The sequence below is a fragment of the Nonomuraea aurantiaca genome (genome assembly GCF_020215705.1).
Taxonomy (GTDB): domain Bacteria; phylum Actinomycetota; class Actinomycetes; order Streptosporangiales; family Streptosporangiaceae; genus Nonomuraea; species Nonomuraea aurantiaca.
This window is the reverse complement of sequence record NZ_JAIWNB010000010.1, coordinates 55834-113504: the sequence shown is the minus strand read 5'-3', so window position 1 is coordinate 113504 and position 57671 is coordinate 55834. Positions and strand designations below refer to the sequence as shown.

Below are 57671 nucleotides of genomic sequence, written 5' to 3'. Positions count from 1 at the left end.
ATCGCCGCGACCAGGGTCGCCGAACTCAGCGCGCGGGCCGCCAGCTACGAGGGCGAGGACATCGGGCCGGTCATCAAGCCGCTGTTCGTCGAGCTCTGCCGGCGGCTGGAGTCGGCGGGGGTGGCCATCGCGGGTCCCGGCATCGCGTACTACATCCCCGAGGACGACGGCGCGGTGATGGTGCACGTCGCGTTCCCCTTCACGGCAGAAGAGCGGGACGGGTACGACGTCCAGTTCGTCACTTTGCCGCGCATCGAGACGGCGGCGACGATCATCCATCATGGCCCGATGGAGGAGGTCGGCCCGACGTTCCAGGCGCTGGCGCACTGGATCGAGGCGAACGGCTACCGGTCGAGCGGCCTGGCCAGGGAGATCTCCCTGCACTGCCCGGAAGACCTGGCCGAATGGGTGACGGAGCTCCAGATCGAGGTGACCCCGGTCTAGTGGAGGAGCTGGAGCGGCACCGTGCCGAGCTGACCGGCTACTGCTACCGGATGCTGGGCTCGGGGTTCGAGGCCGAGGACGCGGTGCAGGAGACGCTGGTCAAGGCATGGCGCGGCCTCGACCGATACGACCCTGACCGGGCGCCGCTCCGCTCGTGGCTGTTCCAGATCGCCACCAACGTCTGCGTCGACATGCTGCGGGGCGCTCAGCGGCGGGCGCGGGCCATGGACCTCGGCCCCGCCGGGTCACCGGGCCCCGACCTCGGCCCGCCGCTGCCCGGCCACGCCTGGGTCATGCCGATCCCCGACCGCCGGGTGCTCCCCTCCGATCCGGCCGAGCTCGCCGTCGAGCGGGAGACGGTACGCCTGGCGTTCGTGGCCGCGCTGCAGCACCTTCCACCACGGCAGCGGGCGGTGCTGATCCTGCGTGACGTGCTGCGCTGGAGCGCGGCCGAGGTGGCGGAGCTGCTGGAGGGCAGCGTCGCCTCGGTCAACAGCGCGTTGCAGCGGGCCAGGGCGACGCTTTCCGAGGTGCCCGCCGGTGGCGGCGAGGTGGACCGGCGGTTGCTGGAGCGGTATGTGGACGCGTTCGAGCGGTATGACGTGTCGGGGCTCGTCGCGCTGCTGCACGAGGATGCCACGATGTCGATGCCGCCGTTCGCGTGGTGGCTGCGGGGCAGGGAGGAGATCCGCAAGGCCATGCTCGCGGCGGACGCGCCCTGCGGCGGCTCGCGCCTGGTCCCGGCGGGCACGGCCAACGGCTGCCCGGCGTTCGGACAGTACCTGGGAGGCGAGCCGTTCGCGCTGCTGGTCGTCGAGGTCTCGGGAGACCGGGTCAGCGCGACGACCACATACCTGGACACACGGCTGTTCCCGCTCTTCGGCCTGCCGATGAGTTTCGCCGGCCCGCCTCGTATAGGTGAGTGAAGGAGGGCAGAACAATGCCGAACATCATTGACCGTCCCGACCGCCCCTACGTGGGGGTCCGGGGGACCATCAGCATGACCACCTTCGGCCTGGTGGCCGACCGCATCGGCGAGCTGATCGGCTGGCTGGCCGAGCGCGGGGTGGCACCCGCCGGGGCGCCGTTCCTCAGGTACCTCGCCATCGACATGCCGGCCGACCGGCTGGAGGTCGAGGCGGGCGTGCCGGTCGCGGCCCCGGCGGCGGGCGAGGGGGACATCTTCGCCGCCCACCTGCCGGCCGGGCGCTACGCGACGGTACGCCACCACGGACACCCCGACCAGCTCAGAGGCGTCATCGAGAACCTCCTGACCTGGGGCGCCGAGCAGGGCCTCAAGTGGGACATGACACGTGACGGCGACACCGAGCTGTGGGGCTGCCGCCTGGAGCTCTACCAGACGGATCCCCGCGTCGAGCCCGACCTCAACAACTGGGACACCGACCTGGAGTTCCGCCTGGCCTGACCCCTCCGGCGCCTGAAGGGGCCGCGCCTGAGGGGGCGATGCCTGGGGGCGGCGCCTGAGAGGGCGGGTGCCTGGGGGCGGGGCGGTGCCTAGAGGCCGAGTGCGGCGCCGACGTCCGCTTTCAGGGCGTCGAGCTCTCGTACGGCCAGCGCTCGGGCATCCCCCACCGGACCGGTCACCGGTACGACCACCTCCAGGTAGCACTTGAGCTTGGGCTCGGTCCCCGAAGGCCGCACCACCACCCGGGCGTCACCGGACAGCACGTACCGCAGCCCGTCGGTGGGCGGCAGCCCGCCGTCACCCAGGCTCAGGTCGTCGGCCCGTTCGACCGCCCGGCCGCCGAGCGCGGCCGGGGGGTCGGCGCGCAGCCGGGCCATGGCGCCGGCGATGAGCGACAGGTCCTCGACCCGGACGGACAGCTGCGCGGTGGCGTGCAGCCCGTAGCGCCGGGCCTGGTCGTCGAGCAGGTCGAGCAGCGTCCGCCCGGCACGCTTGGCCGCCGCGGCGATGCCGGCCACGGTCAGGGCGGCGCCGATGCCGTCCTTGTCGTGGACGGGCAGCCCGGTGTCGGAGCCGACGCTGTAGCCGATCGCCTCCTCATAACCGAAGATCAGCCCGGGGCCCGCCTTGATGATCCACTTGAAGCCGGTCAGCGTCTCGCCGTAGCGGACGCCGTGGGCGGCGGCGATCTTGCTCAGCAGCGTCGAGGAGACGATCGTGGTGGCCACCAGGCGATCGCCGGACGTGTGCGTGATCACGTGCTCGGCCAGCAGGCCGCCCACCTCGTCACCGGTCAGCATGCGCCAGGAGCCGTCGCCCAGCGGCACGGCCACGGCGCATCGGTCGGCGTCGGGGTCGTTCGCGAGTACGAGATCGGCGTTGATCTTCCTGGCCAGAGCCACGGCCAGGTCGATCGCGCCGGGTTCCTCCGGATTGGGGAACGCCACCGTCGGGAAGGCGGGGTCGGGGTTGCGCTGCTCCTCGACGGCCATCGGGCTCTCGAACCCGGCGGCCAGGAACGCGCCGGTCAGCGTGGCCGACCCGACGCCGTGCAGCGGCGTGTAGGCGATCCGCAGCTCGCGGGCGTCGCCGAGCGGCAGCGCGGTCACCGCGTCGATGTAGTCGTCGATGATGCTCTCGCCCAGCTCGGTCAGCGTGCCGGGCGCGTCGAGCGGCAACCGGTCGACGCGGCCCACCGCCTCGATGGCGGCGGAGATCTCGGCGTCGATCGGCGGCACGATCTGGGAGCCGTCGCCCCAGTAGACCTTGTAGCCGTTGTCACGGGGCGGGTTGTGGCTGGCGGTGACCATCACACCGGCGTCGGCGCCGAGGTGGCGGACGGCGTAGGCGAGGATGGGCGTCGGCAGCGGGCAGGGCAGCAGTGAGGCGTGCAGCCCGGCGCCGGTCAGCACGGCCGCGGTGTCGCGGGCGAACACGTCGGACTTGTGGCGGGCGTCGTAGCCGATGACGACGTGCCTGCCGGGACCGAGCACCTGGGCCAGACCGGCCGCGGCTCGCATGACGGTCACCCGGTTCATCCGGTTGGGGCCCGCGCCCAGCTCGCCGCGCAGGCCGGCCGTACCGAACTCGAGCCCGGCTCCGAAGCGGTCGCGCAGCGCCTCGACGTCACCGGAGTCGAGCAGGGCGGACAGCTCGGCCCGGGTCTCGGGATCAGGATCCTGAGCCAGCCAGAGACGGGCCGCCGGGACCAGGTCGGCGGCTGTACGAGCGCCAGCGGCCGCGACGGCGTCACCGATCGGTTCGGTGGTCGCGGGGGTGTCGCCCGTCGGGTCGCCGGCGGCAGGGGACGAGGATGCCGGGTCGCCGGTCACAGGCGGTCCACGATCTTGGCCAGCAGGGTGCCCATGCGGGCGGCCGTCGCGCGGCCGACCTGTAGGACCTCCTCGTGGTCGAGCGGCGCGTCCGCCAGCCCCGCCCCCGGGTTGGTGACCAGGGAGACGCCCAGCACCTCGAGACCGGCCTCACGGGCCGCGATGGCCTCCAGGACGGTGGACATGCCGATCATGTCGCCACCCAGCGTGCGCAGCATGCGGATCTCGGCGGGCGTCTCGTAGGTGGGGCCGCGGAAGGCCACGTAGACGCCCTCGGCGATGGTCGGGTCCACCTCCTGCACGAGCGCGCGCAGCCGCCGCGAATAGACCTCGGTGAGGTCGATGAACGTGGTGCCGGTGATCGGGTTGGCCCCGGTCATGTTGATGTGGTCGCTGATCAGCACCGGGTCGCCGACCTGCTGCGTCTCGGGGCGCAACCCGCCGGCCGCGTTGGTCAGCACGATCGTGCCGACCCCCGCGGCGGCGGCGGTGCGTACGCCGTGGACGACGGAGTCGACGCCGCGCCCCTCGTAGAGGTGGCTGCGACCGAGGAAGACGAGCGCGTGCCGCCCACCGGGGGTGCGCAGAACACGGATCTTGCCGCCGTGCCCGGCCACGGCCGGAGCGGAGAAGCCGGGCAGGTCGGTGAAGGGGATCTCCGTGACCGTCTCGCCGATCGCGTCCGCGGCCGGCACCCAGCCGGACCCCATGACGAGGGCGACATCGAAGGTGTCGAGGCCGCAAGCGCCCTTCAGCGCCTCGGCGGCGGCTCTGGCCAGGGTGTACGGGTTATTGGTCACCATGCACCTCCAGCGTGGCTGCCTCGCCCGTCAGGGTGATGAGGAAATGTAGAACGGTCGGGCACGATGATCTCCTGGTTTTGTCGGTGACGGTCGGTAGTTTGATCGGCGTGTCCCGCTACCGCCTCCAGCCGTCGCCTGGCCAAGAGAGAGCGTTGCTGGAGCACTGCGCGCATGCCCGATTCGTCTGGAATCTGGCGGTGGAGCAGCACGCCCATTGGAAGGCAGGCCGCGCGTCCGCTCCGGGGTTCGCCGAGCAGTGCCGTCAGTTGACCGAGGCGAGGGCGGCGTTCGGGTGGCTGGGTGCCGGGTCGATCATCGTGCAGCAGCAGGCGTTGAAGGACTTCGCCCAGGCGATGGCGAATTTCTTCGGCAAGACCCACCGCCGCCCGACCTGGCGCAGGCGTGGCCGCAACGAGGGCTTTCGGATCGTGGCGGTGAAGGCGGGTGAGGTGCGTCGCCTGTCGCGGCGGGTGGGCGAGGTGCGGGTGCCGAAGATCGGCTGGGTCCGCTTTCGCTGGTCGCGGGCCGTGCCGGAGGGGGTGAGGTCCTACCGGGTCACCCGTGATGCGCTGGGCCACTGGCATGTCGCCTTCGCCGTGATCCCTGCTCCGATCCCAGCGCCGGGGACGGGCGCCGTGGTAGGCGTGGACCGGGGCGTGAGGGTGGCGGCGGCCTTGTCTACCGGCGAACTGCTGACCGTGCCGGCCCTGCGCGAGGCGGAGCGAACACGACTGCGGCGCCTGCTGCGCAAGCTGGCCAAGGCGAAGCTCGGATCCAACCGGCGCGGCAGGGTCAAGCAGGCGATCGGCCGATTGAGAGCCCGGGAGAGCGACCGACGCAAGGGTTGGGTGGAAAAGACCAGTACCGACCTGGCCTGCCGCTTCGATGTGATCGCAGTGGAGGACCTGAAGATCGCCGCCATGACGCGGTCGGCCAAGGGCGGCATGCAGGCGCCTGGCCGCAACGTCCAGCAGAAAGCCGGGCTGAATCGGGGCATCCTCGCCAACGGGTGGGGTGCCCTGGTGAAGCGGCTGGAGGAGAAAGCTCCGAGCCGCGTCCGAAAGGTTAACCCGCGCTACACGTCGCAGACCTGCAACAGCTGTGTGCATCGCGCGGCGGAATCGAGAGAGAGCCAATCTCGCTTCCGCTGTGTCGCCTGCGGATGGCGTGACAACGCCGACGTGAACGCGGCCAAGAACGTCCGAGATACCGCCGCAGGGCATGCGGTGGCTGCGCGGGGAGGCTTGCCGCTGGACGAGCCTGCGAACCGTGATCCTCAGCGTGATCTCTTCCTCGTGGAGTAGACACAGTTGGAATCCCCCACTTTTCAAAGCGGGGGAGGATGCCAAGTCAGTAGTTTAGGAGGAGCCTGTCGAGGACCCGTACCCCGAACTGGAGCGCGTCCACCGGCACCCGCTCGTCCACGCCGTGGAACATCGACGCGAAGTCCATGTCCCCGGGCAGTCGCAGCGGTACGAACCCGAAGCCGCGCACGCCCAGGTCGGCGAAGAAGGTCTTGTTGTCGGTGCCGCCGGACATGCAGTAGGGCACGGCCCGCGCGGTGGGGTCCTCGGCCTTCAGCGCCGCGATCATCGACTCGACCAGGGCGCCGTCGAACGTGGTCTCCAGCGCGATGTCGTGGTGCACGAACTCGCGGCGGACGTTCGGCCCGATCAGCGAGTCGATCGTCTTGAAGAACTCGTCCTCGTGGCCGGGCAGGAAGCGGCCGTCGATCACGGCGGTGGCCTGGCCGGGGATGACGTTCGACTTGTAGCCGGCGTTGAGCTGGGTCGGGTTGGCGGTGTGGCTGAGCGTCGCGCCGACGAAGCGGACGAGCGGCCCGATCTTGTCCAGGATGGGCGCCGGGTCGTCCTCGTCGAAGGGGAGGCCGAACGCGTCCGCGACCTCGGTGAGGAACTGGCGGACCGTCGGGGTGAGGGTGATCGGCCACTCGTGGTCGCCGACCCTGGCCACGGCCTTGGCCACCTCGGTGACCGCGTTGTCGGTGTTGAGCATCGAGCCGTGCCCGGCCGTGCCGTCGGCGATGAGCTTCATCCAGCCGAGGCCCTTCTGCGCGGTCTCGATCAGGTAGAGCCGCAGCGACGGGTCCACCTCCAGGGAATAGCCGCCCACCTCGCTGATCGCCTCGGTGACGCCCTCGAACAGCTCCGGATGGTGCGCGGTGAGGTGCTTGGCGCCGTAGTTGCCGCCCGCCTCCTCGTCGGCGACCCAGGCGAAGACGAGGTCGCGGCGCGGCTTGCGGCCCTCGCGGGTGAGCTGGCGGAGTACGGCCAGCATCATCGCGTCCATGTCCTTCATGTCCACCGCGCCCCGGCCCCAGATGTAGCCGTCGCGCACCTCGCCGCCGAACGGGTCGACGGACCAGTCGGCCGCGTTGGCGGGCACCACGTCGAGGTGGCCGTGGACCAGGAGGGCGGGCAGCGACGGGTCGGTGCCTTCGACGCGGGTGACGACGTTGCCCCGGCCCGGCTCGCTCTCGATGTAGGTGGCCTCGATGCCGACCTCGTCCAGCCTGGCCATGACGGCCTCGGCGGCGGCCCGCTCGCCGGGGCCGGTGCCGTCCCCGTAGTTGCTGCTGTCGACGCGGATGAGTTCGGCGCAGAGTTCGGCGACTTCGTTCTCGGCGGGCGTCATGGTGTCCTCTCCAGGGTGAGCAGGCCGGACTTGTGCAGATGACCGCGTTTGTAGGCGCGGGTGATGAGGGTGATATCCAGGTCGGTGACCTCGTCAAGGGGGCCGACGACACCCGTCAGGAAACGGTAGAGGTCGGCCTCATGGGCCACCGCCACCTGGACGATCAGGGAATGGGTGCCCGACGTGGCCGCGCAGTAACGCACGCTGGGGTGCGCCGCGAGCCGCTGGCCGACCAGGTCGAGCCCGTGCGGCCGGACCTTGAGCCAGAGCTTGCCCTCCACCTCCAGACCGAGCAGCGCGGGCTCGACCTCGGCCCGCAGCAGCAGGAGCCGCCGTTCGAGCAGCGAGGACACCCGCCTGCGGGCGGTCGGCACCGAGATGTCGAGCCGCTCGGCGATCGCCGTGAACGCGATCCTGCCGTCACCGGCCAGCAGCTCGGCGATCTCCTGCTCCAGAGGCGAAAGACCGTCCTCGTCGGGCAGGACCTCGAGGACCGGGGCCGGCCGCAGCTGGGCCGCCTCCTGCTCGCTGAGGTAGGGCGCGTGCCACTCGGCGACCGTCCTGAAGGTGTGCAGGACGACTTGCGTCTGCGTCTGCAGCACCCCGTCGATGTCGCTGATCTCCGCGGTGAGGATGTCGTGCAGCTCCTCCCGCGACCGGGCGACCAGCTCGCAGGCGAGGTCGGCCGCCCCGGTCAGCGAGTAGACCGAGCGGGTGTCGGGCCGGTCGGCCAGCGCCTTGGCGACCTGCGCCGCCGAACCCGGGCGGACCTGGACATGCAGGTGCACGGGTCGGCCGTGGCCCGAACGCAGGTCGTCATAGATCGCGGTGACGCGCACCATGCCGTCGGCGATCAGCCGCTGTAACCGGCGCGCCACCGTGCGTTCGTGCTCGCCGACGGCTCGGCCGATCTCGCCCCACGACGCGCGGGGACTGATCTGGAGGGCGGCGACCAGCCGCCGGTCGAGAACATCCACGGGGAGCCGTCTCTATGTCGGGTTTGTAAATATGTTGCCAGGCATTTGACTGTTTCGGTCGCCCGAATGCACAGTAGGCCATCATCGCAGTTGTCAGCAAAGGAGCCCCCGTGGCGACCTCCCCCGTGGCACCATCGCCACTCGGCATCCCCAAGAGCCGTGTCCGCCAGCTCATGGCGGCCAGCATCGGCAACGTCGTCGAGTGGTACGACTGGTACGCATATACCTTCCTGGCGACCTACTTCGCTGTCCAGATCTTCCCCAAGGACGTGGACAACAGCCTGGTGCCCCTGCTGAGCACCTACGGGATCTTCGCGGTGGGCTTCTTCATGCGCCCGCTGGGCGGCCTGCTGGTCGGTGCATTCGCCGACAGGTTCGGACGCAAGGCCGCTATGACGTTCACCATCGTCTTGATGGGCGCAGGCTCGCTGCTCCTTGGTCTGACCCCGACCTACGAAGCTGTGGGCATCTTCGCGCCGATCATCCTGACCCTTGCCAGGCTCATTCAAGGCCTGTCAGTGGGCGGCGAGTTCGCGGCTGCGACCACGTTCCTGGTGGAGTCGGCGCCGCAGGGGCGTCGCGGCCTGTTCTCAAGCTTCCAGTACGTCAGCACGACCATCGGACAGTTGTTGGCCTCCGGCCTGACCGCTCTGCTCGCCACCAGCCTGGTCAAGGCGGACATGGGTTCTTACGGGTGGCGTATCCCGTTCCTCGTGGGCGCGGTGATCAGCCTCGTGGGCCTGTGGATCCGCAAGGGCGCCGATGAGACGTCGGCCGTGGCGGAGGAGATTCAGCAGGGCAAGGCCGAGCGTCCGGGATTGTTTGACTTCCTGCGGTATTACCCCAAGTCCGCTGCCCTGATCGTGGGCATCACGGCCGCTGGCACCGTCGCCTACTACACCTGGACGAGCTTCCTGCCGACCTACGCACAGATCACGGTGAAGTTCGACATAGCCCAGTCGCTTCAGGTGAGTACGATCTCGCTGTTCGTCTTCATGGTGCTGCAGCCGCTACTCGGCATGCTGTCGGACCGTGTCGGTCGCAAGCCGCTGCTGATCACCTTCGGGCTCGGCTTCCTCATCCTGCCTGTGCCGCTGCTCAACCTGCTCTCCAACTCCTTCGCCAGTTTGCTGATCGTCCAGCTCATTGGCATGGTCTTCCTCGGCTGCTTCACCTCGATCTCGGCCGCGGTCAACTCGGAGCTCTTCCCGACCAGGGTGCGCGCGGCTGGCGCGGGCTTCCCGTACTCGCTGACCGTGGCGATCTTCGGAGGCACCGCTCCGCTCATCGGCACCGCGCTCCAAAAGGCGGGCAACGTCGCGTACTTCCCGTGGTACATGTCGGCGCTCGCCCTGGTCTCCACGCTGGTGTACGTCTTCGCGTTGAAGGAGACCAAGGACCAGCCGCTCAGCTAGTCGCCGATCGATTTGCAGGGGCGTCCCCGCAGCTCCTTGACGTAGTCGTCGGGGGCGCCCGCCCGCTCGGCGGCGTCGGCCAGGATGCCCAGGTAGCGGGCGGAGGGCAGGCCGCCCTCATAGCCGTCGAGCACGTAGAACCAGGCCACCTGCTCGCCGTCGAGGGTCTGCACCCGCAGCCGCACCTTGTGGTAGAGGCCGCGGACCGCGCCCTCCCACTGGTCGAGGGAGTTGGCGTCCAACTCGGGCACGTCGTAGAGGACCACGAAGACGTGCTCGTCGGGGTCTTCGACGATGGTGGAGAGCGCGCCCTCCCAGCCGAAGTATTCGCCGCCGAACGTCAGGCGCCAACCCTGCAGCCAGCCCACGCCCCGGATCGGGGAATGAGGGGCGCGCATGGCCATCTGCTCGGGGTCCATGTTGCTGCCGTAGGCCGCGTATACAGGCACAGCTGATAAGAGTAGCGCGCGAGGGGCCGCCCCGTTCGTCGTCAGCGCGCGTCATGCGGGAGAATGGGCACGTGACGAGGATCGTGATCATCGGTGGCGGACCAGGCGGCTACGAGGCGGCTCTGGTGGCGGCGCAGCTAGGCGCGCAGGTCACCATGGTCGAACAGGACGGGCCAGGCGGGGCATGCGTGCTGACCGACTGCGTGCCGTCCAAGACGCTCATCGCCACCTCCGTGCGTAAACAGGCCCTCCTCGATGCCCCCTCGCTGGGCATCGGATTCTCCGGCGGACTCGATGGTGACGTCGGCGTGGCGAGCGTCGATCTGCCGCTGGTCAACAAGCGGGTCAAGGAGCTGGCGCAGGCCCAGTCGGCCGACATCGAGACGCGGGTCGCCGCCGAGGGTGTCGAGATCATCAAGGCCCGCGGGCGGCTGGTCGACCCGCAGCTGGTCAAGGCGGGTGACCGCGCGATCAAGGCCGACGTGGTCATCGTGGCGACCGGCGCGACGCCGCGCATCCTGCCGGGGGCCGAGCCCGACGGCGAGCGCGTTCTCACCTGGCGCCAGCTCTATGACCTCGACGCGCTGCCCGAGCACCTGATCGTGGTCGGCTCCGGGGTGACGGGCGCCGAGTTCGCGGGCGCCTACCGCTCGCTGGGCGCCGAGGTCACGCTGGTCTCCAGCCGCGATCGGATGATGCCCAACGAGGACGCCGACGGCGCCGAGGTGCTCGAAGAGGTCTACCGGCGCCGCGGCATGAACGTCATGGGCCGCTCGCGCGCCGCCTCCGTCAAGCGGACCGCCGACGGCGTCGTGGTCACGCTCGAAGACGGCCGCACGGCTGAGGGCTCCCACGCGCTGATGACGGTCGGCATGGTGCCCAACACGGGCGGCATCGGCCTGGAGGAGGCCGGGGTCCAGCTCGACAGGAACGGCTTCATCAAGGTCGACAAGGTCTCGCGTACCTCCGCGCCGGGCGTCTACGCGGCCGGTGACTGCACCGGCGTGCTCATGCTCGCCTCGGTCGCCGCCATGCAGGGCCGCATCGGGGTCTGGCATGCGCTGGGCGAGGCCGTCCAGCCGCTCCGGCTGGCCACGGTGGCCTCCAACATCTTCACCGATCCGGAGATCGCCGCGGTCGGCGTGGCCCAGCGCTCGATCGAGGCCGGCGAGATCGAGGCCAACGTGGTCAAGCTGCCGCTGGCCACCAATGCCCGCGCCAAGATGCAGGGGTTCAACGACGGCTTCGTCAAGCTGTTCTGCCGTCCGCACACCGGGATCGTGCTGGGCGGGGTCGTGGTGGCGCCGCGGGCGTCGGAGCTGATCCTGGCGCTCTCGGTGGCGGTGCAGCAGCGGCTCACGGTGGATCAGCTGGCCCACACCTTCGCGGTTTATCCGTCTTTGTCGGGATCCATCACCGAGGCGGCCCGCCGGTTGATGCAGCCTGAGGCGCAGATCGGGATCTGACCGGGCTTTCACGAAAACGGGCGCGTCCCCCGAAGGGAACGCGCCCGGTCATTCGCTGGTCGTTTTACCAGTCGCCGCCGCCGAAGTCGCCACCACCGAAGTCGCCGCCGCCGCCGAAGTCGCCCCAGCCGCCGCCACCTCCGCCGCCGAAGTCGCCGCCGCCACCGAAGTCGCCGCCACCGCCACCGCCGTCGGAGAAGCCCTCGGCGTAGCCGGCGCCGTAGCCGCCGTAACCGAAGCCGCCGCCGAGCAGGCTGCCCATCATGGTGCCGATGAACATGCCGGTCATGATGTCGCCGAAGCCGCCGTAGTAGCCGTAGGCGTAAGGCTGGTAGGCCGGGCCCGCGTCGTAGTAGGGACGCCGCTGGCCGTCGACCATGACCTCCCGCATCTGCGGGTCGAAGCCGCGCTCCACGGCCTCGGCGTCGCTCGCGCAGGCGGGTACGTCGCGCACCGCGCCGCCGGGCGGGGCCCAGCGCACGTCACGTACGGACGGGCCGTGCTGCGGGTTGAAGAAGCAGGGCGCCCGCCGCTCGGGGACCGGCTGGTTGTTGACCTTGGCCTTCACCACGGCCAGCGCGTAGCGGCCGTCCTCCAGCGTCTGGGTCACCTCGCGCACCTGCTCGGCCCGCTGCACCGCCGCGAGCTGCGTCTTGGCCTTCTCGTAGGAGTCGAGTGCCTGCTGCCACTCGGTGATGTGCTGGCCGCTCTGGCCGGAGAGCGCGACGTCGGTGTCCAGCGTGGTGATCTCCTCGCCGAGCTTGGTGACGTCCTCCTCCACGGTCTGCTTGACCGCGGCCAGGTCCTTGGCGTCCTGGATGGCCTGCTTCTTCTTCTTGTTCTTGGAGTAGACGAAGTAGCCGCCGCCGCCGACCACGACGAGCGCGCCCAGGGCGATCAGCGCGCCGCTGCCACCGCCACTGCCGCCCACCGGGCCGGAGTCGAGTGCGGCCTTCTTGCCCTCGGAGGCGAGGTTGATGCGCTCCACGAAGTCGTTCATGCCGGACACGACGTCGTCGTGGTTACGCACCGCGAGCTGGGACAGCCGGTTGGTGAGACCGGGCTTGCCGAAGTTGGACTCCGCGAACAGGGAGTTGCCGTCGAGCACCGCCACGGTGACCCGGCCCCCGTTCTTGGCGGCCGCGGTGGCCGTGCCAAGGGTGTCGAGGTACTGCTTGGCATTGTCCGTCGTCAGCGTGCCGTCGGGCAGGGCCGCGACGTAGATGTCGCTCTTGGAACCCTTCAACGTGTCGCGGATCTCGGACTGCTGGTCCGAGGTCAGCGGCGAGCCCGGCTGAACGAACAGCGGATCCTTCTTGTCCTTCCAATAGGACACAATGCTCGATGCGTCAGGGGGTGCGGCCGCCGCGTTGGCGGCAGGGGACAGCGCAAGGACGACGAAAAGACCGGCGATCAGAGCCGCGATCGCGGCCCCTGCTCGGCGCAGCGAATGGGTCATTGGCAGCAAGCCTCCTTCGCCCAGGATGACGAACGGGCGCTCGACAAAGTTCCTCTACAGCGCACGTTACCCGTATGGAGTCGGTCGAGCGCTGGGCGTGGTCAAGGTTCTCCGAGCCTCCGGCACGATCAAGCGTCCTTGATCTCGCAGATCGTGGCGCCCGACGTGACGGTCTGCCCGACCGCGGCGGTCAGGCCCGTGACGGTGCCCGCCTTGTGCGCGGTCAGTGGCTGCTCCATCTTCATGGCCTCCAGCACCACGATCGCGTCGCCCTCGGCCACCGTGTCGCCGTCGGCCGCGACGACCTTGGCGATGGTGCCCTGCATCGGGCTGACCAGCGCGTCGCCGCCCGCCGCGGGCTTGCTCGCGCCGCCGCGTCTGGGCTTCCTGGCCGCGGGCGGGGCGGAGCCTCGGGCGGTCGTACCGAGGCCGGAGGGGAGGACCACTTCGAGGCGTTTGCCGCCCACCTCGACCGTCACCGACTCTCGGGAGGCGGGCTCGTCGGCCGAGCCGTCGCCCGCGTAGGGCGGGATCGTGTTGTCGAACTCGGTCTCGATCCACCGGGTGTGGACGGCGAACGGCTCGGCGGTGAAGGCCGGGTCCGACACGACCGCGCGGTGGAAGGGCAGCACGGTCGGCATGCCGTCGATCTCGAACTCGGCCAGCGCCCGGCGCGAGCGCTCCAGCGCCTCCGTACGCGTACGGCCGGTCACGACCAGCTTGGCCACCAGCGAGTCGAACGTCTGCGGCACGGTCATCCCGGCCTCGAACCCCGAGTCGAGCCGCACCCCGGGACCCGACGGCGCGCGCATGACCATGAGGGTGCCCGGGGCGGGCAGGAAGTTACGGCCGGCATCCTCGGCGTTGACCCGGAACTCGATCGAGTGGCCGCGTGGCTGCGGATCGGCGTAGCCGAGTGTCCCGCCGTCGGCGATGCGGAACATCTCACGGACCAGGTCGAGGCCCGACACCTCCTCGCTCACCGGGTGCTCGACCTGCAGGCGGGTGTTGACCTCCAAGAAGGAGATCGTGCCGTCCTGGCCGACGAGGAACTCGCAGGTGCCCGCGCCGACGTAGCCGGCCTCGCGCAGGATCGCCTTGGAGCTGATGTAGAGGGTCTCGACCTGCGACTCGGACAGGAACGGCGCGGGCGCCTCCTCCACCAGCTTCTGGTGGCGGCGCTGGAGCGAGCAGTCGCGGGTGCCGACCACGACCACGTTGCCGTCGCGGTCGGCCAGGCACTGGGTCTCGACGTGCCGCGGGCGGTCGAGGTAGCGCTCCACGAAGCACTCGCCGCGGCCGAACGCGGCGGTCGCCTCGCGTACGGCCGAGTCGTAGAGCTCGGCGACCTCCTCCAGCCGGCGGGCGACCTTGATGCCCCGGCCGCCCCCGCCGTAGGCGGCCTTGATCGCGATGGGCAGCCCGTGCTCCTCGGCGAAGGCGACCACCTCCGCCGCCCCCGACACCGGGTCCTTGGTGCCGGCGACCAGCGGCGCGCCGACCTTCTGCGCTATGTGCCTGGCCTGGACCTTGTCGCCGAGCGCGGCGATGGCGGCGGGCGGCGGGCCGATCCAGATCAGGCCCGCGTCGATGACGGCCTGGGCGAAGCCGGCGTTCTCGGCCAGGAAGCCGTAACCGGGGTGTACGGCGTCGGCGCCGGAGCGCCGGGCTATCTCCAGCAGCTTGCCGATGTCGAGGTAGGTCTCGGCAGCGGACCGGCCGCCCAGCGCGTACGCCTCGTCGGCGATCTTCGCGTGCAGGGAGTCGAGGTCCTGGTCGGCGTAGACGGCCACGCTGCCGATCCCGGCGTCCTTGCATGCCCGTGCGATCCGGACGGCGATCTCGCCCCGGTTGGCGATCAGAACCTTCTGCACCGACCTAGATCCTTCCGACGCCCTTTCTCCACAAGCATTGAACGGAGTGTAAGTGCTCGTTGTCGGCCGACCCTCAGCGACCCAAGTACGCCCCGCCGTTCACATGGAGCACCTGCCCCGTCAGGTGCCGCGCACCCGGAGTGGCGAGGAACAGAACAGTGTCGGCCACGTCAGACGGGGTGCCGGGGCGGCCGTTGCGGGTGTTCTCGACACGGGCCCTGATGCCCTCCTCGGTCAGGCGGCCGCGGAAGAACTCGGTGTCGACCACCAGGCCGGGGGAGACCACGTTGGCGGTGACGCCCCGGGGGCCGAGCTGGGCGGCCAGGTCGGCGGTCCACGCCTCGACGGCCGCCTTGGCCGCGCCGTACGAGCCGGAGCCCGTACCGCGGGCGGCGATCGAGCCGATCGTGATGATCCGCCCGCCCTTGGCGAAGCGCGGCAGCAGCGCGGTCGTGACGAGGACGGCGGACAGCAGGTTGGCGTTGAGGTTGGCCAGCCACGCCTCGGCCACGTCCAGCAGGTCGTCGGACTGCCGCCGGTCGAGGTTGGTGTTGCCGCCCGCGTTGTTGACCAGGACGTCGACCCGTTCGGGCAGGCGGCTCGCCGCCACCTTCACGGCGGCGGGGCTCGCGGCGTCGAAGGGCAGGAAGTCGGCGCCGAGCCGGGACGCGGCCTCCTTCAGCACATGCTCGCGCCGCCCGGTGATCGTTACCCGGTCGCCCGCGGAGACGAACGCCGCCGCGACCGCGTAGCCGATCCCGGTGCCACCGCCGGTGACCACAACCTCGCGCATGGCCGGATGCTCCTTAGATCCGAATATTCCTCTGGAAGACCATAGCCGCTCGGCATAACAGGAGCGAGGTGTGAGTGACGCGTCTATGTTGAGGGCGCTTTCAGTCGATCCAGGAGGTATGCATGAGCCAGAGCCTGCTCGGTGGCGACCCCGCGGAAATGCAGCAGATGGCCACCCAATTCACCCAGCAGTCCGAGGCGGTGCGCACCACGATGACCGCGCTGGACCGCGAGGCCGCCAAGGTCGGCACCGCTTGGACGGGCCCGGGAGCCGAGCGCTTCCAAGGGGCCTGGCAGAACTACCGGACGGCCTTCCAGCGCATGACGGAAGAGCTCCAGGAGGCCTCCCGGGTGATCAACACCTACCGGGGCAACATCGAGTCCGCCACCCGCTGAGTCTCGCGGAGGGGCCCCGGCCTGACCGCCGGGGCTTCTTTCCCTTAGGGACGCCGGGGTACTTTCCTTCAGGTCGGCAGGCTACGCTCTTCCGCCATGATCGGACGGACTCTCGCGGCGGGCGTGCTCGCCCTGCAGCTCGCCTCGGCCCCCGCCTTCGCCGCGGTGGAGGCGGAGAGGGCAGCGCCCGTCGAGTGCAAGCCGCGCAAGGGGACGACGCAGCTGCCCGGCACCGAGCCGTGGGCACAGCGAAGGCTCGACATCAAGAACGTGTGGCGCATCACCCGGGGCGCGGGCGTGAAGGTCGCCGTCGTCGACAGCGGCGTCGACTACCAGCACCCGCAGATCCAGATCTCCAAGTTCATCGACATCACCCACACCGGCTACCGCGACTGCGTGGGGCACGGCACCGCCGTCGCGGGCATCATCGCCGGTCGCTACCTCGCCGGGGTCCCCTTCCACGGGGTCGCCCCCGAAGCCCAGCTCATCTCGGTGAAGCAGAGCAACAGCGAGGAGGGCGAGGTCGCCGACCTGGTCAAGGGGATCAAGGAGGCGGTGGACCGCAAGGCGGACGTGATCAACGTCTCGGTGCGGGCCGCCGACCATCCCGACCTGAAGGCGGTCATCCAGTACGCGCTGTCCAGGGACATCGTGGTCGTGGCCGCCGCCGGCAACATCACCAAGGAGGACGGGCCGCCCGAGCCCGCCTACCCCGCGGCCTACGACGGCGTGCTCGCCGTCGGCTCCGCCAACAGCAACGGCCAGCGCGCCGACTCCTCCAACACGGCCACGCCGGTCGGCGTGCTCGGGCCGGGCGTGGACATCACCGCCCCGTGGACGGGCAAGAGCTACATGCGCGGCCTGGAGGGCACCAGCTTCGCCGCGCCGTACGTGGCCGGGGTGGCCGCGCTCGTCCGCGCCCGCTTCCCCAAGCTCGACCAGCAGCAGGTACGCCAGCGCATCACCGCCACGGCCGACGGCTCTGTGGGCACGGGCACCGGAGCCGGGATGGTCAATCCGCTGCTGGCCGTCACCGCGACGCTGTCCTTCGACCCGGCCGGCGCCCCGGTGGTCGCCCCGCCACCGCCCTCGCCGCTGCCCGCCGACGCGGTGGCCAAGGTCCCGGCGCCCGACGAGCACGCGACGAACGTCTCTCTCCTGGTGACGGTCGGCGCGCTGGCCATCGCCGGCGTGGGGGCGGCCTGCGCTCTGCTCATCCCGCTGGGTCGCCGGCGCGGATGGCGTCCCGGTCGTCCGGCGGCCTGATGTCCTGACGGTTAAATGTCAGGTTGCGTCCGAAACTACTGATGCAAATGTGACAGGTTTGGTTGAATGTACTGCAGATCGCGTTTTGAGGTGAAGGGAAAGAGATGCACCCTCTGCAGCCGGGTGATCCAGAGCGCTTAGGAGCTCACACCCTCTTTGGACGGCTGGACGAGGGGCCGCGAGGAGTCGCGTACCTCGGCAAGGAGTCCGACGACGGACCCACCCGAGTGATCAAGCTGCTCCCGGCCGTTCCGGGCGCGGGCCCGCAGGACGCCGAGCGGTTCAAGGGCGTCCAGCGCATTTCGAGTGTGTACGTCGCCAGGACCCTGGACGCCGGCATGCACGGCGAGCAGCCGTACATCGTGCGCGAGCACATCGAGGGCCGCAGCCTGGCCGAAACGGTGGCGGCCGAAGGGCCACTCGACGGCGACACCCTGGAGCGGGTGGCCGTGGGCGTGCTGACCGCCCTGACGGCCGTCCACCTCGCCGGGGTCACGCACCGCGGGCTCACCCCGCACAACGTCCTTCTCGCCGCCGACGGTCCGCGCGTCACCGACATCGACCTCGGCGAGGCCGTCGGCGAGCTGGGTTACCGCTCGCCCGAGCAGCTCAGCGGACTGGGTTACGGCCCCTACGCCGACGTGTTCGCCTGGGCCGCGTCGATCGTCTTCGCCGCGACCGGGCAGCCGCCCTTCGGGCACGACGCCCAGGCGGTGCTCAACGAGGAGCCCGAGGTCGGCGCGCTGGCCGAGCCGCTGCGCCGGGTGGTCCTCTCCGCGCTGTCCAAGGACGTCGCGCAGCGGCCGACCACCTACACCGCGCTGCTGCAGCTTCTCGGGGACAAGAGCGGGGCCGCCGCGCCACGGGTGGGCGTCGTCGCCACCGTGCCGCCGCTGGCGCCGCAGGACGAGCTCTTCCCGCCGCAGACCATCCAGCTCCCGCCGCTGCAGGTGCCGGTCGAGCACCAGCAGCCGCTCGAAGGGGTGCCGGTCCCGCAGCAGACGTGGGGCCCGCCGCCCGTGCCGCAGCAGGGACCCACGTGGGAAGGGGCGCCCGGCGGGCAGCCGCCTGCCCAGGTGTGGCAGGTACCGGCCCAGGGCGGCGCCGCCGCTCCCCGGCGCAAGTCGTTCCCCATCGGGCTCGCCGCGGCCGTCACCGCCGTCATGCTGCTGTCCGGCGTGGGGCTGTGGGGCGCCGGTCACTACGCCAAGCTGGAGCCCGTCTCCAACTCCGCGTCGGAGGCCACGAAGAGCGGCACGCTGGCGATCGGCGGTGGCGGCGGTGACTCCTCCACACAGCAACAGCAGCTGCAGCCCGGCCAGCCAGACCCGCAGCAGTCGCAGCCCGACGTGACGGTGCCCTGGGCGTCGGCCAGCCCCGACCCGACCGACGTGGCCCCGTTGGTGCTGCCGACCGACTATCCCTCGCAGGCGCCCACGGCGCCGGAGTTCAGCACGGTCCCGACGCCGCAGCCCATCCTCACGCAGCCGGTGACCCAGCCGACGGTGACGCAGCCGGCCGCGCAGCCGACGGCGACGCAGCCCACCGCGAGCGCCTCGACCGAGCGCAAGGGCCGGAAACGCCACACGCCGACACCGACGCCGACCGAGTCCAAGCAGGACCCGACGCCGGACCCGAAGCCGACGAAGACCAAGGAGCCGGAGCCGACGCCGGAGCCGAGCAAGACCAAGGAGCCGGAGCCGGAGCCGACGAAGACGACTGAGGCGCCGAAGCCGACGCCGACGAAGACCACTCAGTCGCCCAAGCCGACGCCGACGAAGACCACGGCCAAGCCGACGCCGACGAAGACCACGGCCAAGCCGACGCCGACGAAGACGACGGCCAAGCCGACGCCGACGCCGCCCAAGACGAACCCCTACACGCCGACGCAGGTGTGCGGATCCGGGTTCAGCGTGCAGCGCAGCGGTTCGTTCGCGGGCGGGGTGACCTACCAGCTCTACAACAGCGGCAGCGGCGAGAACTGCGTGGTCACCATGAAGACCACGAACGTGGGTGTGAAGAGCCAGGTCAGCGCCACCCTCGACGTGCAGGGCGGGGGGAGCAGGACCGACTCCGGCATGTACGACTACTACGCGGGCCCGGTCAAGCTTCCCGCCAAGGGCAAGTGCGTGAAGTACGCGGGCAGCACCGCCTCGGGCAGCACCAGCGCCCCATACGGCAACTGCGGCTGAGACAGCGCGAAAAGCGGGGCCGGTGAGGAGTGATCCTCACCGGCCCCGCTGCCGTCCGGGGGTCCTCACGGGCACTGCCGTTGCCCGGGGGTCAGTCCTCCCAGGCGCGCTGGGTGCGGCGCATCCCTTCGAGCCGTTCGCCGGTCTCGCGGGCGTAGGCGTCCTGCAACTCGTCCAGGTCGCGCTTGAACGTGCCCAGCACGTCCTCATCGCCCGGCACCATCCCGAGACCGAGCAGGTCGCGCGCCTGTCGCTCGTGGTCCTCCTGGGCCGCGCGTACGGCCTCGACCACGTCGCGGCCCAGCTCTTCCGGATCCAGCCGCATGGCCCGGTGGGTGATCTGCACGTCGACGAGCCTGCTGTCGGCGTCCACGCGCGCGGAGACCGCTCCGCCGCGGCTCTCACCCGAGCCGGTCAGCTGACGTAGCGCCTGCGTGGCGTTTTCGAGCTCGCGCATCGTCCGTTCGCTGGCCTGTACGAGCCGGTCGAGCTCCACGAGGCGGGGGTCACTGGAATCCATGCGCCCCACGCCACCGGCAGCAGGTTAACGAACGCCAATCGGAAGCCGTCCAGTCGTCTAACTGATCATTAAGACTGCCATGAGAGCGGGGAGACGAGACCCGACATCAGGAAGAATTCGTACATATGACGATGAAAGCGGCTACGCCGGGACAGGAGATCTACGTCACTTCCACGGCCATCGGTCACCTGCGTGATCGGGTGGACGATGAGCTGAAGGTGGCGATGTCCTTCGTCAGGAGCCTGGTCGGCACGGTCGGGATCGAGTCGCCTGGCTTCGGCGTACTCGGGGAGATGGTGCTGGGCGGCACCTACGACGGCATGTGCCGGTGGGCCGACAGCACCCTGGGCGAGGCGGAGAAGACGATCGACAGCTGGTCGGGGGCGCTCGAGCGGGCCGAGCGCAACTGGCATACCGCCGAGAAGGCCAGCGCCGTGAGGTACCGCAAATGAGCTCCTACGACAACCTGCGGCATCCTGCCTACAACCCGCCCTCCACCGCGAACACCGGCTACTCGCCCTACAGGTATCCCGGCTACAACGCGCCCAACACGCCGGGCTACAACGCCTACAAGCCGCCCACCTTCGGGCCGCCTCCGCAGATGCCGGAGCCGATCGGGCCCAAGGTGCTGGAGTCGATCAAGCGGCTGGGCCGGATGTCGGCGTGGCTGGTGCCCGCCGTGATCGTCGCGGGTACGGCCATCGCCAACGAGCCGGGTATGGCGCAGGCGGCCGCGAACTGGAAGAACGGCATTTCCAACCGGCTCGACGACGGGGTCAAGCAGCTGCTGCCCCAGCTCGTCGCCACGTCGCGGAGCGGCTGGATCGCCCTCGACCAGCAGGAGTTCGAGCGGGTCGTGTGGCTCTTCCACCGGGAGATCGGTGCGCTGCGCGGGGTGCTCGGCGACGTCGGGGGCATGGTCGACGAGGTGGCCGCCGGGTACCGGAGCTACTGGGTCAAGCTGGCCACGCTGGGCGTGACGACGGCCACCCTGCTGCTGTTCGCCAAGCAGCTGCAGGCGTTCCCCCACACCAAGCTGTACGGCGGGCTGCTGGAGAAGTTCATCGCCTCGGGCACCACCGGCGCGGTGGCCGTGCTGACCTTGACGCTGGTGTCGGGCCTGCGCGGGGCGGGCGACATCATGTCCACCGTGATCAAGAAGGAGCACCAGTTCGGCTACATCAAGCCGGGCGGCGCCGCCGAGATCGACTTCGAGCAGGCGACCATCGACGCCGCGAAGTTCCCGTCGTTCAAGGCTCCGCCGAAGCCCGGTCAGCTGCCTCCGGGCTCCGACAAGTTCGACTGGGTGGAGCCCAACCAGGAGACCACCTAGTAGGGGCGGTACCCGCCGCCCCGCTCCAGTGAGGCGATGCCCGGGTGCTCGCCGAGCGATCCGTACCGCTTGTACGTGTACAGGACCCCGGCGATGATGTTGTCCACCGGCTCCAGGATCTGCTTGTGCCCCGGCAGGCTGTTGGAGTCGAACGTGGGCGGGATGGTCTGCATCAGCCCCTGCGACGGTATGCCGTTCTTGGCGTTGATGTCCCAGTTGTTGATGGCGCTCGGGTTGCCCCCGGACTCGTTGTAGATGATGGTCCAGATCCGCTGGATGTCCTTGGGGTCGTTCGGGTCGAGGTCCTGGATCTTGTCCAGCAGCCCCCTGGCCCGCAGCGTGTCGGCCATCTCCGGAGACTTGATGATCCGGAGGGCCTCCTTGATCCACTCCACCACGTCGGCCTTGGGCGCCGGCGCGTTGTCGGCCGAGGAGACGCCGCCGCTGAAGGCGTAGCCGGCGCCGCCGCCCGCGCCGCCGCCGTCGCTGCCACCGGCGGCGGCCGCCGACTCCAGCGAAGTGCGCTTGTCCTCGAACGGCGTCCTGACCCACTCGACCTTGTGGTCGCCCGGCTCGAAGTCGGCCCCGTCCGGCCGGGGGACCTTGGTGAAGAAGCCGAACTCGCCGTCCGCGCCGAGCTCCTTGGCCAGCGCCTTCTTGGCGTCCTCAAGGTCGCCTTCGGCCTTCTCGACCAGCTTCTCCGCCTTCGTGACGTTGCCGCTGACGATCGTCGTCTTGGCCAGAGCGTCCTCGGCGTCCTGGGCGGTGGCTTTGGGGTTCAGCTTCGCGTACTGGGTCTTGTACTCCGCCGCGCGTTGGACCGCGTCCTGGCAGAGGGCGTTCACCTTGCCGTGGGCGTCCTCCAGCGAGGTGGCCGCCTTGTCGAGAGCGTCGGCGCAGGCCGACAGCGCGTCATTGAGACCGGCGCTCGCCCGCGGGTAGGCGGCCATGTGCTTGGTGAACGCGTCGGCCGAGCCGCCCTGCCAGGCCTTGTCCACCTCGCCGACCGACTTGGTCAGGGAGTTGGTCGACCTGGTGACGTGACCGGCCGCCGTCCGCCACGCGTTCGCGGTGCTCCTGATCGCCTGCGGATTGCCGGTCACCTTGGCGAGGAGGGCGGCCAGCCGGCCGCCACCGGGAAGGTCGCCGACGCCGCTCATCCGCCGGAGGCCTTCGAGGCTTTGCGCAGGTTGGTCTCCACCTGGTCGATGGCCTTCTCGACGCTGGTCAGGCGGCTCTTGCCCGCCTGCAGCTCGTCATTGAGCGCCCGCCAGACCTTGTCGACGTCCGTGGCCAGGCCGCCGGAGTCCTTGAGGTCGCCGAAGGTCTTCGACGAGGTCCCCCCGGTCGGCGCGGTGGACTTGGTGCCCTCGAACGCGTCGTCCAGGTCGAACATGTTCGCCACTTTGCGGGCCCGTTTCCCGCATTCTTCGAGCGCCTGGAAGTGCACGTCGACCCAGCCGCTCATCGGACCCCCAGACGTATTGCTGCGAAGTGCACGAAACATGAGCATAGTGGACAGTTATCGGGGATGTCCCTGAGGAAGGAGAAACTATTGGGGCAGCAAGACGGCTACTCCGCGCAGTGGACAAATATCCGGCGCGGGGCCGAAAAGGTGCGGGAGGAGGCCGAGCACGTGCGCGAGGTGCGTGAGGAGCTGCGCCAGGTGTTCGCCGCCGAGGGCCGGCCCATGGGTGACGACCAGTACGGCGCGGAGTTCGAGAAGAGCTTCCCCAACCGGACGAAGGCCATCTTCAAGGGCTTCGACAACTACATCGACGAGCTCGAAGGTACCCGGGACGGGATGCACGTCACCGCCAACACGTACGAGGCAGCCGAAAACGACACTCGAGGCTGACGTTCGTGCTGCTCGATGGGATACCCGTGCCCGCTTGGGTCCGTCCGTGGGCGGGCTGGGTGCTGGGGACGGACTGGCCCAAAGGCGATGAGGGTGGTCTGTTCCGGCTCGCCGACGCGCTGGTGAAGGCGGCCCGGGGGGTGGCCGCCGGGGCCGACGGGGACGGCATCCGGCTGTACGCCGACGGGTGGGACGGGCCCGCGCTGCGGGCATTCACCCGCAAGGTGTCCCGGGAGGTGGGCGGCCGCCAGGCGGCTCTGGTGCGGTCCCTGGTGGACCTGGCGTTCGCGTGCAACGAGCTGGGCGTGCAGCTCCAGTTCACCAAGCGGATGATGCGGCTGGCCGTACTGCTGCTGGTGGTGCAGCTGGCGTGGCTGACGTGGGCGCTGGTGTCGCCCGCGGGCGGCCTGGCGCTGCGGCTGATCGGCGTACGCGCGCAGGCGGCGCGGTGGACGGTACGCCAGTTCGCCCGCCGGTTGATGATCAACATCGCGCTGTTCGGCGGGTTGCTCGGCGGGATGGACCTCCTGGTCCAGCTGACGCAGTCGCGCCGCGAGGGGGTGGACTGGCGGCAGGTGGGCTCGTCGGCGGCCACCGGAGCGCTGACCGGCGGGTTGCTGACCGGGCTGGCGTGGGCGTTCCCGACGCGCTCGCTGTGGATGCTGATGGGCCAGTCAGGGGTGGCGAACGCGGGCGCCGTGCTGGGCTCGGAGCTGTGGAGCGGTGACGGGTCGGTCGATTGGCTGATGGTGCTGAAGGGCCTGTCGTCGGGCGTGGCGGGCGGCGCCGACGCGCACTGGGCGAGCTGGAGCCCGGACGGCGGCCACCCCGGCCCCAGGCCGCTGGACGAGCACGCGCGCTTCGATGACCCGGGTGACCACGGGCCCCGGAACGGCAGCGAACTGGATGACGCGGACGTGAGCGGGCGCACGAGGCTCGCCGACGCCGGTGACAGCCCTGTGCTTGCCGACGGTGAGCACGCCCGGCCCCACCCGTACGAGGAGCGGAACGTCTTCCGTCGCAGCATCGACCAGCTGATCAACTGGGCGCGCTCGGGCGAGACCGGACCCGTCCGGCTCAGGGACCACGCGACGTTCAGCGAGAGCGCCCGGCGCGGGGTGGTCGCGCGCGAGCCGCTGGCCGGGGCCGGCGGCGAGACCGTGAAGGTGGAGAAGGTCCGGCTGGCCGACGGCAGCCACGCCGTCGACAAGGAGTTCTCCGGGACGGATCGGCGGGACCGCGACCATCTCAGCTCGCGGCTCGGCCGCGCGGTCGGCGCCGACGTCGCCGCGACCCACATCGTCGGCGAGCGACGGCTGCTCATCGACTGGGTCGACGGCAAGCAGGTGCCGGTCCAGCGCGACCCCGACGGCAAGTGGCATCTGTCGCGGCTGCACAACACCCGCGAGGGGATCCTCCTCGGCCTGCTCGACGCGCTCAGCGGCAACCACGACCGCTTCTCCCCGAAGCGCGTCCAGCAGGACTTCCTGGAGGGCACCGACGGCAGGGTCAAGGGCTACGACGGGGACAAGGCTTTCTCCGGGCTGTTACCCGACACGAACAGCCCCTTCAGCCGCCACTTCTTTCGGGACAAGGGCGAATCGGCCGACTGGGCGCCCAACCCGCTCAGCAAGGCCGACGTCGAGGCGCTTCGGCCACGCGTCGAGGCGCTGCGAGAGGAGTTCCGGGCGCTTGGGCGCGGCGACTGGTACAGCAGCGTCGGGTTCGCCTTCGAGCAGATCGCCAAGAACGCCAGCGGCACGGTCTCGGTGCTGGACGCGCCCCCCGGGTCCGTGATCGTGGAGCCGCGGGCGGCCTGCCCGACGTTCGGGGAGCGGCCTCGGACGTTCGAGGGAGCCGCCCCGCCGCGTGCAGTGGAGCCCTTGCCGCAGAACGCTTCCGGCGAGATGAGGGCGCACCCGGCACGCAGCCAGGAGCTCGACCCGGATTATCGGACGCCGCTCCTGCCGATCCACGGCGACAGCGTCACCAGCGGAGTGATGGCCAATGTCATCGACCCGAGGCAGGCGGTCAGGGCGAGCGAGTGGGCCCACCTCAGGAGCAGAGCGACTGCCCACCTGATCGAGAACCGCGTGGGTTACCCGGATCTCGACGCCAGTGCCCGCGTGGAAGCACGCCGCTTCGCGATCCGGGGTGACGGTGGCCAGGTTCGGCGGGTCACCGAGTTCACGGTCACGATCCGGTACGTCGCCAAGGAAGGCATGACGGCCGAGCAGGTGACGCGGCTCAAGTCCAACGCTCTCGACGGCATGGACCTGTACTACAACCACCAGCACCGGCTTTCCGACGGCAGCCAGTTGCATGTCCGGCTCAAATTCGAGGAGGTGCGCACCGCACGGCCCGGCGACCCCGGCGTGGTGACCTTCCGCGCTGGCGGCCATCCCGACATAGTGAACTGGTGCGCCAACACCGACGCGCACCTCCACGCCCACGAGCTCGGACACCATCTCGGGCTGCCGGACGAGTATCGCGACTACCGGACTCAAGGTCGCAGGACGCTCACCGACCAGGGCCTCGAACCAGGCGCCAACCTGATGGGTGACGCGTCCCGCGTGCGCTCGGCCGCCGAAAGCGTCCTGATAGATCACGCGGGCCACGAGGTCCCGCCACGGGCAACGCTGCTCGACCACCACCTGGCTCACTTCTCTGACCTGCTGCCCCGCTCCGACCGCTTCGCCGAGGGCGCCGCAGGGTTCCGGCAGCCGGCCGACGAATGGACCCGGCCGGTCCACACCCCCGAGACGCTGCGCCTTCCCCGGTACCTGCGCGACCTGCTCGTCCAGTTCCCCCATCGAGGCGTTGACCTGCTCGACCACGTGCAGGTGCTGGATCGCGCCCACTCCCTGTTCGGCGATCGGGTCACCCAGCGCCACATCGCCTACACCGGCGCGCTCTTCGACGCCGCCCACTCGCTCTACGGCGCCGTCATGGACGCCCCGACCGTACGAGACCTGCGCCGCCTGCACGGCCTGGTCAAGTTCCTCGGCAGGGGGCCGGACTCGGGGTTGCCCGACGCGGCGTGGCTCAAGGCGGAGACCGAGGCGGTCCTGGGCCACAACCAGGTCGCTCCGAGGACCGTCGAGGGCCTGTCGAGGCTCGCGGAATGGTTCGCCTACACCGGCGGACAGCCGCATCCCGGCGAGGCCGGAGCGCCGGCCCTGCGCAGGGCGGCCGGAGAGTTCCTCGGCGAGCCCCCGAGCGAGGCCGCCGTCCGCCGCGCCTCGGCCGTGTTCAGCTACGCGGCGGAGCACTCGCCCGTACTGGCCGAGGGAGCCGTGGACTTCGTCCGCGTCACCACCGAACTGCGGACCCTGCAGGCGGGGGAATGGCACGGCCTCGCGTTCGACGGTGCGGACTTCGCCCGGCTCGTGGAACGGCTGCACGACGACCCAGGATCCGGGCAGCCCGCCGGGCCGCCCAAGGCTCTTGGGGAGTTCCCGCATACGGGCTCGCACATGAAGGGGGAGACACGGGACGCGCGAAGGGTGGGCGAGGCGGTCACCGACTGGGGGGCCACGCCGCACGGGGAGAAACCGCACACCTTCCGTCCGGCCGATCTGGTGGCCGCGCGCAAGCGGGCCCTGCCGGTGAACATGAGGGCACGTGACCCGGGGGTCGCGGCCATCGAGCGTCGCGACATGACTGTCAAGGCACGTGACGGAGTGATGCGGCCCGTCACGGAGTACACCGTCAGGTTCGCCTACCGTTCCGATATGTCGCGGGCGGACTTGGGCTACTTCGGCAGGCGCGTGCGGGCGGCTCTCAGCCGGTTCGTCGACGGCGGGTACGTGCTGCCGGACGGCTCGGTGCTGCTCGTCCGGGCGGAGTTCGTGCCTTCAGAACACCGGGGTGTGACGATCGGACACCGTGACGAGGCACCTGGCAGTAGGCCGTTCGACTTCCCCTACGAGGCGTCACACGTCGAGCTGGCGCTCAAGGTCCTCGATCAGCTGGGCGTGGACGACGTGCTCGGCCCACCGCGGACGGCCGAGGCCGCCTCGACCGAACCGGTTCCCCAGCCGGACGCCGTAGCCGCGCGCGAGCGGGCGGCATGGGACGCGCGAAGGGTGGGCGAGGCGGTCACCGACTGGGGGGCCACGCCGCACGGGGGGAAGCCGCACACCTTCCGTCCGGCCGATCTGGTGGCCGCGCGCAAGCGGGCCCTGCCGGTGAACATGGGGGCACGTGACCCGGGGGTCGCGGCCATCGAGTGTCGCGACATGACTGTCAAGGCACGTGACGGAGTGATGCGGCCCGTCACGGAGTACACCGTCAGGTTCGCCTACCGTTCCGATATGTCGCCGCTGGGCCACCTTGGCACGCGCGTGCGGGCAGGTCTCGACCGGTTCGTCAACGGCAGATACGTGCTGCCGGACGGCTCGGTGCTGCTCGTCCGGGCGGAGTTCGTGCCTTCAGAACACCGGGGTGTGACGATCGGACACCGTGACGAGGCACCTGGCAGTAGGCCGTTCGACTTCCCCTACGAGGCGTCACACGTCGAGCTGGCGCTCAAGGTCCTCGATCAGCTGGGCGTGGACGACGTGCTCGGCCCACCGTAGACGGCCGAGGCCGCCTCGACCGAACCGGGCGTGGGACGGTTCGGCCCGTTCTGGGTCACTGCGATTCTGGGGGCGTTAGGCGGCTCAGCCCGTTATGGGTGACCGCGTACAGATCGCTGGACAGGGCGAGCGGGACGTCCCCCAGCCGGGTCTCGCCGACCCGCTCGCCGTCCGGCAGGCGCCACAGCCGTACGGTGCCGTCGTCGCAGCCCACGGCCAGCACATCGGGACCGTGGAAGCGCAGGCACCGGACCGTGCCCGGGTTGCCGCCGAGTACGACGACGTTCTCGCCCGTCTCGGCGTCGCGCACCGGCACCAGCCCGTCATAGCTGCCGGCGGCGAGTACGGCGCGCCCGCCGACCGTGCCGAATGCCAGCGCGTACACCGGCAGCGGGTGCCCGTGCACCACCGACAGCGGCCGGCCCGTCGCCGCGTCCCAGGTCCTGACCGCCCGGTCGTACCCGCTCGACGCGATCACGACCCGGCCGCCGACCCGGCCCGTGGCCAGGCACGTGACACCCGCCGTATGCCCGAGCAGGCGGCGCAGCGGCCGGCCCGAGACCGCGTCCCAGGTCCTGACCGTGCCGTCCATGCCGCCCGAGACCAGCAGGTCGCCGTCGAGGGCGAGCGCGAGCACCTGGCCGGTGTGCGGGGTCGGCACCGCGACCACGCCGTCCACCGGATGATGTACGCGGACGGTGCCGCTGCCGGTGCCACAGACCAGTCCGCCGCCGTCGAAGGCCAGACTCGTGACACCGCCGTCCCCGGAGGCGGCAGCCGTGGACGCCTCGGGCAGTTGATCGCCGTCGGCCAGCCGCCAGAACCACAGCGTGCCGCCAGGGGAGCCGGCGGCCACGAGCGCCCCGTCGGTGGCGACCGCGTCCGCGGCGACGCCGGTGAGCTCCCGCGACAGAGTGCCGTCGGCCGCCCAGACACGGACCCCATCACCGGCGGTCACCAGCCACTCCGGCACGCCGCCGCCTCCGGCGGTGGCCCGCCCTTCACGCGTGGCGGTGGTGGCCGGTCCTTCGGGTGCGGCGGGTTCTGTGGGCGCCGGTGGCTTTGGTGCGGTGCCGATGGCGGCGGCCCATTCGCCTGAGCGCCAGGTGGACAAGAGGATTCCGGTGTGCGGGTCGTGGACGGTTACCCGGCCGTCCAGCGCGCAGGACGCCAGCGCCGGGCGCCCCGCCACGCTGAGGAAGGTCAGCCCGGTCACGCTCGCCTCGTGCCCCTCCAGCGCGCGGAGCTCCTGACCGGTGGCCGCGTCCCAGACCCGGATCAACCGGTCGGAGCCGGCCGACGCGACGAGCCCGTCAGCGGCGGCGACCGCGTTCACCCAGCCGGTGTGGCCGGGCAGCGAGTGCAGGGTGCGGCCGTCCGACAGGTCGGTGAGCCGCACGGCCCCGTCGTCGGAGCCGGTGACCAGCAGCGTGCCATCGACGCACACCGCGTTGATCGCGCCCTCGTGCCGCTCCGCCAGCTCGCCCAGCGACCCCGCCGCGTCCCAGACGCGCAGCACGCCGTCGGCGCCGCCGGTGTAGATCAGCCCGCCGGACGCGGCCAGCGCCGGGACCGGGCCGCCGTGGCCGGTCGTGGCGTGGAGCTGCTGCCCGGTGCCGGTGTCCCAGACCCTGATGATCAGGTCGTCGCCACCGGTCGCGACGATCTCCCGGCCACCGGCCGTGCCGAGCGCGACCGCCCGGGTGGGCGCGTCGGTGACGGTGGCGCTGCCCAGGTCCTCGCCGTACGGCAGGCCGTACAGGCTGAAAGTGCGACCGGGGCGGGACAGCGCGTACGCCGGCCGCCCGCCCACGGTCCCGAAGGCGGCGGCGGCCGGTGAGCCGGGGTCCAGCGGCGGCAGCGCCGGGTCCGGGGCGGAGCGGTGGGCCAGCCTCGGCACCTCGTTCGCCGTCTCCCTGACGGCACCGTCGCCGACCTGGTACACCAGCGCGTCGAGTATCCGCAGGGCCGGCCCCAGCCCCAACTCACCACCATCACGCCACCCGAACAGCAACGACCCGCCCAGCCCACCGTCCACCGTCAGTTCGCGCAGCGTGGAGCCCGGTAGCGGCGTTGGCGCCGCCACGTGTGGGAAGCCCGCCGAGCGCAGCGTGTCCAGGAGCCACGGCCACACGGCCTGGTCCAGCTCGGCGGTCCAGGCCCGGACCCCGCCCGCTCGCGCGTGCTCCAACCGGGCCCGCCCGTCGGCCCACACCGTCAGGTCCACGGTGCCGGGGAAGGACGTGCCGGTCAGCCGGTAGCGCACATGTGACACGGGTGACAACCTACGGCGTGTCCAGGAAGGCCGTCTGGATCAGGCGCGCCCCCGCCCTCCGGTCCACGTAGAAGCCGCGCCCCTGCGGGAGCGGCTGCGGCCGTACGTTGCCGAACAGCGCGCCCTCGTCCTTGTTGCCCGACATGATCAGCGCCGGGCTGGCCATCTCCTTGAGCCGCTGGACGGCCGGGTCGAACATGGACCGGCTCGCGCCGCCCATCTGGCGGGAGATGATCAGGTGCAGGCCGATGTCGCGGGCCTGCGGCAGCAGCTCGGCCAGGGGCGCCAGCGGGTTGTTGGAGGTGGCGACGAGGTCGTAGTCGTCCACGATGATGTACAGGTCGGAGCCCTGCCACCAGCTACGCTCCCTGAGCTGCTCCGGCGTGAGGTCCGCCGGGGGCAGCCGCTTGAGCAGCGCGGTGCGGGCGTCCTGGATCAGCTCGGCCGCCGCGGTGCTGGAGGCCGCGTACCCGATGCGGTGGTCGGTGACCGCGGTGTCGAGCAGGGCGCGCCGGTAGTCGAGCACGATCATCATGCATTCCTTGGGCGTCTTCCTGGCGACCAGGCCCTCCATGATGAGCTTCAGCACGTTCGACTTGCCGCACTCGGTGTCGCCGAACACGATGAAGTGCGGGTCCACGTCGAAGTCGATCGCGACCGGCGCCAGGGCGGCCTCGTCGATGCCGATGGCGATCCGGTTCGGCCCGGTGAGGGCGGGGTCGGGCAGCGCCGTGGCGGGCAGCAGCGACGGCAGCAGCCGCACGGGGCGGGCGGCGGGACCCTGCCACGAGGCCCGTACGACCTCCACCAGCGACCGCACGCCGGCGGAGAGGTCGTCGGCGCCGCGCACCCCGTCGATGCGCGGCAGCGCGGACAGGAAGTGCATGCCCTCCTTGGTCAATCCGCGTCCGGGCACGCCTTCCGGTACGGCCAGCGCCGCCTTGCGGCTGACCTCCGACTCGTAGGCGTCACCGAGCTTGAACTCCAGCCGGGTGCCGAACAGGTCCCTGATCCCCGCGCGGAACTCCGACCACTTGTTGGTGGAGGCGATGATGTGGATGCCGTAGCCGAGCCCTCGGGCCGCGATGTCGGTGATGACCCCTTCCAAGGCCTCGAACTCCTGCCGGATGGTCAGCCAGCCGTCGATCAGCAGGAAGATGTCCCCCCAGCCGTCGCCCTCGTACTCTCCGGCGGCCACGACACGGCGGTAGGTGGCGATCGAGTCGATGCCGCTCGCCGCGAAGTCGCGCTCGCGCTGCTGGAGGATGGCGGCGATCTCCGCGACGGTCCGGCGTACCCGGTCCGCGTCCATGCGGGTGGCCACGCCGCCGACGTGCGGCAGGCCGTCCAGGGCGGCCAGCGCGCCACCGCCGAAGTCCAGGCAGTAGAACTGCACCTCGCGCGGCGTGTGCGTGAGCGCCATGCTGGTCACCAGCGTGCGCAGCACGTTGCTCTTGCCGCTCTGCGTGCCGCCCGCGACGCCGACGTGGCCGGCCGCGCCCGACAAATCCAGCCAGTACGGGTCGCGGCGCTGCTCGAACGGCTTGTCGATGATGCCCACGACCCCGGCGAGGCGGCCCCTGCCGTCCCAGCCGGGCGTGGACAGGCCGAGCTCCGGCGTCACGGACAGCGGAGGCAGCAGGTGCGCGAGGGTCGGCGGCTCGCCGAGCGGCGGCAGCCAGATCCGGTGCGCGGCGGGGCCCTGACCGGCCAGACGCTGTACGACGATGTCAAGCAGGCTGCTCCGCGGCCCCCGCTCCTCGTCCGGCTTGGCGACCTCCTTGGCCGGCTCCTCCACGACCGGGAGCGGCGCGTAGGCCGGGCCGTACTCGACCACCTGGCGGATCGTCTTGTCATCGCCCTCGGCGGCCGCGCCGCGGGGGTCGCTCTGGTGGGGGCCGGAGACGTACGCGGCCTTGAACCGGGTCATGCCGGTGGTGTCGAACTTGAGGAAGCCGTTGCCCGGCGCGGACGGCAGCTCGTAGGCGTCGGCCACGCCGAGCACGACGCGGCTCTCCATGGCCGAGAACGTCCGCAGGCCGATCCGGTACGACAGGTGCGTGTCCAGCCCGCGCAGCCGGCCCTCCTCCAGCCGCTGGGAGGCCAGCAGCAGGTGCACGCCGAGGGAGCGGCCGAGCCGGCCGATCATCACGAACAGCTCGATGAACTCCGGCTTGGCCGACAGCAGCTCGCTGAACTCGTCCAGCACGACGAACAGCGTCGGCATCGGCGCCAGCGCGGCGCCCTGCTCGCGGGCCCGCTCGTAGTCGCGCAGCGAGGCGTAGTTGCCGGCCGAGCGCAGCAGCTCCTGGCGGCGCACCATCTCGCCGTGCAGCGCGTCGTACATGCGGTCGACCAGCGGGAGCTCGTCCTCCAGGTTGGTGATGACCGCGGAGACGTGGGTGAGCGTGTCGAGCCCGAGGAAGGTGGCGCCGCCCTTGAAGTCGACCAGGACGAAGTTGAGTATCTCCGACGAGTGGGTGACGGCCAGGCCGAGCACCAGCGTGCGCAGCAGCTCGCTCTTGCCGGAGCCGGTGGCGCCGATGACCAGGCCGTGCGGGCCCATGCCGCCCTGCGCCGACTCCTTGATGTCCAGCTCGACCATCCGGCCGTCGGCGCCCAGGCCGATCGGCACCCGCAGCCGGTTGCGGCCCGCCCGTGGCCGCCAGGTCAGCGCCGGGTCCAGCCGCGTGGGGTCGCCGATGCCGAGCAGGTCGGTCAGCGTGGTGTTGACCGACAGCACGTCCTCGACCTCGCCGCCGCTGCTGGCCGAGGCGCGCAGCGGCGCGAGCTGCCTGGCCAGCCCCTCCGCCCGCAGGTAGTCGAGCTTGTCGGGGTCGCCGAGCCGGGTCTTCTGCTCCTTGCCGGCGTGGTCCAGCTTGATCATGTGGAAGCCGTCGGGCTGGATCTCCAGCCGCAGCATGGCCTTCTCCTCCACTGGCCCCGTGGCCCCGGACAGGTCGATCACCGTGACACCCTGAATGGCGTCCGTGCCGAGCTGCGAGTCGTGGGGCACGTGCCCGCCGTCGACGATGAGCACGTGGTACGGCAGGGCGTCCGCGGGTGAGCCCGGCCGGAACCTGGCCCGCTCCTTGAGCTCGGCGCCCACCAGGCGGTCCAGCTCGCTCATGTTCTCGGCCATCAGCCGCACCGGTCCGGCGGCGTCGACCTCGTCGGGGTGCAGCGCGTGGGGCAGCCACTTGACCCAGTCCCAGTGGCCCATCCACTCCTGGCCGGCGCACACCATGATCCGCAGGTCGTCCGGCGAGTGGAACACCGCCATCTGGCCGATCATGGCCCGCACCAGCTCCCGCATGGCGGCCGGGTCGCCGCTGAGCTTGATGCGCGCGAACGAGCCCAGCGCCACGGCCACGGGCAGCTCCGACACCGTCGCGTGCGCTCTGACGAACCTGCGCAGCGCGCCGGCCGACAGCGCGTCCAGGTCCTCCACCGGCTTGGAGTCCGGCGGGATGAGCTGGATGGCCAGCTTCTGTACGCCGGTGCCGAGCCGTACCGTGCTGAAGTCGTCGTCGCGGGGCCGGCGTTCCCACAGGCGGGGGCCCATCGCGATCCACCAGAGCGCGTCGGGCTCGGGGCCGCTCCACTCCAGCGCCTCGCGCTGCTGCTTGGCCGCCCGCCTGACCTTCTTGCGCACCTGCGACAGGTAGCGGAAGTAGTCGCGGCGGGCTCCGTTGAGCTTGTACTTGCGCTCGCCCGACTGGCGGCCCATCTGTCCTATCGACATGCCGACCATGGAGACCGCGAACATGCCGCTCGCCACGTACATGATCGGGTTGGAGTTGCCGCCCGCGGTGAACATCAGGGCCATCGCCGCGGCACCCGCCAGCATGGGCAGGTACGTGAGCACCAGCATGAAGCCCTGCCCCTGGACCTCGGGGATCTCAGGGGGCGATTCGAGCAGGATCTCCCCGCGCGGCGGCTTGGGGCTGGGACGGCGTTCGGGCCGCCGGACAACGACAATGCTCACCGTTGGATGGTCCTCCGTATCGGTTGCTGACCTTCTTACCAGAAGCGACCCGATATGTTCTCTCTTGTCCATGATGCTCGTGGGACGGAGTCCAGCCATGGGATCGATGGTCCACGGACCGGCCGTTCAGGGGCCGTATCCGCAGGGTCCCCCGCGCCTGCCAGGCCCGCCGCACCCGCCGGGACCCCCGCATCAGCAGGGGCCCATGCAGGTGAGCTCGCTCGCCCAGGTGCACGTGCCGCTGCCCGCGCTGTGCCACGTGACGATCGTGGGACCGCGGCGCAAGGCCGACCTGGCGCTGCCCGCCGACATCCCGCTGCCGCACGTGCTGCCCGGCCTGCTGCGCGCCCTGGACGAGCTGGGCGGCGAGTCCGCCGCCGCGCCCGGCTGGACGCTGCAGCGGCTCGGCGGCTCCCCGCTCGACCTGGGCCAGAGCCTCGGCGCGCTGGGCATACTCGACGGCGAGGTGCTCTATCTGAGGCCGCGCGAGGCGATCCTGCCGCCCGCGCTGTACGACGACGTGGCCGACGTGGTCGCGACCGGAGTCAAGAATTCCGCGGGCACCTGGGAGACCAGGCACACCCGGATGATGGGCGCGAGCGGCGCGCTCGGGCTGCTCGTCCTGGGCGCGATCGCCCTGGCGCTGTCCGGAGCGCCCGCGCTGGTCGTCACGGTGGTGGCGGGGCTGATGGCGCTCGTGGTCGTGGCCACCGGCGCGGCCCTGTCGAGAGCGGTGGGCGACTCCCTGGCGGGTGCCCTGATCGGGCACGCGGCGCTGCCGTACGGCTTCATCGCGGGCCTGTTCGCACCGGCCAGCGGCGGCACCCTGGCCGGCCTCGGCGCGCCCCACCTGCTGGCCGCGCTCGCCTGCACCGCGCTGGTGGCCACCATCGCGGGCGCGCTGATCTCCGACGGCGTGCCGGGATTCCTCGGTACGGCCGTCGCCACGACGTTCGGGGCGATAGGCGCGGCCGTGGTCATGGTGTGGGGATCGCCACCCGCGGGAGTGGCCGCGGTGACGGTGTCGATCCTGCTGGCGTTGAGCCCGCTGGTCCCCACGCTGTCGTTCCGCCTGGCCAAGGTGCCGCTCCCGGCCATGCCCACCACCGCGGAGGAGCTGCGGGCCGACAACCAGCGCCTGAACAGCGCGGCCATCCAGGAGCGGACGGTCATCGCCCAGCGCTACGCCACCGGCATGATCATCGCGATCGGGCTGGTGGCGCTGGTCTCCGAGGTGCTGCTGGCCACGTACGGCGGCTGGATCGCCTCCCTCATGACCGCGACGCTCGGGTTGACGCTGATGATGCGGGCCCGGGTCTTCCGTGGGGTACGCCAGCGGCTGTGGCTGATCACCGTCGGCCTGACCGCGTTCGGCCTGCTCGCGGTGACCCTCGGCCCGAAATCCGGCGTCATCGGCGCCGTGGCCGTGGCGATCGGCATGCTGTGGCTGGCACTGACCGCCGTCGGCATCGGCCTCTGGCTGCCCACGGGCAAGCCGTCGCCGTTCTGGGGCCGCGCGGCGGACATCGTGGACGTCATCCTGATCGTCGAGCTCTTCCCGCTCGCGCTGGGCGTTCTCGAGGTCTATTCCTGGGTGCGCGGTTTGTCCGGGTGATAGGTTGCTGCGCGATTTAACAATGTTGTGAGAGTGGAGTGAAGATGCAGGAGTTTGGGGACTTCGCGAACATCGACATCGAGAAGCTTCTCAAGGGCGCCGATGAGCAGTTCGCCCGCATCGAAGAGCTCCAGAAGAACATGACGGACCTCGTCGGGCGGGCCCAGGACGACGACGGCCTGGTCACGATCGCGTACGGCAGCGAGGGGCTGCGCGAGCTCCAGCTGCATCCCAAGGCGATGCGGCTGAGCTCGGGCGAGCTCGCCGACCTCATCAAGCAGCAGCTCCAGGCCGCGACCGCGGACCTGCAGCACCAGGTCACCGAGGCCATGGGCCAGGCGTTCGGCGACGAGGACAACCCGATGAAGTACGTCGAGGACCCCGACGCCGCCCTGACCAAGATCAAGGAGGCCGAGTCCGCCTACAACCGGACGTTCGAGGACGTCATGGGCGAGCTCGACCGCATCCGCCGCCGCCTGGACCTCTAGGCGTCCTTCTTCATGCCCAGCGGCTGGCCGTCCTTGTCGTACGTCGGCAGGTTGGGGATGTAGACCTGCTCGAACGCCGGCGTCGACTTGGGGTCCGTGGGCGTGACCGCCTTGCTCATGTTCTCCGAGGCGCTCTGGCCCAGGTACATGGCCGCCGCCGAGGCGACGCCCGCAGCCGCCATGTAGACCTTCAGGCCGCTGCTCGCGATCGTCCTCAGCGTGGCGAGCGCCGCCCCGCCGGAGGCGGTGGTGGCCAGCTCCGTCGCCACCGTGGCGGGAGGGAAGAGCTTGCCCGCGGCGCTGGCATGGGAGAGGGCGACCAGAACCGTGGCGACGGACACGCTGGCCACGGACATCTGGAAGGAATGCTTGGCGAGCTGGTCGAGCGCTCCCGCGAGCCCTTCGTAGGACTGCGAGCTGTTCTTGGCCTCGGCGGTGAACTTCTTCACCGCGCTGTCGACGTCCGGACGCGCCATCTTCTCCCAGTCGTCATGATCAATGGTGTCCAGGGCCGAGTCGATGGACGCCGCCGCGTTGTTGACCGTCGTGGTCATGCCGCGGGTGTTCCTGGCCGCTTCGCGGATGTCGCTGGGGCTGGAGTACATCGTGCCGATTATCGTCCCGGTGAACTTGCAGATCGTTTTCAGTGCGGGATTGGACGGCAGGACCGCGCCATAGAGGCACAAACCCATCGCCACGGAGTAGTAGGTCGATCCGTTCGAGTAGTAATCCATGTCGCCCCTGAGGTCAGTTCTTCGCGGTGCTCTTGTCGTTGGCCAGACGGACGATGTCGGCTCCCCGCTTGAGCTGCTCGTCCCAGACGCCCAGTTGGTTCTTGGCGCTCTTGAGATAGTCGGCGGCCGACGTGCGGGCCGAGTGGTACGCGGGGGTGAACGCCATCGCGCCCATCAGACCGAACCCCGGGAAGCCGATGTCGATGTTCCGTGCGGTTTCCTCCGCGGCGCCCATGTGGTCGCCGGGGGTGTCGCCGTCGCCGCCTTTGCTGGGGCCGATCTTCTTGCCGAGCTTCTCCATGACCTCGGGGCGGGCCTTGTGCCAGCCGCCGCCGAGCTCGCTTCCGGTGAACTTGTCGTCCTTCGTGGTGCCGCCGGTGTCCTTGCCGCCTGTCTTGCCGCCTTTGCCGTCTGCCTTGCCGTCGCCCTTGTTCTGGCCGCCTCCGCCACCGCCGCCTCCGGAGGAGTCGGGAGTGGGGATGGACGGCGTGTCGCCGCCTCCGGAGCCGGGGGTCCCAGCGCCGGGGGTTCCAGCGCCGGGGGTTTCCGGGGTCGGGGTAGCCGGCAGGTCGGTGCTCGGAGTTTCGGGAGTGGGCGTTTCGGGAGTGGGGGTTTCCGGGAGGCTGGAGCTGGGGTCTTCGGCGCCGCCACCGGCCGGCGGGTCCGTCGAGGGAGTCTCGGGAACGGTCGTGTCGTCCTGGCCGCCCGGCTGGCTGGGGTCGGTCTGGCCGGGATCGGGCTGGTTCGGGTCTGTCTGGCCGGGATCGGGCTGGTTCGGGTCGGTCTGGCTCGGGTCGGTCTGGCTCGGGTCGGTCTGCGGGTCCGTGGGGTCCTGCTGGCCTTGGGGGTCGGAGCCGGCGGGGTCCTGCTGGCCGTCGGAGGTGCCGGGGTCGGTCTGCGGGTCCGAGGCGTCGCCCTGGTCACCGGTGTTCGACTGGTCGCCGGTGTCCGTGCCGTCCTGGTCGCTGGGGTTGTCCGGGTTCCCGGTGTCGTCCTGGCTCTGCGGGGCGTCCGGGTCCTCGGTCGCGTCGTCCGACGTGTCGGAGTTGTCCGGGTCACCGCTCGCGTCGGCGTCCGAGGGCTCCCACGCCGGGTCACCTTCGGCGGCCTGCGGATCGACCGAGCCGGGCTCGCCGTCGATCACGTCGTCCACCGACTCGGGCCCGAAGCTCAGCTGGTCGGACTGGATCTCGGCCACCGTCGGATCCCCCTGGCCGTCGGCCGCCCCGACCTGATCCGGCGGGATCTGGTCGTTGGCAGGTCCTACCTGGTCAGGTGGGATCGACGGATCGTCGACGGGACCCGCCTGATCCGGCCGCGGAGAATCACCCCCGCCCGCGGTAAGGACGGTCGTCGCGCCGTCGACCGAGCCGGGGGGCGCGGTGCCCACCTGAATCTCACCCGGCCCGTCCTGTGGCGGGGGAGAGCTCCAGTTGAGCAGACTGTCGATGCTCGGCCGCCCCATACTCCCGACTTCGGCCACTCTGTCGCCCTCCCAGCAATCAACACAGAAGCGGCAAAAGCGTAGCCGTGAGGCTGCTGAGCCGTACAGGTTGTGAGCTTTACGACCAGCCGCGACGTCAGGCCGATGGCCGGAGTCAGAAATCGCCAGCCCGCCCACCTGCATGTTTACCTGAAAGTCGCCCAACGGTGATCTAGCCGTTATGTTAAGTATCTGTTATTTCTGGGGCGGATGGGGGCTAGCATGCCGTTTGATGTTGTTTGCGGGGGTACGCGGGTTGACCGGACCTACGGCGCCGCCGTACAGAACCAGACCTTTTGACCTGGAGGTCCAATGGCAACACTTATGGGTACCGCGCCCACGAAGCTCATCAAGGCCGCAGGCCAGTGCGAGACCACTGCCCAGTACATCGAGGGCATGCGTCAGCGGGTGCAGACCATCAAGGGCGACCTGATGGCCGCGGGCTGGAAGGGCGGCGCCTCCCAGCAGTTCGGCAAGGCGCTCGACGCGTGGGATGTCGACTTCCAGCAAGTCATCAAGATCCTTGAGAGCATCTACGACAAGCTGAACATGGGCGCCGGCGTGTACTCCACCGCCGCGCAGCAGAACATGGACATCTCCAGCGGGCTCAACTCCGCGGGCGCCGGCGGTCGTATCGACTCGCTGATCAACGCGTCGAGCTAAGCCCCCCCCAGTACGTAGGCAGGACGGAGACACTCATGGCCGACACGTTCACCCCAGAGGACTACACCTACGCCCACTTCCCCAACATGGAAGCGGCGTACGAGCAGCTGAAGTCGATCGTCACCGAGCTGGACCGGGTGACGGACGACCTCTACAACGACGTCAGGACCACCCTCGGCACCGACTGGGAGGGTGAGGCGAAGACGTTCTTCGACGGCAAGAAGGCCCAGTGGGACGCCCTTGAGGTGGAGATGGGCAAGCAGCTGTTCGAAGCGGCCAAGGCCGTCAGCATCGCCAAGGGCAACTACGAGAACGCTGAGCGGCGCAACATCAGCATCTGGACCGACTAGAAGTCCGTTGCGGCGATCGTGCCTCCCTCGGCCGGTGCCTTGCAGCGCCGGCCGGGTTCCTTTTTCTATGGGGGATGGGGATGACCCAGAAGGACGCAATGGAGGGGCAAGACCCTCTGCACATCGATCCTGATCTGTTCGACTCGGGACCGGGGCGAGAGCATTCCCCCACCCAGATGCGAGCGATCGCCGAAGAGCTCAAGTCACACCTCGGTGGCATGACGGGACCCGGCTCGGCGGAGGGCTACACCAACGGCTCCGTGAACGGCATCCTGGACCACTGCCAGCTGTCCGAGGCGCAGATCGGCACGTGGCACGACGCCAGTGCCTTCAGCAGGACCGTCGGCGCCAACAGCGGCGGCAAGAAGTTCGCACAGGTTTATAAGGAATTCGTCGACGCCTACAAGGACGTGATCGCCGCCGTCGAGGCGAGCGCCGCCAACCATGGCGCCGGCGACAAGGCCAACGAGGGCAAGGGCTGATGGCCGAGGGCAAGGGCGGCCGGCAGGTCGTCGTCATCCTGTCGTTCGACAAGATGCCAGAGGGCGGGACGGTGAACGCATCCAAGGACGAGATCCTGACGATGCTGAACAACACCCAGCCCAGCCAGATCGAGGATGCCGGGTTCGCGTACGACAAGGCGTCGAGCGCGATCGAGTCGGCCGTCAACGCGCTGGAAGAACACGCGGGCAAGATCCTCACCGTGTGGAAGGGCCCCGACGCCAGCAAGGCGCGCCACGCGCTGCAGATGCTGCACGCCTCCGGCGGCGAGCTGTCCACCAAGCTGGAGATGATGGGCTCCGCCCTGCGCCAGTACGCGAGCTACCTCCCCGAGACGATCGCCAAGGTCGAGGGCATCTCGGCGAACAAGAGCTCCCAAGGCGACGTCCCCAGCTCCGAGATCATGGTGGACGAGGCCGCCAACGCGAAGGCCGCGAAGGCCGCCGCGGACCGCGAAGCCCAGCAGGCGATGCAGGAGCTCAACAAGAAGATCGTTGATCTCTACAACGTGCAGGTCCCGCACGACGTGTCCTACGAACTGCCCGCCGTCTCGATCCCGGGCGGTACGGGCACGTACCGCGACCCCGGATACCCGACCGGCAAGGGCATCAACGCCGGCGGGAACGGGACCGGCGGGAACGGGTCCTCGGACGGCTACGGCGGTTCTTCTTCCGGGGGTACGGGCTCCACAGGTAGCGGTACGGGCTCCGACGGTTCGCGCGGCGGCAGCACGGGCGGCTCGGGCTCCGGCGACCACAGCGGCTCCGACTCGGGCGGCAGGCCGGGCTCGGACACCGGCAACGGCCAGAACGGCAACGGTCACAACGGCAGCGACCAGAACGGTGGCGGTCACAACGGCGGCGACCAGAACGGTGGCGACCAGAGCGGTAACGGCACCGGTGACCAGAGCGGCAACACGCCGGGCGACGGCACCGGCAGCCAGGACCCCTCGCAGACCGGCGACTCCGGCAACCGGGACCAGACGGTCCCGCCGGTGCTCGGCCAGGACGACAAGACCAGCAGCGACAACCCCAAGGGCGGCCTGGACCCGAACGGGACGGAAGTGTCGTCCTACTCGCCGACCACGCCGGTCATCACCCCGACCGCCGTCACCCCGACCGGCAATCCGGTGAGCACCATCGCCCCCAATCCGGTGGGTGTCCTGTCGCCTACCGGCACGCCCAGCGTCCCCTCGGTGCTCGGCTCGCCGAACGGCGCCATGGGCGCCCCGGGCCAGGGGCTCACGGCGGCCATGCGGGGCTCGGCGAACGGCATGAACGGCATGCCGTTCATGCCGATGTCCGGTGCCGGCGCGGGCCAGGAGCAGGGGGACTTCGAGAGGATGACCTGGCTCCCCGCGGACCAGGACGACTGGAACTCCGCGCACGACGTGACCGACCCGGTCATCTGCTGACCGCGCTACAGGGAGTGGGATGGGCGACTCGAATTCCAGCCAGGCGGCTCAGCTGGCGCAGTTGCAGAACGGCGGCAAGCTTCCGTCGATGTCGTCCGGCGTCTCGTTCAAGACCAGCGCGCTCGACACCAACAGTCATTCGATAGACGAACACACTGGGGTCATCTCCCAGCTAGAGGGCAAGACGGAGAACCTTCGCGTCCAGTGGCCGCACTTCGGCGTGATCGGCATCGGCGTCAACAGCGTCCATGACAAGGCGATCGAACGGCAGGCGGCCGCGCTGGCCACGGGGCGCAAGGCGCTGCAGAGCTGGAAGACCGCGATCAAGCAGGCCGCCAAGAACTACCAGGCGGCCGACGATGCCAACGCCGACGGGGTCAAGAACATCGGCTTCGACCCGAACAGCCTCGGCGGCGGGCCCAACGGCCTCGGGAACCTCGGGAATCTCGGCAACTCCGGCCTGCCGGACACCGGCGCCGGACTGCCTGACCTGTCCGGCGGAGGCAAGCCGGGGACCGGCACCGGTCTGCCCGGAACCGACCTGCCCAAGACGGACCTGCCCTCGACGGACCTGCCGAAGACGGACCTGCCGAAGACCGATCTGCCGTCGAGCGACCTCCCTTCGACGAGCCTGCCCAACACGAACCTGCCCAACACGGACCTGCCATCGGCTCCCGTGGGCAACCAGGCCGACATGAAAGTGCCGAGCATCGACTCCGCGCTCAACGGCCAGCCGCAAATGCCCGACCAGAAGCTGCCCGGCATCGACAGCAAGCTCCCCGACGGGACGCAGCTGTCCCAGTTCGACCCCAACTCGCTGAACACCCCGCAGGTCAAGAACCCGGACCTCAGCAGCCTGTCTCCGGACCTGAACGGTTCCGCCACCAGGACCGGCCCCGGCTCGGGCGTCGGCACGGGCAGCGGCGCCGGTACGGGCACCGGGTTCGGCACGGGCATCGGCGGAGGCATGGGTGCGGGTACGGGTGCGGGTGCCGTACCGGCCGGTCTGCGAGGTGCTAACGGTACGAGCGGCATGCCCATGATGCCGATGATGCCGATGGGCGGCGCCGGGGCCGGTGGCGACAAGGAGAAGGAACGCGAGAACGCGCTGCTCGGCGAAGACGAGGGCGTCTGGGGCGGCGACGATGAGATCGCGCCTGAAGTGATCGGGCGGGATTCCAGGTGAGTTACGAGTCAGACGCGTCGCTGTACAAGCTGGCGGCGAGCACGGCGGCCGCCGCGGCGGTCGCGATCCTGCAGCCCTGGGCCTTCTACGTCGCCGCCGGCATCGGCGTGCTGGTGTCGAACCCCGGCGCGATGTCGGACGCCGCCAAAGCCTGGCAGAGCGTCGACCACGCCGGGCTGATGTCCGAGCTGGACGAGTTGGCCGACGGGCTGGACCACCTCAAGAAGCAGCTGAAGACCTCCGGCAAGTGGGATGGCGCGGCCTTCGAAACCTTCGAGGGCATCCACACGGCCTTCAAGAATGGCGTCAAGTCCCTCAAGGACACCCGTAACGACACCGGAGACGCCGTCAACTCGGCGGCCAAGGCGTACCACTACGGCGCCCTCGTGGCCATGGCGGTGGCCACCAGCATGTTCGTCATGGGCATGTGCAAGCTGGCCATGCGGGCCACCCCGTGGACCGCGATCATGGCCGAGGGGCTGTCGGCCGTGCGGGGCTCCATCACCCTGCAGGCGGTCAAGAAGCTGCTCATCAAGCAGGGCATGATCGTCGCAGGTCTCGGCGGGGTCCTCTACATGTCCGCCCAGCAGACAGAGATGACCGGGAAGCTCTTCCCCATGCTGGAGGCGTCCATCCCCACCGAGATGACCGCGATGAAGTCAGGTGGCATGCCGCCGTTCTCCGACGCCGGCATGGCCTACGACGAGAAGATGGGCGGCCTCACCGTGAAGATGGACGACTCCCTGACCGGGAAGCTGCCCGGCGGCGGCACCGCCGAGGCCTGACCCTCACTCGTCCAGCGGGATCCGCAGCACCTGGCCGGGCTTCAGCTTGCGCGGGTCGTCCCCGATGATGTCCCTGTTGGCGTTGTAGATCTCCTGCCACCGGTTCGGGTCCCCGTACACCTTCTGGGCGATGTCGTACAGCGAGCCGTTGTCGACCGGCCAATAGCCGACCTTCGCCGTGCCGACCCGCGAGGGCGGAGTCGCTTGGCCGTTGGCGACGGGCAGGTCCGACTTGGGCAGGTCGCCGTAGTCCGGGTTGGTGGCCAGGGACCGCCACACGCGGAAGGCGGAGGTGGGGATGCCACCCCAGAGCTGCTTGTGGAAGTTGCCGGGCTTCCCCGCGATCTTGGCTCCGGGCAGCTTGTGCTTGACCTGCTCGTACGCCCAGTTGCGCATCGCGACGAAACCGCCGAAGGCCATGCCGGACTCGCCGACGGCGGCGCCTGTCTTGGTCAGCGTCGCCGCCCAGCTCGCCGCCGTACCGCCCTGGAGCAGCCCCTTGCCGAAGAAACCGGACATGGGAGCGAAGGTGCCCACCAGCGTGGCGCCCGCGGTGATACGGGCCGCCTGGGTGAAGGTCAGGGGGCTGAGGTTGAAGATGCTGTGGCCGCTGATGCCCTGGCCCGCCATCTGCGTGCCGATGACTCCGCCGTACACGCTGCCGGAGGTCTTGGCGTACGTATTGAAGCTCGCCGCGCCGAACTTGTTCGCATAGGCCGAGTACTTCTTGAACTTCGCGACCGCCAGCTCCGTCTTCGTCATGGCCGTGGCGGTGCGTGTGGCGGTGCCGAGCTTGGCCACCCACTTCAGCCGGCCGACCACGGGCAGGACCCTGAGGGCGCCGGCACAGATCCTGAGGACGGACGCGAACCTGGTGAGGACCTGGACCGCCATGAGCACGATCTTCGTCGTCCGCATGTAGGCGGCCCCCGCGGCCAGCCATCCGCCCCACATGCCGGCCGCCCACCGGAGGGCGTAGAAGGCGACGTACCAGATGACCGCCGTCTCGAGCAGCTCGATGATGGCCTTCCTGGTGTGGGCGGCCGAGTCGGCGACCATCCTGAGGATGTTGGCGATCTCCGTGCAGCTCTTCATGAGAGCGACGCGGTTGTCGTGCCGGAGTACGAGGCCCCAGACCTTCCTGAAGTCGTCGGCGGCCTTGCCCTTCCACTCCTTCACGATCTTGTCGACGTAGCCGGCGTGCTGGCCATGGGCGCGCGAGTCGAGGACCTCGAACACCTTGTTCAGGTTGGTGGCGAGGTTGTCGTGCGCGGTGGCGGCGGCCTTGAGTCGTCCTTCGGTCTCATCACCGCCGATGAGCGTGGGGAGCGCGCGCCACATGGACTTGATCGTGTCGAGCAGCGGGGCGGGATTGAGCAGCGAGCCCCAGTTGATCTCGAAGTGCCAGGCCGTCCAGTCCCATTCGAGCGGGTTGATGCTGCCGTGTTGGCTCATCTGGGGCCTCCGACGTCGCTGGCCTGGTGGGCGGCCTTGTAGTTGTACGCCGAGACCTCAAGGGCCGTGGTGATGAACTCCAGGGCAGCGGCCAGGTCGCCGAGGTAGCCGTAGACCGACTCGTACCGCTTGTCCTTGTGCTCGTTCTCCGCGGTGCCGTCGACGTACGCCGCGCCCAGCTCGTCGGCGCCGGGCGCGAGGCCGAAGTCGCTCTTGTGCAGCTTCGCGGGCGCGAAGGCGATCATGGCGCTGCGGACGATCGGGGCCTGCTCGGCGCAGGTCTCCATGGCCTTCTTCAGGTCCGGCGGTATGACCTCATATCCCTCGGCCTTGTCCCCCATGAGCCCCCCACGTAGCACAAAGTACAAAATGCACCTTTGATACTAGTGTTTACAAGGATTTGCCGTCCAGGAAACCTCCTGTTTAGGAACCCGTCGGCCGGATGACCGGGGTGTCCGAGACCGGCGTCCTGGCGGCCGCCGGGTCGAGCGTCGGCCCCTCGGGGATCAGGCGCAGGAGGTGGGCGGGCAGCGGGGCCACGTCCGTGGCGTCGTAGCCCAGCTTGGTCAGCACGTCGGGCGAGGCCAGCCGGTACTTCTTCCCCTGGTCGGTGACCAGATAGAACTGCTGCACGGAGGAGAGCTGGTTCTCGCCGGGCAGCAGCCCCACCACGGCCGCCGCGCCCGGGGGCAGCAACACCTGGTCGAACCTCTCGGGGTTGCCGCTCGACCCCGGCGTCTGGATGGCGATCCGGCTCCCGACCGTGAGCGTGCCCTTCACGGACCCCTTCGCGGTGTTGGCGTAGACCATGCACAGCGGTACGGAGCCGGCGGGCACCTGGAAGCGCGGCATCGTCGCCGGCATGCCGCCGCCGGTGATCCGCTGGGCCGAGAGTTTCGCCGCGTTGGCGTTCGCCGCGTCGATCGGGATCTCCCGTACGGGCTGCTTGCCGTACGCCGCCTGGCTGGCCGGATCCTGGATCAACAGGGTGGCCTGCGTCTGGGTGATCGGCGCGATGCCGTCCGCGAGCATGACGTACCAGCGCGCGGGGGCCCCCGCGACCGCCGCGACCTTGAAGACCTGCCCGACCTTGAACGTCCTGCCACCGGGACCGTGGATGTTGCGGCCGCGCTGGGGGATCGGCGGGGCGGCGAAGTCCGACCCCTCGGCGATGGCGTTGATCCATGAGATCGGCACCCGCCGGGGCGTCTGGTCGGTGAGCCGGTCCACGTTCCGCACGGCCATGCGCTGGTTGCCCCAGAGCGCCCAGTTCTGCCGCCCGTCGCTGACGACCAGCGCGTCGTTTCCGGCGGGTTTGCCGCCGACGTCGGTCCCGCCCACCAGCGTCACGTACGACTTGCGCCCCCCGGCGGGGTCCGTCGCCTCCACCACGCAGGCGGACCAGGGCGACTTGATGAGCCGCTCGGGCTTGGGCAGCGAGTCGGGCGCGCCCGCGATGCCCACCTGCCCGCCACGCGCGAACCCGGCCAGCGACTCCGCGGACACCGTCTTGACCTTGATGGAGTCGCTGTCCAGCAGGAGCCGGGCGGAGACGTAGTTGGCCACGGGCAGCAGCCGGCCGGTCTGCTGGCTGTAGACGTAGGCGGCGCCGGTCTCCTCCTCGACGATGAGCTGACCGGCGTCCCTCAGGTTGGTCGCCCCGCCCGGCTTGAGCATGCCCCAGATGCCGAACCCCGCGACGATGAGAACGCCGACCAGGATCCCGGCGAACGTCGCCACGTTGTGCCGCCGCATCGGCGACTCAGGGAGGTCTGGCTCGCCCTGCAACAGGGCCATACCCAGGCGCTGGGTCATGAGCCGATGTGCCTGGTAGAGATCCTTGCGGGTCTGCATGCCACTCCGTTCCGGTCCGGCTTGAGGACAGCATAGGAGTATGGGACCAGCGGGGGTTATGTCCTAAATGGGGTCATGAGATCGTGATATACGAGTAAAGTCGGTGGCCAGTGGTGTTCGGGGAGGGTGCTGTGTCAGATCCCGATAAGTTGAGTCCGCCGCCGGCCCAGGGCTGGCGTCTGGAGTCGGATTGGGCAGGGCTCGATCCCGAGCGCGAAGGCGTCACGTACAGCGCCGGCAAGCTCAAGAAGCTCGCCGAGCAGCTCCAGGACGAGTTCGCCAAGTTCGTCGGGGACAAGCCCGGATCCGTCAACGACCTCGACATGAAGGCCAATCTCGTCGGCATGAAGATGGCCGTCGAGCAGATCAAGCGATGGGAAGGCGGCCAGACCTTCGTCGCCACGGTCCAGAACGGCCACAAGGAATTCACCGAGGCTTACCGCGAGGTCGCCGAGAAGACGCGGATCGCCATCGAGCTGATCAACGCGGGCGCGGGCAACTACGAGCGCGTCGACGTCGCCAACGTCGGCACGAAGGAGGTGTAGGAGCCCCCCATGGCCGAGGACAAGAAGCTCAAGGTCCAGAAGAAGACGCACATGATCAAGACGTCGTGCCCGCCTCTTGAGGTGGACGACGACGGCAGGAGCGTCGCCGAGGTCAAGAACTTCGTCAAGTCCCTGGACCCGACGGCCGTCAAGCAGGCGGGCAACGCCTACCTCGACGCCTGCTCGACCCTCGCCGGCGCTCAGAAGGTCATCGAGCAGATCAACGTCGAGATGGCCAAGTGCTGGGGCGGCAAGGCGTCGGTCGAGGCGCAGGAGGCCCTCCGGGTGTTGCACGCGACGGTCCGCGAGCTGTCGGACAAGCTCAACTGGATGGGCCGCCCGCTGCAGTCGCTCGGTGAGAGGCTCGTCGAGCACCAGGAGTTCATGGACAAGTCGGGCTTGGCCTGGAGCGACAACACCTTCACTTTCGACGACTCCAGCCCCGGCTGGTATCGCACCATGGACAAAGGCGTCGAGTGGGGCTCCCAGGACGAACTCGCCGGCCAGCACCTGCGCCTCCTGAACGACGACCTCACCCTGACCTACCAGCAACTGCCGGACTCCTTCCACAAAGAGGTCCCGGACATCAAGGACCCGGCCGGCGTACCCCCTCCCGTCACGCCCCTGAACACGGACTTCTCCAACCCCGGGGGCCCCGGCGGACCGGGCGGGCCGGGAAACGGCTACAACGGCTACAACGACACCGGCGGCTACAACGGCACGGGTGACAACGGCGGCCTGGGCGACAACGGCCGCGGCATCGGCTCCGATGGCTCGAACCGGAACGGCGTCGACACCCCCACCACGCCCAAGTTCCCGAACGACACGCAGACCCCCGACCCGACCGGCAACGGCACCACGGACCCGACGAAGGGCGCCACGGTCCCCGGGGCAACGGACCCGACAAAGGGTGCGACGGACCCCACGGGCGGCATCACGGACCCCACCAAGGGCCTGACGGACCCGACGAAGGGCATGACCGACCCCACGTCCGGCCTGACCGACCCCACCAAGGGCCTGTCCGCCCCCACCTCCACCAAACTGGAGGACTTCCAGCCCCCCTCGGACTGGAACCCCACCCACACCCCCACCTCCACCCCGAACTCCAACCCCACGATCACCAGCCCCAACGCCAACTTCCCGAGCTCCCCGAACTCCTCCTCCCCTTCGTCGGGCCCCCTCACGAGCGCCGGGGGCAGCGGCGGCATGGCCTCGGCCCTGCCGACCACCCAGGCCGGCCTCAAGGCAGGCACCGGGAACGGGATGGGCATGCCGTTCATGCCGATGGGCGGCGCGGGCGGGGGGACCGAGGAGCGGACCAATGAGGGCGGCACCTGGTTGACCGAGGACGACGACGTGTGGGGCGGCGAGACTGACGGCGTAGTCAGCGACCGCATCGGCTGACCCCCACAAAGGGCTCGCCATCGGCGCTTCGCGCTCCTGGAAGCTCGGCGCTCTCCCCGGAGCCTTCGGCTCCTCCCCTGCGAGGGCAAGCCCTCGCGCTCCCTCGCTTCGCCACGGTCAAGCCATGGAAGCCAGCGGCGGGCTCTCAGCCGGGCGTCTGGAACGTCCGGTCCTAGCCCACGGCGCCGCAGTTCAACGAGACCCCCGTTCCCATCTCGCAAGAGACGGGCACGGGACGCTGAGCCACACATCGGTGCACCGCAGCTGTCCGTCCTCACCAGATGCGCGCATCCATGAGTCGGCCTAGGAAACGGGCGAGGAGTTCATCGCGAGCGGTCACGCGGATTCTGCGGTAGATCGCCTTGAGGTGGTGGTTGACGGTATGGGCGACGCCCAGGGTGGCACCTGGTTGCCCGAGGACGCCGGACGTGTGGGGCGGCGAAACCGACGACGTCGCCAGCGCCTGGACCGGTTGGCAAGTTCGGTGGCGAGGCGACGAGAGCGGCGTCGCCAGCGCCGGGGCCGGTTGACGAGTTCGGTGGCGAGGCGACGGAGGGCGGCGTCGTCAGCGACCGGAGCGGCTGACGGCTTCGCGGGCGGCCGGGGCACTCGTACGCAGCACCAGCCTCTTGTCCAGTACGGCGGACAACCCCACGGTCCCGAGCGCGGCGATCCCAAGCCCGGCCCCGATCCAGGCCACCACCGGGTACCCGAACCCCGCCCCGATCGCCAGCCCGCCCACCCACGGCCCCACGGTGATCCCGACGTTGAACGCCGAGAAGTTGGTGGCAGCGGCCAGCGTCGGAGCATCCTTGCCCACGGTGAACACCCGCGTGTTCAGGGCCGGATTCGTGGAAAACCCGAACGCCCCCAGCAGGAAGATCAGCCCGATGGCCACCCCAGGCATCCCGGCGAAAACTCCCCAACCAGCCGAGATGACAACAACTCCCGCTATGCCCACGTACAGCGTCGTAAAAGGCCGCGCGTCAGCATGACGTCCACCCAGGCCGATGCCGATCAGCGACCCCACCCCGTACAACCCCAGCACCACAGGAATCCACCCCGCCGCCAGCCCGGTCGTGTCGACGAGCATCGCACCGAGATAGCTGAACGTGACCAGCACCGCGCCGGTCGTCAGCGCCGTGGTCCCGTACGAGAGCCAGAGCCGGGAGTTGAGCATGTTCCGCAGCTCCTGCCCCAGGTGTGGCACGCTCCCCGGCTCGGGCCGCCCGCCGGGAATGGTGGCCGCCACTCCGACCGCCGCCAGGCCCGACAGCACCGTGACCGCCCAGAACGCCGCCCGCCACCCGAACTGCTGCCCGATGACCGTCCCCGCGGGAAGCCCCACGATGGTGGCCACGGTAAGCCCTCCCGCCACGATGCTCATGGCCTTGCCCCGCGCTCCCTCCGGAACGAGCCCCACGGCGGTCACCGCCGCCACCGCCCAGAAGCCCGCGTACACGAACGCCCCCACCACCCGGGTCCCGAACAGCACTCCGTAGCTCGGCGTCACCGCCCCTACGACATGCGTCAGGGCAAAGATCGCCAGAAACGTCAGCAGCGCCGTACGACGCGGCCACCGCAGGGTCACCACGGCCAGCACCGGCGACCCCACCAGCATCCCGAGCGCGAACCCGGAGATCAACAACCCCGCATGGGGAACGGACACCCCCAGGTCAGCCGCCATTTCGGGCAACAGTCCGGCGAGCAAGAGCTCGGAAGTGCCCTGGGCGAATATCGCCAGCCCCAGGATGTACACGGCCAACGGCATGGGAACTCCTCGTAGTTTTAGATCGAACAGTGCAAAATCAAGAAACGCGAACGACGCGTGCTCGTCTGGGGCGGTGAACCACCTGTCCGGCGTGCTCATGCGCAGCCGCGCCAGCCTTTTGCGCGGGGCGCGTCGGCTGCTTGCGTGGAGCCGCCCCAGGCCACTCGCGTGGGGCTGGGCCAGGCCGCTCGCGTGGGGCTGGGCCAGGCCGCTCGCCTCGGGTTGCTCGCGCGCAGCTGCGTCAGGCGGCGTCAGAGAAGCGCGTCGAGCGTGGTCTTCGCGACCGACTCCAACGCCTCTCGATCCGAACCCCCGCGCGCCATCACCCGCATGCCACTGATCGCCGCGACCACGAAATGCGCCAGCGCGGCCGGATCCCTATCGGCCTCCAACTCGCCTCGGCTCTGTCCGAGCTCAAATGCCGCCCGGAGCGCCCCCAGCCGCCGCTCACCGTCCCGCCGAAGCTGTTCGGCCACCTCCGGATCTCGCGGCGCCAACTCCACCAGCGAGTTGACCACGAGACACCCGACCGGATCCCCGGTCTCAACATCGACGGCCTGCCACAACAGAGCCCGCACCTTCTCCCGAACTGGAAGCTCCCCTTCGAGCAGCTCCATCAGCGAGGCGGTCTTGCTGTCCATGTAGCGCCGCAGGGCCTTGTCGAACAGATCATGCTTGCTCTTGAACGTGTTGTAGATGCTGCTCCGCCCCAGCCCGGTGGCCTCACACAGGTCCTGGGTCGAGGTCCCTTCGTAGCCGGCGCTCCAGAATGCCCGCATGGCCGCCTCGATCGCCCGCTCCTCTTCAAACTCCCTCGGTCGCGCCATACCGCGACGGTAGCACGTTTTGGACAGATCAGTGCAATATGCCCTCCGCTCTGGCCTCGGTGGGGGTGAAGGCCACCCGTGCCTCCAGATAGGGCGTGAAAGGCGGCCGTGCAGCCAGGTAGGGCGTGAAGGCGGCCGTGCACCGAAGTGGGGGGCGAAGGAGGCGCGCGTGCACCCATACACCTACGTCCCGGGGTGAAGGGCACCCTGACACCGAGGTGCCTGACGTTCAGCCGGAGGTCTGGTCCGCCCGGTTCTACGGCGGACCGGTGTCCGAGATGGCCGCTTGGATGGGAGTCGTGTTGCCCATGGTGATCAGCAGGCCGCGTCCCGGGGGCCCTCCGACGGCGCCGCGTGGTAGGCGGACCGTGAACAGGTCGCCGTCAGCCGGGCTCTGCACCGACAGGAGTACGCCGGTGCGCGATTTTCGGGTTTCGGCGACGAAGCCGCGATAGGCCGTCGCCAGGTCGCCTGTCGCACCCGCGATGATGAGGCCGTGGTCGCCGTCCCGGCCTGATCGGAGGACCTCTTCCAGGACCGTCCCGAGGGGTGAGTCCGGGTTGATCAGCTCGGCGTCGTCCACGATCACCACGTAGCGGTCGCGGTCGGCGAGCAGCTCCTGCAGTCCCGCTCCGTCTCCGCCGAGGATGGCGAGGGCGCCCTCCAGCGTACGTAGCGGGCTACGACGAGGAGCGATGGCGATGACCGGCGTGCCGTACGAGATGAGCGACCTGGCGGCCGTCACCAGCACCGAGGAGCGACCGGAGCGGGCCGGTCCGGCGACGACGGCGCCGGGGCCGTAGGCGAGGAGGTCCAGGCCCATCGGAGCCAGGGCGTCGCCGCCTGCGCCGATCAATGCCCACAGGGGCGAGGGGTGGGGGAAGTTCGGCTCCAGGTCCATGGCCTGGCCGGCGGTGATGCGCATGGGAAGTGCGTCGACGCGCAGTGGCGGCTCTCCCTCCCAGAGCCACGCGCCGCGTCCCAGCCGAGTCGACCGGCCCCTTCCGCCCACGCCCTCTGGCAGGCCGCCCCGGAAGTCACCACCTGACGCGCCGCCTGAGATGTTGCCGCTTGAGATGCCCCCTGAGATGCCGCTTGAGGTGCCGTCCGCGTCGCTGGTTGAAGCGCCCGCGCTGCCCGCGGCACCGCCTGACATGCTGCTCGGAACGCCGTCCGGAACGCCGTCCGGGAGGTCGCCGTATGGTGAGGCCGCGCTGCCCGAGATCCCTCTCGACGTGCCGCCTGATGGGCCGTCCGGGGCGCCCACCAGGGCTTCACGGTGGTTTGTCGCAGAGGTCGCAGAGGTGGTCGCAGTGGGCTGGGGGATGGCTCTCGCGGGTGTCGCGGTGGATGCGTACGTCGGGACGCTGCGGAGCGGGGCCGCGGCGCGGGCGAGAGACTGGAGGGCGGCCACCTGGGCGGGGCCCGACGGGTCGTGGGTCAGGAGGGCGATCTGGCTCTCGATGATGCCGTGTTCGCCGATCGAGAGGGCGCGGCCGGCGGGCATCGACGCGGGCAGGCCCTTCATCGGCAGGCCGGCCAGCCCGTAGTCGGCCGGGTCCGCCAGGCGGAGGAGGAGGCGGTCGTCGAAGACCGTGGAGACCTGGCCGAGCAGGCACGAACGGTCGCCCGTCACCACCGCCCGCAGCCCCACCGCCGGACCCTCTCTGAGGAGTTGCAGGAGCGACTCCGTGAGGCGGCCGTAGTCGTAGCCCTCGAAGGCCGCCACATAGCCCTCCCAGCGGTCGACCATGAGCACCAGCCAGGGGAGGCGGTGGCCCGCCTGGCGGTATTCGGCCAGTGAGGCGTGTCCGGCCTCGGCGAGCAGTTGCTGGCGACGGCCCACCTCGGCGCGGAGGCGGGACAGCAGGCGTTCGACGCGGTCGAGTTGGTCGCGGGTGACGACAGCGCCACAGTGCGGCATGGCCATCAGCGGGAGCAGCGCGCCCGATCCGCAGTCGATGGCGTGCAGGTGGACGTCGGCCGGGGAGGCCTGTGCGGCGATGGCGCCCGCGATCGTCCGTAGCGCGGTGGATCTGCCGCTGCGGGCGGCTCCCGCGATCAGCAGGTGGCCGCCCTGGGCCAGGTCCAGCGCGAGCGGGCGCCGGTCCTGCGCCCAGGGTCGATCGATCATCCCGAAGGCCAGCGGACCGACTTCGGCGAATGTCCCTGATCCGGAACGCGGCCCAGCCGACAAGGCAGTGGTGACCTCGTCGAGGGTCACGGCCGAGGGCAGCGGCTCCAGCCAAGGGCTCGGTTGCTCCGGTACGCCGGTCAGGCGCGCGGCCTCGATGAGGGCGTCGGCGAGGATGGTGAGGTCGGTGATCGTCGACCCCTCCGGCGGCTCCGGCAGTGGCGGCAGCGCCCGGCCCAAGGACCGCCAGTCCACGTCGACCACCCGCAGCTGACCGCCCGCACCCGCCAAGCGGCCAGGGCTGAGCATCGCGCCTGGGCCGAGTGTCGCGCCCGCGCCCGTCGGGTCGGCTCTGAGTGACGCGCTCGCCACCGGGCTCCTGCCGCCCACCCGCGCCGTCTGTACGGCCGCCGCGGCCCCCACCCCCGACTTCACGTAGCACCGGCCAGGCGTCGACTTGGAGATGTGCGCCGCGTCCGGCAGGTCGATGACGTCGGAGGACTCGGCGGGCTCCGTGACCCGGAGCGCGATCCGCAGCGAGGTGTTAGCCTGGATGTCGGCCGTGACCACGCCCGCCGGCCGCTGGGTGGCCAGGATCAGGTGGATGCCGAGCGAACGGCCCCTGCGGGCGATGTCGACCAGGCCGTTGACGAAGTCGGGCAGCTCGGCCACCAGGGCCGCGAACTCGTCGATGATCAGCACGAGCCTGGGCAGCGGCTCGCCGGTGTAGTCGTCGATGTCCTTGGCGCCCGCGGCCAGCAGCAGGCGTTCGCGGCGCCGGATCTCGGCGGCCAGGGAGTCGAGGGCCCGCTGCGTCAGGTGGCCGTCGAGGTCGCTGACCATGCCGACCGTGTGCGGCAGCCGTACACATTCCTTGAACGCGGCCCCGCCCTTGTAGTCGACCAGCACGAACGTCAGCTGGTCCGGCCGGTTGGCCACCGCCAGCGAGCAGATGAGCGTCTGCAGCAGCTCCGACTTGCCCGCGCCCGTGGTGCCGGCGATCAGGCCGTGCGGACCGTCCACCCTCAGGTCGACGGAGAACGGGCCGTCGGGGCCGATACCGATGACCGCCTTCGTGGAGCCGTGGCCGTGCCAGCGGGTGGCGAGGTCGTGACCGGAGGGGGCGGGCAGGCTCAGGAGGTCGAGGAGGCGGACCGCCTCGGGGAGGTGGCCGGCCGGGTCGTCCCTGCTCACGTCACGGATCGGGCCGAGCGCCCTGGCCACGCGGTCGCACCACGACGGTGAGACCAGGTCGGCCAGCACCGGGCCGATGACCTCCAGACCGCCGCCGAGGAGGCGCACCTGACCGTCCGCGGCGCACGCGGCGACGGTGGCGCACTCCTCGGGGAGCAGGCGCTGGTCGTCGTCGATGGCGAGGGTGAAGACGCCCGACCGGGGGCCCTGGCGCAGGATCTGCGGCATGCCGGGCAGGCCGCGCAGGACCTGGGCGCCGTCGAGCACGACGAGGACGTCGTAGGGGCGTACGTCGTAGGAGGTCAGAGCCGGTGTCTCAGGCCCGCCCAGGTCGTCCCAGCCGGTGGGGATCTTGCCGAGCTCGGGGATGGCGGTGTTCTGGCGTTCGTCGATGAGGGCGGCCAGCTCGGCGACGCGGTGGGCGGCGGATTCCGGGTCGGTGCCGACCAGGGCCACGCAGTCCTCGCCGCCGCGCGGGGCGCAGTGCGGCAGCCAGCGGACCCAGCCCCAGCGGCGCTCGCCGTCGGCGTGCGCGGACAGGACCACGATGGCCAGGTCGCGGGGGCTGTGCAGGGTCGCGGCCTGGCCGATCAGCCAGCCGGTCAGGCCGGTCGCGGTGTCGCGCGGGCCGGTGACACCCGCCACGCCGAGCCGGCGCATGGCCAGAGCCACCGGCACGGACCGGCAGATCGGCGGGGGGATCGCGCCGCCCTTCTCCTCGGACAGCTCCAGGTTGGCCGGGAGGTCGGCCAGCCCGACCCTGAGCCGCAGCGCGTCGGGATCATGGATGCGGCGCTCCCACAGCCGCCTGCGCGGGCCGGTAGCGGTGAGCAGCACCTGGGCCGGGTCGGGCGCGTCGGATCGGCGGATCAGCTCGTCCTCGGCCCTGGCCTGCTCGACCGCCAGCTCGTACGCCTCCAGGCGCTCTTTGTATTTCTTGGCGGCCTTCCTGTGCTGCTTCTTGCCGTGCCGGCGGTCACTCCACCACTGCCCGATCATGATGAGGGGGGTCATCAGGGCGATGAGCAAGTAGTAGGGCTGACGCATGACATAGGCCAGCGTGAGGCCCATAACCGCGGGCAGGAGCGCCGCCAGCAGCTGCAGGCGCATCCCCTCGGCGCGGGTGGGCTCCAGGGGTCGTTCGAAGGTGCGCTCGGGCTCCGGCCTGCGCAGCCGCGGCGGCCGGTTGTAGGCGACGCCGCCCTCCGGGAGAGGCGCCAGGTGCGCGTCCTGCGGCTCGATCGCGGTCAGCGTGAACACCGAGGAACCGCAGGTCAGCAGCGTGTGCTCGGCCCAGTCGACGGCTTCGGTGAGTGGCCGGGCGGCCAGCTCGGGGGGCTCGTAGTGGACGGGCTCCGCCTCGGCCGCCTCGCGCTCGGCGACCCGGGCGGTGAGCTCGGCGACCTCGTCGGCCCACCGGCCCTTGAGCTTGAGGCGCTGCGTCTGCTGGGGCGCCCGGTGCCGGGCCGGCTCGACCGTGATCGCGTCGGGGGTGACGCGCAGGATGGCGGCCTCGGGGGCGAGGGACGGGTCGGCGACGGTCATCGCGCACATCGGGTCGGATCCGATGGCATGCACGCCCAGGCCCAGCCGGTGAACGGCGCCCGCCGCCGGGCCGCCCACCACCCGCACCTCGGCCACGCCGCCGGGCTCCTCGATGAGGGTGGCGCGGGCGAGGTGGGCGTCGAGGGTGACCTTGTCGCCGTCGCGCAGCACCGCCCCGGCCAGGGCGCGCGGGTCGAGCGGCCGCCCGTTGCGCCAGAGCACGGCGCCCGCCCGGCCGAACCCATCGCCCGACCTGCCAAGCCCGTCGCCCCGATCCCGGATGGACGCGCCGCCGACGTCACGCCGATCAGGATCGCGGGCGCCCGGGACGTCAGGGGGGTGGGGGGCGTCGAACCGGCCGGACTCGGACGATCCGCCGGGCCGGGTGTGCCGCGCCGAGAGGCGGGCGCCGGGGTCGGGAGCCGACATGCCGTAGGGGGCGCGTGCCCTGGGCAGGCGGACGACCTCGGCCAGCGGTGCCTGACCGCTGAGGGCTTCACTCACCCTTGCCACCGTGGCGCCGTTGTCACCCTCGATCACAACGTCACGATCGCCTTGCTCGCCGAGCACGGTGAGCATGATCCGCATGTGCCGTCTCCTCGATCGGGCCTGGGCGCAAAGGTAACGCCAGAACAAAGGGTAGGTCCGGCGGTTGTCGGCAATGGCATGGATGGGCCGACCTGTGGATAACCGCGGACGGCAATTACGGCCTGTGGAAAGTAGTCGATTTGGATGCCCATTTAGGGCTCGGTGGCCATCACATGTTAAGCGAGGGGATGGTGTGAAAAAAGAGGCGCGGGGGATCGCCCCACGTCAGCAACGCCAAGTTCGCGAAATAACCCCGCTCTGTCTCGACATCGCCGCGCTTATCCCGAAAAACCACCCAGGTCAACTCACTGTAAACAATAGGCATTGATTATTTCTTGTTGACATCGCGCCACCTGCGAAACGAGCATGGTTCCTCGCATTCCAGCCCCGCCCCCACCGGCGGGTGCACATAATGGCGTGAATTCGACAATTCACAATGGGAGCCCCCCACCCATGAGGACCAGTGAAAAGCCTGCCGTCAACACGGCGGGGTTGTCCGGCCCTGCTTCGCGCAAGCTCCCCGTGCCACCCCGCGAACGCAAACCCGCCCTGGCCGCTCTCGCCGTGCTCCTGATCCTCGGCGGCGCGCTCGCCACGACGCTGCTCGTGCTGCGCAGCGGCGACCGCGTTTCCGCGATCAGGGTCACCCAGCAGATCGGCGCCGGGCAGCAGTTCACCCCGGCGGCGCTCGAAGAGGTGCAGATCGCCAACACCGGTCTCGACTACGTCTCCTGGTCACAGAGGTTCGAAGTCGTGAAGAGCTTCGCGGCCGTCACGATCGTGCCCGGCACCCTGCTGACCCACAACATGGGCGTCAAAGCCAGCAGCGAGCTGGTGCCCGGCAAAGCCAAGGTGGGCCTCTCCCTGAAACCTGGGCAGTTCCCAGCGGGCCTGGACAGAAGCCATCGAGTCCAGGTCGTGTACGTCCCCGGCCGCACCGACCAGGCGGAAAGCCGCGTACTCGCACAGAGCGCTCTCGTCGAGAGCGTCAGCGACGGCGGCCGGGCCGGCGGATCCATCCTGATCACCGTGATCGTCGACGCACCGGCGGCGAAGACCATCGTCCAATACGCCTCCAGCGGTGAGATCGCCGTGGCCGACCTGCCCGGAGTAAGTTGACGTGGCGCTGATCGTA

The 57671-nt window shown here is 70.2% G+C and carries 46 protein-coding genes (2 of these 46 only partly in view); 25 read left to right on the top strand and 21 right to left on the bottom strand.

Annotated elements, in window-relative coordinates; genetic code table 11:
• The 3 genes in view from LDL49_RS24080 to LDL49_RS24070 are tightly spaced (at most 14 nt apart) and all read left to right on the top strand, a layout consistent with a single transcriptional unit that may run on beyond the window.
• Positions 1 to 444 carry the 3' portion of a MerR family transcriptional regulator gene (locus tag LDL49_RS24080; RefSeq protein WP_225293584.1) on the top strand. 375 nt of this gene lie to the left of the window's left edge, so the window shows 444 of its 819 coding nt (coding positions 376-819); the start codon falls outside the window, past its left edge; its stop codon occupies positions 442 to 444.
• Positions 405 to 1370, top strand: coding sequence for a sigma-70 family RNA polymerase sigma factor (locus LDL49_RS24075; RefSeq protein ID WP_225293581.1), 966 nt, complete (start codon positions 405 to 407; stop codon positions 1368 to 1370). Before LDL49_RS24080 ends, LDL49_RS24075 begins: the two co-directional genes overlap by 40 nt.
• A 14-nt stretch (positions 1371 to 1384) precedes the next feature.
• Positions 1385 to 1870: a GyrI-like domain-containing protein gene (locus LDL49_RS24070; protein WP_225293579.1), complete on the top strand. Its 486-nt coding sequence runs from the start codon at positions 1385 to 1387 to the stop codon at positions 1868 to 1870.
• An 89-nt stretch (positions 1871 to 1959) separates the two neighbouring features.
• Here LDL49_RS24070 and LDL49_RS24065 read toward each other — a convergent pair whose 3' ends face one another.
• The gene (locus tag LDL49_RS24065) at positions 1960 to 3627 is read right to left on the bottom strand and encodes a phospho-sugar mutase (protein WP_372470422.1); all 1668 of its coding nucleotides are present in this window, start codon (positions 3625 to 3627) and stop codon (positions 1960 to 1962) included.
• Between the two features lie 71 nt (positions 3628 to 3698).
• Complete coding sequence (locus LDL49_RS24060; RefSeq protein WP_225293965.1) at positions 3699 to 4502, bottom strand: purine-nucleoside phosphorylase; 804 nt, start codon at positions 4500 to 4502, stop codon at positions 3699 to 3701.
• Positions 4503 to 4540: 38 nt separating this feature from the next.
• Here LDL49_RS24060 and LDL49_RS24055 point away from each other — a divergent pair, with 38 nt between their 5' ends.
• On the top strand, positions 4541 to 5809 hold the full coding sequence (locus LDL49_RS24055) for an RNA-guided endonuclease InsQ/TnpB family protein (protein ID WP_225293963.1): 1269 nt from the start codon (positions 4541 to 4543) through the stop codon (positions 5807 to 5809).
• A gap of 46 nt (positions 5810 to 5855) precedes the next feature.
• Here the strand turns inward: LDL49_RS24055 and LDL49_RS24050 are convergent, their stop codons facing one another.
• Together LDL49_RS24050 and LDL49_RS24045 are read right to left on the bottom strand one after the other, a co-directional pair.
• The gene (locus tag LDL49_RS24050) at positions 5856 to 7160 is read right to left on the bottom strand and encodes a M20/M25/M40 family metallo-hydrolase (protein WP_225293577.1); all 1305 of its coding nucleotides are present in this window, start codon (positions 7158 to 7160) and stop codon (positions 5856 to 5858) included.
• Entirely contained in the window at positions 7157 to 8137 is a 981-nt protein-coding gene (locus LDL49_RS24045) for an Lrp/AsnC family transcriptional regulator (protein ID WP_225293575.1), read from the bottom strand. Before LDL49_RS24045 ends, LDL49_RS24050 begins: the two co-directional genes overlap by 4 nt.
• A 110-nt stretch (positions 8138 to 8247) precedes the next feature.
• On the opposite strand from LDL49_RS24045, the gene LDL49_RS24040 reads away from it, so the two are divergent.
• Entirely contained in the window at positions 8248 to 9552 is a 1305-nt protein-coding gene (locus LDL49_RS24040) for an MFS transporter (protein WP_225293573.1), read from the top strand.
• Here the strand turns inward: LDL49_RS24040 and LDL49_RS24035 are convergent.
• Positions 9549 to 10001, bottom strand: a complete 453-nt coding sequence (locus tag LDL49_RS24035; protein WP_225293571.1) for a gamma-glutamylcyclotransferase family protein — start codon at positions 9999 to 10001, stop codon at positions 9549 to 9551. The genes LDL49_RS24040 and LDL49_RS24035 overlap by 4 nt on opposite strands.
• A gap of 71 nt (positions 10002 to 10072) precedes the next feature.
• Here LDL49_RS24035 and LDL49_RS24030 point away from each other — a divergent pair, with 71 nt between their 5' ends.
• Positions 10073 to 11467 carry an NAD(P)H-quinone dehydrogenase gene (locus LDL49_RS24030; protein ID WP_225293569.1) on the top strand — a complete coding sequence of 465 codons (1395 nt, stop codon included), beginning with the start codon at positions 10073 to 10075 and terminating at the stop codon, positions 11465 to 11467.
• 64 nt (positions 11468 to 11531) lie between these two features.
• Here LDL49_RS24030 and LDL49_RS24025 read toward each other — a convergent pair whose 3' ends face one another.
• From LDL49_RS24025 to LDL49_RS24015, 3 genes are all read right to left on the bottom strand, one after another.
• On the bottom strand, positions 11532 to 12926 hold the full coding sequence (locus LDL49_RS24025; protein ID WP_225293567.1) for a hypothetical protein: 1395 nt from the start codon (positions 12924 to 12926) through the stop codon (positions 11532 to 11534).
• A 128-nt stretch (positions 12927 to 13054) separates the two neighbouring features.
• Positions 13055 to 14800, bottom strand: a complete 1746-nt coding sequence (locus tag LDL49_RS24020) for an acetyl/propionyl/methylcrotonyl-CoA carboxylase subunit alpha (protein ID WP_225293565.1) — start codon at positions 14798 to 14800, stop codon at positions 13055 to 13057.
• A gap of 73 nt (positions 14801 to 14873) precedes the next feature.
• Positions 14874 to 15593, bottom strand: coding sequence for an SDR family NAD(P)-dependent oxidoreductase (locus tag LDL49_RS24015; protein ID WP_225293563.1), 720 nt, complete (start codon positions 15591 to 15593; stop codon positions 14874 to 14876).
• 122 nt (positions 15594 to 15715) lie between these two features.
• On the opposite strand from LDL49_RS24015, the gene LDL49_RS24010 reads away from it, so the two are divergent.
• From LDL49_RS24010 to LDL49_RS24000, 3 genes are all read left to right on the top strand, one after another.
• Positions 15716 to 15988 (top strand): WXG100 family type VII secretion target, encoded by a 273-nt coding sequence (locus tag LDL49_RS24010; RefSeq protein WP_214633406.1) that lies wholly within the window; start codon positions 15716 to 15718, stop codon positions 15986 to 15988.
• A gap of 96 nt (positions 15989 to 16084) precedes the next feature.
• A complete protein-coding gene (locus LDL49_RS24005; protein ID WP_225293561.1) occupies positions 16085 to 17254 on the top strand; it encodes a S8 family serine peptidase in 1170 nt (389 codons plus the stop codon).
• Between the two features lie 104 nt (positions 17255 to 17358).
• Positions 17359 to 19446 (top strand): serine/threonine-protein kinase, encoded by a 2088-nt coding sequence (locus LDL49_RS24000; protein ID WP_225293560.1) that lies wholly within the window; start codon positions 17359 to 17361, stop codon positions 19444 to 19446.
• A gap of 91 nt (positions 19447 to 19537) precedes the next feature.
• On the opposite strand, the gene LDL49_RS23995 is transcribed toward LDL49_RS24000, so the two are convergent.
• Entirely contained in the window at positions 19538 to 19966 is a 429-nt protein-coding gene (locus tag LDL49_RS23995) for a YbaB/EbfC family nucleoid-associated protein (RefSeq protein WP_225293557.1), read from the bottom strand.
• Positions 19967 to 20091: 125 nt separating this feature from the next.
• Here LDL49_RS23995 and LDL49_RS23990 point away from each other — a divergent pair, with 125 nt between their 5' ends.
• Both LDL49_RS23990 and LDL49_RS23985 read left to right on the top strand, forming a co-directional pair.
• Entirely contained in the window at positions 20092 to 20418 is a 327-nt protein-coding gene (locus LDL49_RS23990; protein ID WP_225293555.1) for a hypothetical protein, read from the top strand.
• On the top strand, positions 20415 to 21299 hold the full coding sequence (locus LDL49_RS23985) for a hypothetical protein (protein ID WP_225293553.1): 885 nt from the start codon (positions 20415 to 20417) through the stop codon (positions 21297 to 21299). The genes LDL49_RS23990 and LDL49_RS23985 overlap by 4 nt, the downstream gene beginning before the upstream one ends.
• Here the strand turns inward: LDL49_RS23985 and LDL49_RS23980 are convergent.
• Positions 21296 to 22459, bottom strand: a complete 1164-nt coding sequence (locus LDL49_RS23980; protein WP_225293551.1) for a WXG100 family type VII secretion target — start codon at positions 22457 to 22459, stop codon at positions 21296 to 21298. The two genes, LDL49_RS23985 and LDL49_RS23980, sit on opposite strands and share 4 nt — an antisense overlap.
• Entirely contained in the window at positions 22456 to 22767 is a 312-nt protein-coding gene (locus LDL49_RS23975; RefSeq protein WP_225293549.1) for a hypothetical protein, read from the bottom strand. The genes LDL49_RS23980 and LDL49_RS23975 overlap by 4 nt, the downstream gene beginning before the upstream one ends.
• 87 nt (positions 22768 to 22854) lie before the next feature.
• Here LDL49_RS23975 and LDL49_RS23970 point away from each other — a divergent pair, with 87 nt between their 5' ends.
• Positions 22855 to 23157 (top strand): hypothetical protein, encoded by a 303-nt coding sequence (locus LDL49_RS23970; RefSeq protein WP_225293547.1) that lies wholly within the window; start codon positions 22855 to 22857, stop codon positions 23155 to 23157.
• Positions 23158 to 23183: 26 nt separating this feature from the next.
• Complete coding sequence (locus LDL49_RS23965) at positions 23184 to 27737, top strand: WXG100-like domain-containing protein (RefSeq protein WP_225293545.1); 4554 nt, start codon at positions 23184 to 23186, stop codon at positions 27735 to 27737.
• Between the two features lie 55 nt (positions 27738 to 27792).
• Here LDL49_RS23965 and LDL49_RS23960 read toward each other — a convergent pair whose 3' ends face one another.
• Complete coding sequence (locus LDL49_RS23960; RefSeq protein WP_225293543.1) at positions 27793 to 30012, bottom strand: WD40 repeat domain-containing protein; 2220 nt, start codon at positions 30010 to 30012, stop codon at positions 27793 to 27795.
• Between the two features lie 10 nt (positions 30013 to 30022).
• Positions 30023 to 34000, bottom strand: coding sequence for a type VII secretion protein EccCa (eccCa, locus tag LDL49_RS23955; RefSeq protein ID WP_225293541.1), 3978 nt, complete (start codon positions 33998 to 34000; stop codon positions 30023 to 30025).
• Positions 34001 to 34205: 205 nt separating this feature from the next.
• On the opposite strand from eccCa, the gene eccD reads away from it, so the two are divergent.
• Together eccD and LDL49_RS23945 are read left to right on the top strand one after the other, a co-directional pair.
• Positions 34206 to 35615, top strand: coding sequence for a type VII secretion integral membrane protein EccD (gene eccD / locus LDL49_RS23950; protein ID WP_225293539.1), 1410 nt, complete (start codon positions 34206 to 34208; stop codon positions 35613 to 35615).
• A gap of 44 nt (positions 35616 to 35659) precedes the next feature.
• Positions 35660 to 36103: a YbaB/EbfC family nucleoid-associated protein gene (locus LDL49_RS23945; protein WP_225293537.1), complete on the top strand. Its 444-nt coding sequence runs from the start codon at positions 35660 to 35662 to the stop codon at positions 36101 to 36103.
• Here the strand turns inward: LDL49_RS23945 and LDL49_RS23940 are convergent.
• Positions 36100 to 36837 (bottom strand): WXG100 family type VII secretion target, encoded by a 738-nt coding sequence (locus LDL49_RS23940; protein WP_225293535.1) that lies wholly within the window; start codon positions 36835 to 36837, stop codon positions 36100 to 36102. The two genes, LDL49_RS23945 and LDL49_RS23940, sit on opposite strands and share 4 nt — an antisense overlap.
• A 13-nt stretch (positions 36838 to 36850) precedes the next feature.
• On the bottom strand, positions 36851 to 38302 hold the full coding sequence (locus LDL49_RS23935; protein WP_225293533.1) for a hypothetical protein: 1452 nt from the start codon (positions 38300 to 38302) through the stop codon (positions 36851 to 36853).
• A gap of 330 nt (positions 38303 to 38632) precedes the next feature.
• Between LDL49_RS23935 and LDL49_RS23930 the strand changes: the two genes are divergently transcribed.
• The 6 genes from LDL49_RS23930 (at position 38633) to LDL49_RS23905 (ending at position 43219) form a co-directional block, all read left to right on the top strand.
• Positions 38633 to 38983 (top strand): WXG100 family type VII secretion target, encoded by a 351-nt coding sequence (locus LDL49_RS23930; RefSeq protein ID WP_225293532.1) that lies wholly within the window; start codon positions 38633 to 38635, stop codon positions 38981 to 38983.
• A 35-nt stretch (positions 38984 to 39018) separates the two neighbouring features.
• Positions 39019 to 39333 (top strand): WXG100 family type VII secretion target, encoded by a 315-nt coding sequence (locus tag LDL49_RS23925; protein ID WP_225293530.1) that lies wholly within the window; start codon positions 39019 to 39021, stop codon positions 39331 to 39333.
• 176 nt (positions 39334 to 39509) lie between these two features.
• Complete coding sequence (locus LDL49_RS23920) at positions 39510 to 39815, top strand: hypothetical protein (RefSeq protein WP_225293528.1); 306 nt, start codon at positions 39510 to 39512, stop codon at positions 39813 to 39815.
• Positions 39815 to 41248, top strand: a complete 1434-nt coding sequence (locus LDL49_RS23915; RefSeq protein ID WP_225293527.1) for a WXG100 family type VII secretion target — start codon at positions 39815 to 39817, stop codon at positions 41246 to 41248. The genes LDL49_RS23920 and LDL49_RS23915 overlap by 1 nt, the downstream gene beginning before the upstream one ends.
• 19 nt (positions 41249 to 41267) lie before the next feature.
• A complete protein-coding gene (locus tag LDL49_RS23910) occupies positions 41268 to 42434 on the top strand; it encodes a type VII secretion target (protein WP_225293524.1) in 1167 nt (388 codons plus the stop codon).
• Entirely contained in the window at positions 42431 to 43219 is a 789-nt protein-coding gene (locus LDL49_RS23905) for a WXG100 family type VII secretion target (protein ID WP_225293522.1), read from the top strand. Before LDL49_RS23910 ends, LDL49_RS23905 begins: the two co-directional genes overlap by 4 nt.
• 3 nt (positions 43220 to 43222) lie before the next feature.
• On the opposite strand, the gene LDL49_RS23900 is transcribed toward LDL49_RS23905, so the two are convergent.
• From LDL49_RS23900 to eccB, 3 genes are all read right to left on the bottom strand, one after another.
• Complete coding sequence (locus LDL49_RS23900) at positions 43223 to 44674, bottom strand: LysM peptidoglycan-binding domain-containing protein (protein WP_225293520.1); 1452 nt, start codon at positions 44672 to 44674, stop codon at positions 43223 to 43225.
• Positions 44671 to 45015 (bottom strand): hypothetical protein, encoded by a 345-nt coding sequence (locus tag LDL49_RS23895; RefSeq protein ID WP_225293517.1) that lies wholly within the window; start codon positions 45013 to 45015, stop codon positions 44671 to 44673. The genes LDL49_RS23900 and LDL49_RS23895 overlap by 4 nt, the downstream gene beginning before the upstream one ends.
• Before the next feature lie 82 nt (positions 45016 to 45097).
• Positions 45098 to 46528 carry a type VII secretion protein EccB gene (gene eccB, locus LDL49_RS23890; RefSeq protein ID WP_225293514.1) on the bottom strand — a complete coding sequence of 477 codons (1431 nt, stop codon included), beginning with the start codon at positions 46526 to 46528 and terminating at the stop codon, positions 45098 to 45100.
• A gap of 131 nt (positions 46529 to 46659) precedes the next feature.
• On the opposite strand from eccB, the gene LDL49_RS23885 reads away from it, so the two are divergent.
• Together LDL49_RS23885 and LDL49_RS23880 are read left to right on the top strand one after the other, a co-directional pair.
• The gene (locus LDL49_RS23885) at positions 46660 to 47073 is read left to right on the top strand and encodes a hypothetical protein (protein ID WP_225293512.1); all 414 of its coding nucleotides are present in this window, start codon (positions 46660 to 46662) and stop codon (positions 47071 to 47073) included.
• Between the two features lie 9 nt (positions 47074 to 47082).
• Positions 47083 to 48477, top strand: a complete 1395-nt coding sequence (locus LDL49_RS23880; RefSeq protein WP_225293510.1) for a WXG100 family type VII secretion target — start codon at positions 47083 to 47085, stop codon at positions 48475 to 48477.
• A gap of 565 nt (positions 48478 to 49042) precedes the next feature.
• On the opposite strand, the gene LDL49_RS23875 is transcribed toward LDL49_RS23880, so the two are convergent.
• The 3 genes from LDL49_RS23875 to LDL49_RS23865 all read right to left on the bottom strand — a co-directional run bounded on the left by LDL49_RS23875 (position 49043) and on the right by LDL49_RS23865 (position 56536).
• The gene (locus tag LDL49_RS23875; protein ID WP_225293508.1) at positions 49043 to 50248 is read right to left on the bottom strand and encodes a Cmx/CmrA family chloramphenicol efflux MFS transporter; all 1206 of its coding nucleotides are present in this window, start codon (positions 50246 to 50248) and stop codon (positions 49043 to 49045) included.
• Positions 50249 to 50499: 251 nt separating this feature from the next.
• Entirely contained in the window at positions 50500 to 51075 is a 576-nt protein-coding gene (locus tag LDL49_RS23870; protein ID WP_225293506.1) for a TetR/AcrR family transcriptional regulator, read from the bottom strand.
• 256 nt (positions 51076 to 51331) lie between these two features.
• Positions 51332 to 56536, bottom strand: coding sequence for an FtsK/SpoIIIE domain-containing protein (locus tag LDL49_RS23865; protein ID WP_225293504.1), 5205 nt, complete (start codon positions 56534 to 56536; stop codon positions 51332 to 51334).
• Positions 56537 to 56989: 453 nt separating this feature from the next.
• Here LDL49_RS23865 and LDL49_RS23860 point away from each other — a divergent pair, with 453 nt between their 5' ends.
• Both LDL49_RS23860 and LDL49_RS23855 read left to right on the top strand, forming a co-directional pair.
• Positions 56990 to 57655: a hypothetical protein gene (locus LDL49_RS23860; protein WP_225293502.1), complete on the top strand. Its 666-nt coding sequence runs from the start codon at positions 56990 to 56992 to the stop codon at positions 57653 to 57655.
• A 1-nt stretch (position 57656) separates the two neighbouring features.
• Positions 57657 to 57671 carry the 5' portion of a CpaE/TadZ family protein gene (locus LDL49_RS23855; RefSeq protein ID WP_225293500.1) on the top strand. 702 nt of this gene lie beyond the right edge of the window, so the window shows 15 of its 717 coding nt (coding positions 1-15); it begins with the start codon at positions 57657 to 57659; its stop codon lies beyond the right edge, outside the window.

Excerpts from the sequence above, each read along its gene's own strand:
- LDL49_RS24075 (WP_225293581.1), top strand. The coding sequence starts at position 405 with ATGGGTGACGGAGCTCCAGATCGAGGTGACCCCGGTCTAGTGGAGGAG.
- LDL49_RS24070 (WP_225293579.1), top strand. The coding sequence starts at position 1,385 with ATGCCGAACATCATTGACCGTCCCGACCGCCCCTACGTGGGGGTCCGG.
- LDL49_RS24055 (WP_225293963.1), top strand. The coding sequence starts at position 4,541 with ATGAGGAAATGTAGAACGGTCGGGCACGATGATCTCCTGGTTTTGTCG.
- LDL49_RS24050 (WP_225293577.1), bottom strand. The coding sequence starts at position 7,160 with ATGACGCCCGCCGAGAACGAAGTCGCCGAACTCTGCGCCGAACTCATC.
- LDL49_RS24025 (WP_225293567.1), bottom strand. The coding sequence starts at position 12,926 with ATGACCCATTCGCTGCGCCGAGCAGGGGCCGCGATCGCGGCTCTGATC.
- LDL49_RS24015 (WP_225293563.1), bottom strand. The coding sequence starts at position 15,593 with ATGCGCGAGGTTGTGGTCACCGGCGGTGGCACCGGGATCGGCTACGCG.
- LDL49_RS24010 (WP_214633406.1), top strand. The coding sequence starts at position 15,716 with ATGAGCCAGAGCCTGCTCGGTGGCGACCCCGCGGAAATGCAGCAGATG.
- LDL49_RS24005 (WP_225293561.1), top strand. The coding sequence starts at position 16,085 with ATGATCGGACGGACTCTCGCGGCGGGCGTGCTCGCCCTGCAGCTCGCC.
- LDL49_RS24000 (WP_225293560.1), top strand. The coding sequence starts at position 17,359 with ATGCACCCTCTGCAGCCGGGTGATCCAGAGCGCTTAGGAGCTCACACC.
- LDL49_RS23995 (WP_225293557.1), bottom strand. The coding sequence starts at position 19,966 with ATGGATTCCAGTGACCCCCGCCTCGTGGAGCTCGACCGGCTCGTACAG.
- LDL49_RS23990 (WP_225293555.1), top strand. The coding sequence starts at position 20,092 with ATGACGATGAAAGCGGCTACGCCGGGACAGGAGATCTACGTCACTTCC.
- LDL49_RS23985 (WP_225293553.1), top strand. The coding sequence starts at position 20,415 with ATGAGCTCCTACGACAACCTGCGGCATCCTGCCTACAACCCGCCCTCC.
- LDL49_RS23980 (WP_225293551.1), bottom strand. The coding sequence starts at position 22,459 with ATGAGCGGCGTCGGCGACCTTCCCGGTGGCGGCCGGCTGGCCGCCCTC.
- LDL49_RS23975 (WP_225293549.1), bottom strand. The coding sequence starts at position 22,767 with ATGAGCGGCTGGGTCGACGTGCACTTCCAGGCGCTCGAAGAATGCGGG.
- eccD (WP_225293539.1), top strand. The coding sequence starts at position 34,206 with ATGCAGGTGAGCTCGCTCGCCCAGGTGCACGTGCCGCTGCCCGCGCTG.
- LDL49_RS23945 (WP_225293537.1), top strand. The coding sequence starts at position 35,660 with ATGCAGGAGTTTGGGGACTTCGCGAACATCGACATCGAGAAGCTTCTC.
- LDL49_RS23940 (WP_225293535.1), bottom strand. The coding sequence starts at position 36,837 with ATGGATTACTACTCGAACGGATCGACCTACTACTCCGTGGCGATGGGT.
- LDL49_RS23935 (WP_225293533.1), bottom strand. The coding sequence starts at position 38,302 with ATGGGGCGGCCGAGCATCGACAGTCTGCTCAACTGGAGCTCTCCCCCG.
- LDL49_RS23930 (WP_225293532.1), top strand. The coding sequence starts at position 38,633 with ATGGCAACACTTATGGGTACCGCGCCCACGAAGCTCATCAAGGCCGCA.
- LDL49_RS23925 (WP_225293530.1), top strand. The coding sequence starts at position 39,019 with ATGGCCGACACGTTCACCCCAGAGGACTACACCTACGCCCACTTCCCC.
- LDL49_RS23920 (WP_225293528.1), top strand. The coding sequence starts at position 39,510 with ATGCGAGCGATCGCCGAAGAGCTCAAGTCACACCTCGGTGGCATGACG.
- LDL49_RS23915 (WP_225293527.1), top strand. The coding sequence starts at position 39,815 with ATGGCCGAGGGCAAGGGCGGCCGGCAGGTCGTCGTCATCCTGTCGTTC.
- LDL49_RS23910 (WP_225293524.1), top strand. The coding sequence starts at position 41,268 with ATGGGCGACTCGAATTCCAGCCAGGCGGCTCAGCTGGCGCAGTTGCAG.
- LDL49_RS23900 (WP_225293520.1), bottom strand. The coding sequence starts at position 44,674 with ATGAGCCAACACGGCAGCATCAACCCGCTCGAATGGGACTGGACGGCC.
- LDL49_RS23895 (WP_225293517.1), bottom strand. The coding sequence starts at position 45,015 with ATGGGGGACAAGGCCGAGGGATATGAGGTCATACCGCCGGACCTGAAG.
- eccB (WP_225293514.1), bottom strand. The coding sequence starts at position 46,528 with ATGCAGACCCGCAAGGATCTCTACCAGGCACATCGGCTCATGACCCAG.
- LDL49_RS23880 (WP_225293510.1), top strand. The coding sequence starts at position 47,083 with ATGGCCGAGGACAAGAAGCTCAAGGTCCAGAAGAAGACGCACATGATC.
- LDL49_RS23875 (WP_225293508.1), bottom strand. The coding sequence starts at position 50,248 with ATGCCGTTGGCCGTGTACATCCTGGGGCTGGCGATATTCGCCCAGGGC.
- LDL49_RS23870 (WP_225293506.1), bottom strand. The coding sequence starts at position 51,075 with ATGGCGCGACCGAGGGAGTTTGAAGAGGAGCGGGCGATCGAGGCGGCC.
- LDL49_RS23865 (WP_225293504.1), bottom strand. The coding sequence starts at position 56,536 with ATGCGGATCATGCTCACCGTGCTCGGCGAGCAAGGCGATCGTGACGTT.
- LDL49_RS23860 (WP_225293502.1), top strand. The coding sequence starts at position 56,990 with ATGAGGACCAGTGAAAAGCCTGCCGTCAACACGGCGGGGTTGTCCGGC.